The organism is Kordia aestuariivivens, from assembly GCF_014397005.1.
Classification (GTDB): Bacteria; Bacteroidota; Bacteroidia; order Flavobacteriales; family Flavobacteriaceae; genus Kordia; species Kordia aestuariivivens.
Map to the genome: position 1 here is coordinate 230,520 of NZ_JACGWS010000007.1, position 40,479 is coordinate 270,998.

A 40,479-nucleotide genomic window follows, 5' to 3' on the forward strand; every position below is an offset into this window, starting at 1 on the left:
TTTGCGGATTTTCATGCACAAATTGAGCCGCCATTTTTCCTCCTTGCGAGTGTCCGATGAGTGTATGATTTACATCATTTTCTAGCAGCTTATCTTCTTTGATTTTAGTATATCCGCTGGTTGCCATCCGAAAAGGCATTTTTACAATGATTGTTTTGTAATTGTGTGTTGCTAATCCTTCACAAAGCGGCGCATACGCCAACGGATCAACCAATGCGCCTGGAAAGAAAAAAATAGTCCCTTTAGATGGTTTTTTTGGATCAAAGACAATGTAATCATCAGAAATATTGACTGTTAGCACATTATTACTTTCTACTATTGAATCGTCAAAACCTTGTGCACGAAATGAATTATACATCCAAATAAAGAATATAACTCCAGCGATAATCCAAAGTATTCCAACTATTTTCGTGACTTTTTTTATTCGCATCTTATTATTTTTATAATGTAAAAACCCTTCCAAAATGAAAGGGCTTTACGGTTTTATGTTTGTTATTTTTTAAATCGTATTCATGTATTGAATTAACTTTTTCAAGCTTTTTTCTTTGTGTAATTTGATTCGATTGTCCTTGATGAAAGCACTAATTAATTCTGCTTTGTCTGGAAACAGCGCTAAAAATTCTTTTTTCTTTCTTGGAATTTTAATTGCCAGTCCATCGTGTTCCATTTCCATGTAGAATTCACATTTCATATCTTTGAATTCCATAGTTATTGAAGACGCAGAGTTTCCGTACGTAGACTTATCTTTACTTACTAGTTTTTTACACTCTTTTTTGTATAATGAAATGTTATCATCATCTTCAAGATTTATGTAATATCCTAAATCATTTTCTTTTTCACTGTCAACTTTTTCTAAAACTCTGTAGGTAACGTTGTTTGAATGCTGATTGATTTCGTAATTCTTCTTTTTAGAAATTATCAACATTTCGTCAGATTCTCCACCTTTTACTTCCATTTCGTCAGTTAAGGCATTGTAACGCACAAGATATACTTTGTCAACCTGTACAATTTTCGCTGTTGCAAATGATTGTTGCATGTACGGAGTTCCCATGGTATTTGGTCCATACACAACTGATTGGTTTCTTACAATCACTGAATTTAGCGAGTTATCGAAATTCATTGAAGCCATCACAGAAGCTCTTACAGCACCTGGAGGCGGCTTAGTTCCGTAACTTCCGCCGGCACATTGGGCGAATCCTTCTAGACTGATTAACAAACAAAATACCAATAGGTATTGTAGTTTTCTTGCGGTGGTTTTGATGTGTTTTGTTTTCATAATATCACTTTTTTTGGTTTTAATGTTTCATCAAGTTACGAAAAAATGCGAGCGAACGAAATTATTTTAATTGTTTTTGAAAAAATAAAAAGTTGATTTTGTTGATATTACGGTATAAAAAAAGCACCAAACTAGGTTTGATGCTTTTCAATATTTTAAAAAGTTATGTTCGTTTAAAGTGAATTAACATAGTTGATTAATTTTTTTAAACCGTCTTCTTCTGTGACGTTTATTTTGTTTTGCTTAATGAATTTTTTTATTAATTTTTCTTTTCCTGGAAATAGATTAGCGACTCCTCTTCTTGTTTTTGGAACTTTGATAGCGTTACCATTTTCTTTTACTTCCACATAAAATTCACTTTTTGCATCTTGAAATTCTGTGATTATCTTTGGTGCTGGTGTCATATAAGGCACTTTTTCTAGTGCTATTACTAACTCTTTAGCATCTTTTTTATAGAGCGAAACATTACTGTTTTCCAATAAGACTGTGAAATAACTATGTTTTTCCTTTTTATCACTGTTATCGGTATCTAAAATTTTGTATTCAAGATTATCAGCAGTAAATAAAACTCTACGCTTTTGAAGATTTTTATTGACACATACAATTTCATCATTGTATTTTACTTCCATTTCGTCTAAATACGCATTGTAGCGAGCTTTAAGCAAAACTTCTGACCCTGAAACTTTCGCATCTTTGAATTCTTGCTCGTGAAATTGTGAGCCATCAGCAATTTCAAGAATGTTTTTACCTCCGTTAGCATATCCTAACGGACCAACAGGATTGTAATTTGGAATTAGAAATGATACTTGTGAAGGAGCATGATTGGCTGTTACATTTGCTGTTTCTTGTGAAAAAGCAGTAGTTGTAAATAACATCACAAATGCACATACGCAGCTTGTTTTTAGTAATGATCTCATAGTAGATGGTTTTAATAGTTAATGGTTTAATTATAATGTATTATTATCCCACAAAAACCTTACCGTTTTATCGTTTTACACGATCTTTTTTTAACTAAATCAATCCTTTAGAGCGAGTTAACGTAATTAATCAGATTGATTAGGTCTTTTTCTTTTGTAACTTTTATTTTGTTTTCCTTGATGAATTTTTCAACCAAATCTTCTTTTCCCGCAAATAATTTGATGACTGCTTTTTTCTTTTTTGGAATTTTGATAGCGTCTCCACTTCCTTTCAATTCTATGTAGAATTCACTTTTTTGCTTTTTGAATTTTGCAGAACTCGCGTTTAAATTTCCACCATATGCAGCTTTTTTTACTTCCACGAATTTTTTTCTATCTTTTCTATATAACGCCACGTTTGTTCCTTCGGTAAGCTGTACATAATACCCAAATTTATCTTTTTTACTATCAGCGTATTCTAGAATTTTATAGGTAAGATTTCCTTTATTTTGCTTGATGATGTAGTTTTTATTGTTCTTGTTCATGATTAAAGTATCATTACTTTGAATCACTTCCATATCATCTAACGCCGCATTGTAACGAACAAAAAATACTTTATTTAGCGGAGCTATATTTGCTGAGTTAAATTCCTCATCGTAATAAGGTGTTCCTTCAACATTAGCTCTTAAGATAGCCGAAAAGTTTTTTTGCATTTGTGATTCTAATGTCAAGTCACTGTGAAGCATTGATGCTTGTGCTGCTTGCCTTCCAGATTGGGAAAATCCTGCTGAACTAACCAATACGACAGCGCAAGTCGCAATTAGTTGTTTAATAGATAGTTTCATAACTTTTAAGTTTTGTGTGAATTTACGAATTGAACATCGTTTGTTCCAAATAATTTGTTATTTTTTAACTAAACATCAAATACCAGTCCAATTTAGTATTATACCATTTTCACCTTAAAATTACTCACAAAAACTTGGGATTTTTCCTTTATTCTTCAAGATAAAATTTAATCGTAGCTACTGCTATTCTTGTATATTCTTTCTTATCTTAAAAAATAACTGCCTTTTTATTGAGTAATTTTAAAGCAAAACTGGTATTACGAGAGAATTCTCCTGTTAGGGCATAAAAAAAAGCATCAAACTGATTAAGGTTTGATGCTTTTATATATTTAGTTTTTGCGATTTATAGTTAATCTGCAAGCACTATTACTTTGTTATCTTTCATTTCAATAGTTCCAGAATTGATTTGTAACGTTAATACTTTATCGTCATCATTGTGAGGAACTATCTCCGCATGCAATTCATCAAATACTAAGTGTGATTGCGTATGTGTATGAATTTTTACCAAACCTTCTTTTAATAAAGATACGATAGGTGCGTGATTGTTTAACAGTTGAAACTCACCATTGATTCCTGGTACAGTTACAGAATCTACTTCTGAACTAAACAATGTCGCTTCTGGTGATACAATTTCTAAATACATATCTCTCTTTTAGTTATGAATTATGAGTTGTGAGTTATGAGTTTCAATTTTGAACTCTAAACTCTGAACTCTAAACTTGATTAAGCCTCAGCTAACATTTTCTCTCCAGATTCGATAGCTTCTTCAATTGTTCCTTTTAAGTTAAAAGCAGCTTCTGGTAAGTGATCTAATTCTCCATCCATAATCATGTTGAATCCTTTGATTGTTTCCTTAATGTCTACTAATACACCTTTAAGACCTGTAAATTGCTCTGCTACGTGGAAAGGCTGTGATAAGAAACGTTGTACACGTCTTGCTCTACCAACTGCCATTTTATCTTCTTCAGATAATTCTTCCATTCCTAAGATGGCAATAATATCTTGTAATTCTTTGTAACGTTGTAATAACTCTTTTACACGTTGTGCACAATCGTAATGCTCATCACCTAAAATATCTGCTGTTAGAATTCTAGAAGTAGAATCTAATGGGTCTACCGCTGGATAGATACCAAGTTCTGCAATTTTACGAGATAATACTGTTGTTGCATCTAAATGCGCAAACGTTGTTGCTGGTGCTGGATCCGTTAAATCATCCGCAGGTACGTATACCGCTTGTACAGATGTAATTGATCCTTTCTTTGTTGATGTAATACGTTCCTGCATTGCTCCCATTTCGGTTGCTAATGTAGGTTGGTATCCTACCGCTGATGGCATACGTCCAAGAAGTGCTGATACTTCAGAACCTGCTTGTGTAAAACGGAAGATGTTATCTACGAAGAAAAGTACATCTTTTCCTTGTCCGTCTCCTGCTCCATCACGGAAATATTCTGCAATTGTTAATCCTGATAATGCTACACGAGCACGAGCACCAGGAGGCTCATTCATTTGTCCGAAAACGAACGTCGCTTTAGACTCTTTCATGACGTTTTTATCTACTTTAGATAAATCCCATCCACCTTCTTCCATTGAGTGCATAAAATCATCACCATACTTGATAATTCCTGATTCTAACATCTCACGTAAAAGGTCATTTCCTTCACGCGTTCTTTCTCCTACTCCTGCGAATACTGAAAGTCCACCGTGTCCTTTTGCGATATTATTAATTAACTCCTGAATTAATACTGTTTTACCTACTCCGGCTCCACCAAATAATCCAATTTTACCTCCTTTTGCGTACGGCTCAATTAAATCAATTACTTTAATTCCTGTAAATAAAACTTCTGTAGAAGTTGATAAGTCTTCAAATTTTGGTGCTTGTCTGTGGATTGATAAACCGTCATCGCCAGTTTTTGGCAATTCTCCTAATCCGTCAATAGCATCTCCAATAACGTTAAATAATCGACCGTATACATCGTCGCCAATAGGCATTTTTATTGGATTCCCAGTAGTAGCAACGTCTGTTCCTCTACTTAGACCATCTGTTGAATCCATAGAAATTGTACGAACTGTATTCTCACCAATGTGTGATTGTACTTCTAGTACTAATTTTGTACCATCAGCTTTCGCTATTTCTAATGAATCGTAAATTCTTGGAAGTTCGTTCCCAGCGCTGAATTCTACATCAACAACAGGACCTATAATTTGTGCAACTTTACCTGTAACTTTTGACATTACTTAAGTGTTTAATGTTTAGGTTATTAAATACTGAAAAACGGTTTTCTTTTTTTATGCTAAAACTTCACCATTTTTCGCGGTGCAAAGATATATTTTATTAATTAAAATAAGTAGTCTTTTGTTATGATTTTTAAGAATTATATGAAAACCTCAGCATCAATAGCTATTCGCCTGTACGATGAAATCTTTGAACATAAAAAAAGCGTGCAAATTTGCACGCTTTTTTTGGTTTAATATGTTTTTGTTTTTATTGACCGATAACCCAAGAGATATAATATTGAGAACCAATTGTTCCTACTCCTGGCGCACTTACATACTCATGACCTAATATGTTTGCCGCTCCTAGTTTGAACGTTGATTTTTTATATCTGTAGTTTATTTGTAAATCAACTAATGAACGTGCAGTAACCATTCCGTCTGCAAATGTTGATTCCCAAAGGAATGAATCGTTCCATCTCCAGTTTACATTGAAACCAAAGTTGTTAAAAAGATTTCTGTTTCCAAAAGACGCTTTTACTTTATGCTCTGGCGTATTGAAGTTTGTTTCAAAATCTGGATCACTAGCTTGATCGAAGTCAAGTTTCGCATACGTATAGTTTATACCGAAATCGAAATCTCCAAATACTTTGGTATTTACACCAATTGCAACTCCATAAGAATTGATATCTGCATTAGAGTTAGAGTATAGTTGGAAAGGCGTAAAATCACCATTTGCTGCTGCAATTAGCGCGTTTGGTGTTGGCGCTCCACCTACTGGTGTTAAATCCGTGATATCTGAAAAATCTACATTACCGTAGTTTGGTACAATAACCGTTCTGTTCGCAATGAAGTCTTTGTATGCATTATAGTATGCACTTACATCTACTGAAATGTTGTCAAATACAATTCCACGATATCCAACTTCAAAAGCAGATACTTGTTCTGGCTTTACAAACTCAACACTAGCTTGTTGTAACAATCCTGGATTTGGTGCTCCTGCTGCTGCACTTGCTCCAAATGCTTGGAATGAAGATAATGTATATGAGTTGTTGTATGCGTCATTTCCTGAAAGTGTTACTACTCTATCCAAACCAAATGCTTCTAATCCTGCTGGGAAGTTGTTTGTGATTGGTCGCGTTGTGTAACGATCTAAGTTATCAGGTGCCGATCCTACTAAGATTGCATTTCCAACATCTAAACCAATGTATTGATCTTGTGTTGTTGGGTTACGGAATCCTGTTTGGAAAGAAGCTCTGAAATTGTGTCTTTTATCTTCATCTGGAGAGAATACTAATGATAATCTTGGAGAAACGTTTCCATCAAAGTTTTGTGCTTTGTCATAACGAACAGATCCTGTGAATTTCATTTTGTCTTCCATGAACTTTTTCTGCACTTGTACATACGCTCCATATTCATCGTATTTAATTGGTCCGTCATAATCTGTAAAGATGGTTCCTTCCGAATTTAATACATATTGACGGTAAGATCCACCAACTTGAACGTCTGCAAAATCAATTAAGTGAGAGAAGTTATAGTTTACATCAGAGTGATATAGTTTTGTATTGTCGATGAATTTTGCTCCTGTAAGCAAATCTCCATCAGCAGTTACGGTGTTTAATGCAGATCTGAAAGCTGGTGTTCCAGGTACTAAACGACCTGTATCTGCTAAACCTCTAGCAAATGCATGTGCTACCGTTGGATCTCCCGGCGTTACTCCTGGAATTGCTCCTGTGATTGCTCCTAAGTATCCTGTAGCATATTCAGTAAACCATTGCTGATCTGATTTCCATCTTCTGTTTACGTTGATTGCTGCAAAACGCGTATCATACGAATCCCCTGCTTTTTCAGCAGTTACGTATCCTCTGATAAAGAAGTTCTTGTTACGAATTTCTAATTTGTGTTGCTGCATAAAGAAATTCTTAATAGAATATCTGTTAGCACCTTGATAGATAGTGTTTCCTCTACCAATTTTAGAGTTCCATATTATTGTGAAATCATTTGCAAACGGCTTGTAATGCAATGCTAGATCAGCTTTTACACTTTCCGCATCATAGTCCATTAAGTCACGTTCTTCGTATCCTGTTCTTGAGATTGCAGAAGAACCAAATGTTCCTGCTGGAGCACCTGATAATGCATCAAAATTTAATGTTGTTGAAACCTCATCTCCGTAAATGTTTAATCCATTGTAGTTTGGATCACTAACTCTATCTCCAGTTAATGCATCTCCTGTAGAAGCGTCATAGTTTGTATAGTCTGTTGCAAACCATTCTGTACCACTTAAGAAAGAGAAAGATGCTTTTATTGCTAATTTATCGTTGAAAGCATGTGCTGCTCTTATTCCGACATCAATAAAGTTATTATCTCCTGCGTTTTCAGAAGAAGTCATTCCTGTTTTTGCATAGAAACTAATTCCTTGCTTTTTGAAAGGATCTTTGCTTCGCATAAACATGATTCCGTTGAATGCGTTTGCTCCGTATAATGCTGAAGATGCTCCTGGAAGTAATTCTACCGTTGATACATCTAGTTCAGACATTCCTAATAAGTTTCCTAGAGCAAAGTTTAATGCTGGTGATGAATTATCCATTCCATCTACCAATTGCATGAATCGAGTGTTTGCAAAGGTTGCAAAACCTCTTGTGTTGATAGATTTGAATGTTAAACTGTTTGTGTTTACATCAACTCCTTTTAAGTTTTCTAATGCATCATAGTACGTGGGCGCAGATGAGTTTTTGATCGCTCTAGCGTCCATTCGCTCTATCGTTACAGGGGATTCCCGAATTCTTTCAGGTGTTCTAGAAGCCGATAATACAATTTCGTCTAGCTCTGTTCCTTCTTTTAAGGTAATTGTAACATCTTCGTTGTCTTTAGTGATGTCAACTGTTGCAGAATCAAATCCAATGCTACTTGCTTGAATTTTAAAGGGTGGTTGTTGATTTACTTTTAGTTTGAAATTACCATCAAAGTCAGTAATCGTTCCTGTAGAAGATCCAACTACGATAATATTCACGCCTGGAATGGGATTGTTACTGCCATCAACAACTTTTCCGCTAACATTGGTTTGTGCAAATAGTCCGGCACAAACCAACATAGCTAAGATTGATAGATATGCTCTCATAAGTCTTTTGGTTTAGTTATTATGAGAACAATATACACTTTTTTGAGATATCTCTAAAAAAAGCGTTACTATTTTATATATTATTCTACTGTTACCGATTTTGCCAGGTTTCTTGGCTGATCTACATTGCAATCACGCATTACCGCTATATAATACGACAATAATTGTAGTGGAATGGTTGTTAATAAGGGAGTTAACAGCTCTAATGTTTCAGGAATTTCAATGACATAATCCGCAATTTTCTTGATGCTTTTATCACCTTGCATTACCACAGCAATGATTTTTCCTTTTCTAGATTTTATTTCTTGAATGTTACTTACTACTTTTTCGTAGTGTCCTTTACGAGTTGCAATGACAACAACAGGCATTTGCTCATCAATTAATGCAATAGGTCCGTGCTTCATTTCGGCTGCCGGATATCCTTCTGCATGAATGTATGAAATCTCTTTTAATTTTAATGCACCTTCTAATGCTACTGGGAAGTTGTAACCTCTTCCTAAGTATAAGAAGTTTGTCGCATCTTTATAGATATCTGCAATTGTTTTTACATGATTCGCAGATTCTAAAGTTTTTTCAACTTTAGCTGGAATTGCGTCCATTTCAGATAAATACTGATGAAATTCTGATTTAGAAATCGTTCCTTTTTTCTGCGCTAATTTTAAAGCAATCAACGTTAATACCGTAATTTGCGTTGTAAATGCTTTTGTTGAAGCCACTCCAATTTCTGGACCAGCGTGCGTATATGCACCAGCATCAGTTTCTCTAGAAATTGACGAACCTACCACATTACAAACTCCAAATACAAATGCTCCTTTACTTTTAGCCAATTTTATAGCTGCCATAGTATCTGCCGTTTCACCTGATTGTGAAATTGCTATAACTACATCATTTTCAGTAATTATTGGGTTTCTATATCTAAACTCAGAAGCGTATTCAACCTCAACAGGAATTCTTGTTAAGTTTTCAAACACATATTCAGCTACCAACCCTGCATGCCATGATGTTCCACAGGCTACAATTAAAATTCTGTTTGCGTTTACAAATTTTTCAATATTATCATCAACTCCAGCCATTCTAATGATGCCTTCGTTAGCTAACATTCTTCCTCTAAACGTGTCCAAAATTGCTCTTGGCTGCTCATATATTTCTTTTAGCATAAAGTGATCGTAACCACCTTTTTCAATCTGCTCTAAGTTTAATTGTAATTCTTGAACGTACGGATCCACTAAAGAATCATCTTTAATTTTACGAACTTTTACTTTTTTACCTCTGCGTACAATTGCCATTTCTTCATCTTCAAGATAAATAGCATTGTTTGTATATTCAATAAAAGGAGACGCATCAGAAGCAATGAAAAATTCATCTTCTCCAACTCCAATTACTAACGGACTTCCTAAACGTGCCACTACAATTTCGTCTGGTTTCTTTTGGTCAAAAACAGCTATTGCATAGGCTCCAACAACTTGGTTTAAGGCAATCTGAACTGCTTTTCCAAGTTTTACATCTTCGTTTTTCTTTACGTCTTCAATCAAGTTTACCAACACTTCAGTATCTGTATCTGAATGAAATACGTATCCTCTGTTAATTAATTCTTGCTTTAACGGCTCATAGTTTTCAATAATTCCGTTATGAATAATTACTAATTCACCAGAATTAGAATAATGTGGATGAGAGTTTACATCATTTGGCTCTCCATGTGTAGCCCAACGTGTATGCCCAATTGCCAAAGTTCCGTCAACTGAGATTTCATCTTTAATTCGATTTTCTAAATCGACAACTTTTCCTTTGGTTTTGGATAGTTTGATGTTTTTACCATCGTATATAGCAACTCCTGCGCTGTCATACCCTCTATACTCAAGTCTTTTTAAACCTTTTAATACGACAGGATATGCTTCTCTGTGACCTATATAACCTACGATTCCGCACATAATTTTTTTCTTAATTAATGATATTAATTGCTTTCTGGGATTGAATAGAATATTTCAAGCTTCAGTCGTTTGTCTTCTGGAGAAGCTGGTGTACTTCCATGCAATACAGTACCAAATGGATTCATGATTGAAACCGTTGGAACAAAATCAAATTCTGAACCAGTTGTTTCCACTTGTCCACTTGAAATAATGCGGATATCAGAAGAAGAAACTAATCCAAGTTTAACGTTGGTTGAATCTCTTCGGATCACATTATTAATATGTTCTGTTATTCGAATCTTGTATTGAGTTGCATTTCCTGCATCATCGCGTTCTAAGATTCCTCCATGAACAGCTTTCGACAAAGAAGGTGATGAAGCATTTACTGTTTGATCAACAAGATAATCTTGCAATGGAATTGCATCATCTAAATTATATAAGTAAATACGTTGTGGATCTTGAGCAGTTTCTACTTGTAAAGTATTATTTACGTAAAATACTAAATTTGCATCGTTGATAATCCAACCGTTTTCTCTAATTTCTTCTAATTGATCTGCAACGCCATTTGCATCAGTATCTGGTCCAAAAAGTTCAATTATAGACATTGAACCTTCGCCTCCTTTTACAAATAAGTTGTCTTCGTTTGCAGTAACATCTTGCCCAAAAGTGGGCGTTGAAAATGTATTTACAATGTTTGAAGAAGATAAGCTTAAAGCAAATGATGCTTTTGTAGGGACTGCTTCATCGTCTGCAGGATCTGTATTTCCTTGTGTTTCTGTTTTTTGATATACGTAATCAATTTCGATGTTTGCATTTTGAAAATCTAACAACATTAATGCTTGTGCATTTTCTGCAGTTATATGCAAACCTCTGAATAAATCTTCTGCTCTAAATACATTATTGTTTGAAAGTTTAATACTTCCTTCGTTATCAATAATTCGTTGTTGAAAGAAAGCTGCATCTAAAGGCACGCGAATTCTTGGTGACAACGTTTCTTCTATTACTGCTATACCTTCGTCATCAAATACTGTTTCACCATTTGCATCAACTTCTATAACCTCAATTTCTTCTTGGTTAATTACGTAAGCAGTATCTTCAAATAATGTTATTCCAACTGAAGTTGAATAATCTTCATCTGAGAAATATGCTTGCGGGTTTCCGTCAGCATCAATATTCCTTAAGTAATACGTAAGTTCTTGTATACGTAGTGTAAAAGGAGCATCTGTATCTCCATATAATGAATCTACTGCTACTTCAATTTCATTATCATCGTTAAGGCTTCGCGTACTAAAAAATGGAATATTTAACCATACTTCAGTCACCGTTTCATCTTCTTCGAAATCTGTTAAGTCAGCATCTTCTTCCGCTTGACTTAAGTCTCCGAATTCAGGATCTTCCGTTCCTGTTACTAAACTTGCTTGTACTGTAAGGCTTGAAAATGTTGTTCCGAATACTGGATCAGCATTCGTTCCTAATTGATACACTGGCAATCCATTTGTTTGTACTGGATTCAATCGTTTATTGTAAGCCTGAATCATTGTTTCTGAAAATAAGTCAGTTGAAAAATTATTATTTTCAATAATTTCACCACCAACTGTACTAAAATCGTCATCACAAGCAACAAAGCCTAATACCATTAAAAGTATTGCTGAGGCACCTGCGAGTGTCTTCTTAAATCTGTTCATAAGTAATCTGTTAACCTAAATTTAAAACTTTTGTATTGTAAAAATCTGTGTATGCATCAGCAAATTCTTCACTGTTTTTATATTCAAGAACGGGTTTTTCAAGACCGGTGAGATATTCTCGAACATCAGTAGGAATTTCCTCAGATGCAATTACTACGGCATCCGAATGATCCACAGCAACTTTTAGAAGGTTAGAGTAGTTTGGTTCAGCTAATATTTCCACATTGCCATCTCCAATATTATCAAATTTGATTTTGTTTAGCATTTCTTTATCTAAAGTTCCTTCAAATTCTTGTTTATATACAGATGTAACTATTTTACTATCTGTAAACAATGGTTCGTCTTTGTAATACTTTCTCAAGTATAAAGGTAATAATGATGCCATCCAACCATGAACATGGATGATATCTGGTGCCCAATTAAGCTTCTTAACAGTTTCTATAACGCCTTTTGCAAAGAAAATTGCACGTTCGTCATTATCAGGAAATAAATTCCCTTCTTCATCTGTAAATGTAGCTTTGCGCTTAAAGTATTCTTCGTTGTCAATAAAGTATACTTGTATTCTTTCTTTTGGAATGGAGGCAACTTTAATAATCAATGGCATATCCATATCATTAATAACTAAGTTCATTCCTGACAAACGAATTACTTCATGTAATTGATGTCTTCGTTCATTGATATTTCCAAAACGTGGCATAAATATCCTAATTTGCCCACCTTTACTGTTTACCATTTTTGGTGCTTCAAACGACATTGATGAAATTTCAGTTTCTGGTAAATAGGGAACAACCTCAGATGAAACGTATAAGACTCTTTTATTATTCATAAAAATACTTTTGCTTTATAATTCAGCGTAAAACATGCAAAATTACAAAAATTATGCAGATTAACAGTAATATATTATGTTTGCAAGCTGTTAATTTTTTCTAAAATGACTATATTCTATACTCAAAATACACTGAAAGCTTTTGTAGAAGCTCAAAAAAGCGAACGTAAAACTATCGGTTTTGTACCTACTATGGGCGCATTACACAAAGGACACTTATCACTTGTAAGGAACGCTATGACTGACAATGATATTGTATTCGTTAGTGTTTTTGTAAATCCAACTCAGTTTGACAACACTTCAGATTTAGAGAAATATCCTCGAACTTTAGATACAGATGTTGCACTCCTAAAAACTTTAGGAAAAAATGTGTTTGTATACGCTCCAAGTGTCGAAGATATCTATAATTCTGACATAAATGCCGAAAAATTTAGTTTTGATGGACTCGAATTTGAGATGGAAGGGAAATTTAGAACAGGTCATTTTGACGGTGTTGGAACCATCGTAAAACGTCTTTTTGAAATTGTTACGCCCGATAATGCGTATTTTGGCGAAAAGGATTTTCAGCAATTAATGATTATAAAAAAACTAGCTTCTAAGTACAAATTACCCGTAAATGTGATTGGTTGTGAAATATTTCGAGAAACTTCTGGTTTAGCTATGAGTTCTCGAAATCAACGCTTGTCCGATCATGCAAAAAAAGAAAGTGCATTTATTTATAAAACACTTTTAGAGGCAAAGAAAAAATTTGGCACAAAAAGTGCATTACACGTTAAAGAATGGGTTCAGAAACAGTTCAGTAAACATCCACTACTTACCCTAGAATATGTTGAAATTGCAAACATCAAAAACTTGAAAACAGTCAAACGAAAATCCAAAAACGAGACATATCGTGTGTTCATTGCTGCTTTTATCGAAAACATTCGACTAATTGACAACATAGCATTGAATTAAAAACTTTAAAATCATTAACTTTGCCACATGCAAATACACGTAGTAAAATCTAAAATTCATAGAGTAAAAGTCACAGGAGCTGACTTAAACTATATTGGAAGCATCACTATTGATGAAGACCTTATGGATGCTGCAAACATTATTCAAGGAGAAAAGGTTCAAATTGTAAACAACAATAATGGCGAACGCCTTGAAACGTATGCAATTCCAGGACCAAGAGGAAGCGGAGAAATTACCCTAAACGGAGCAGCAGCACGTAAAGTTGCTAAAGGAGATGTACTCATCCTAATTACATACGGGATAATGAACATTGAGGAAGCAAAAAAATTTAAACCCGCATTAGTTTTCCCTAACGAAGCAGATAATACACTCACATAATTGAAAATATCCGTATCAAAAACACTTAAAATCATACTCCCACTTTTTTTGGGAGTATTTTTAGTTTGGTACTCTTTATCTAAAACACCTTTAGACGAACTCATTAATCATTTTAAGAAAGCTAATTACTATTGGATTGCACTTGGTGTTTTCTTAGGGATATTAAGTCATTTATCCAGAGCCTATCGCTGGCAATACATGCTAGAACCTATGGGCTTTAAACCAAAGTACCCTAATAGTATTATGGCGGTCTTTATAGCGTATTTAGCCAATTTAGGAATTCCACGATCTGGCGAAGCATTGCGCGCACTAACGTTGACAAACTATGAAGGTGTTCCTTTTGAAAAAGGATTTGGAACCATTGTTGCCGAACGTGTTGCTGATCTTATTGTGATGGTATTTGTAATAGCAGCTACACTTTTCATTCAATTTGATTTCATCTGGAATTTGCTCGTAAAAAATTTCAATCCAACAAAAATCATCCTCTTATTAGCCCTTATGCTTATTGGTGGAATTGGATTGATTATTTTCATCAAAAAAGCAAAAAAGGGTATTCCGTTAAAAATCAAAAATTTCATTTTAGGAATTTATGAAGGCGCCACAAGCATTTTAAAGATGAAAAACAAATGGGGTTTTATCTTTCACACACTTTTTATATGGGCAATGTATCTTTTAATGTTCTATGTAACGATTCTTTCTGTAGAAGATTTATACGGTAAAGTTCCTGCGGGCGCCATCTTAATTGGGTTTATCGCTGGAAGCTTTAGTGTTGCCGCTACCAATGGCGGAATTGGCTTATATCCAATTGCCGTTGCTGGAGCATTTTCACTATTTGGTTTAGCTAAAGTTCCAAGTGAAGCATTTGGCTGGATTATGTGGTCATCGCAAACCTTAATGATCATAATTCTAGGTGGATTATCCTTTCTTTATTTACCTATTTTTAATAGCAAAAAATAATCTTTAACTTGCTCCTCTAAACTAACCTATCTTCATCATGAAAAAGTATGTCATGTTACTTGCTGCATTTATGTGTTTCACCATCACAAATGCACAAACCAAAATTGAAAAATTAGCCTCAAAAAAACTAAATGAAACACGTGACATTCAATTGTACATTCCGGAAGGATATTCAGACGAAAAAGTATATCCAATTATTGTCGTATTAGACGCGAATTACCTGTTTGAAAGTGTGGTAGCAAACACACGTTATTATAGTTATTGGGACGAAATGCCCGAATGTATTGTCGTTGGAATTAACCAATACGAAGTCGAAGATCGCGAAAAAGATTGTATGTACGACGATGACAACGGATTGCCAAAAGATAAAGGAACACAATTTTTTGAGTTTATTGGAATGGAACTGATTCCGTTTGTAGAGAAAAACTACAATACCGCAAACTTTAAAATGATTGTCGGACACGATTTAACAGCAAATTTTGCAAATTATTACCTATTCAAGCAAGTACCATTATTTGATGCATACATTAACTTAAGCCCCTATTTTGCGCCAAAAATGGAAGAACGTATTGCAACACGTTTGACAGAGTTTGAAACAAAAAAATTCTATTATTTGGCGACTGCTGAAGAAGATACTAAAAAAGCTGCACAAAGAATCAGAGCTTTAAACACTTCGCTAAGCGCTATAAAAAACGAAAACATTTTCTACTATTACGACGATTTCACAGAAGCAAATCACAATTCATTAGCAGTGCAAGCAATTCCAAGAGCAATGAGTCAAATATTCTCAATGTATCGCCCAATCAGCGTCAAAGAATACAAAGAGAAAATTTCAACCTTAAGTACTTCACCTTATTTATATTTGGCAGATAAATACGAAACCATCAAAAATCTTTTTGGTTTTGAAAAACGCGTTTCTGTCAATGACTTTATGGCAATTTATTCTGCTGTTCGCAAACAAAAAACTACTACAGAAGATTTAAAGTTATTAGCAAAACTTGCTAAAAAGGAATATCCCGACACCGCATTATTTCACTTCTTTATGGGAGAGTTTCACGAAAAAAATGGCGATGCAAAAAAAGCATTGCGCATGTACCAAAATGGATTTAGCATGAATGCAATCGATTTTATCACTAAAGATTTAATGCTTGACAAAGCAGCTAAAATAAAACAAGACTTCGGTTGGTAATATGGCAAAAGTAAAAACAACTTTTTTCTGTCAAAACTGTGGAACGCAGTTCGCTAAATGGCAAGGACAATGTACTTCTTGTAAACAGTGGAATACCATTGTGGAAGAAGTAATTCAAAAAGAAGTAAAAGCCAATTGGCAGAGCAAAGAAAAAACCGTTTCTAGAGTTTCAAAACCTACGCTGATTCATGAAATAAGTTCTGCAACAGAAAAACGCATGCCTACTTCCGATCAAGAATTGGACAGAGTGTTAGGTGGCGGAATTGTTCCTGGATCGTTAATTCTTTTAGGTGGCGAACCTGGTATTGGAAAAAGTACTTTATTACTCCAAATTTCGTTAAAATTACCGTATAAAACTTTGTATGTTTCTGGTGAAGAAAGTCAGAAGCAAATTAAAATGCGCGCGGAACGCATCAGTCAAAAAAACTCCAATTGTTTTGTATTGACCGAAACAAAAACGCAAAATATTTTCAAGCAAATTGCAGAAATTGAACCAGATATTGTCATTATTGATTCGATTCAAACCTTGCATTCTGATTATATTGAATCGTCTGCGGGAAGCATTTCTCAAATTAGAGAATGCACAACCGAACTCATCAAATTTGCCAAAGAAAGCGGTACGCCAGTTTTATTAATTGGTCATATTACGAAAGATGGAAATATTGCGGGTCCAAAAATTTTGGAACACATGGTAGATACGGTTTTACAGTTTGAAGGCGATCGCAATCATGTATATCGAATTCTTCGTTCACTAAAAAACCGTTTTGGTTCTACGTCCGAACTTGGAATTTATGAAATGCTGTCTGATGGCTTACGCGAAGTACACAATCCGTCAGAAATTTTGATTTCTAAAAATGAAGATGAACTCAGCGGAACTGCCATTGCAGCTACTCTGGAAGGCGCACGACCATTAATGATAGAAATTCAAGCACTGGTCAGCACCGCAGTTTACGGAACACCACAACGAAGTTCTACAGGATATAATGCCAAACGTTTGAATATGTTATTGGCAGTTTTAGAAAAAAGAGCTGGTTTTAAATTAGCAGCAAAAGATGTCTTTTTAAATATTACTGGTGGAATTAGTATTGATGATACCGCGATTGATTTAGCCGTAGTTGCTGCAATTTTATCGAGCAATGAAGATGAAGAAATTTCCAAAGCAAATTGCTTTGCGGCAGAAATTGGACTCGCAGGAGAAATTCGCCCTGTAAGCAGAATTGATCAACGGATTTTAGAAGCTGAAAAGTTAGGTTTTAAAACGTTTTTTGCTTCAAAACACAATAAAATATCATTAAAAAACACCAACATAAAGATTATTCTAATTTCAAGAATTGAAGATTTAGTTTCGCATTTATTTTAAATAAAGAACTTATAATTAAACACTTACAACACAATAATTAATACGATTGTATAGTTTATGTATTGTAAGATTACCTAAAAAACCAAGAAAAGGGAATCTGATTTTAAAATCAGTTCCCTTTTTTTATTTCTATCGTTATACATTTGAAACGTCTTTGCAAAAGTTTTGTTTACACTGAGCGAAGTCGAAGTGAAAAAATTTGTGAAAATCAGCTCATTGAATAAACAGATTACTTCTAACAGCGACAGCGGTCTAAATTCCAAAAACAAAGCGAGTCTAAGAGCAAAGCGATCTCATTTACGGTGCCGGGTTTGGAATACTACCGTGAATCGCGTTAATTTCATCCAAAACTTCTTGCGATAAATCGAGATCGATGCTTGCAATATTTTCTTTGAGTTGTTGCATTTTACTAGCTCCAATAATGTTTCCGGTTACAAATGGTTGCTGATTGATAAACGCCAATGCCATTTGCGCCAAACTCAAACCGTGCTTTTCAGCAACCGCAGCATATCTTTCTGTGGCTTCGGTTGCTTCTTTTCCGCTGTAACGCGCAAATCGTGGAAATAAGGTTAATCGTCCATCAGGAGGCAGTTTTCCACCTAAGTATTTTCCCGAAAGGACACCAAAACCAAGAGGAGAATAGGCAAGTAAACCAATTTCTTCACGCATGGCAACTTCTGCCAAACTCGTTTCAAAACTTCTACACAATAATGAATATGCATTTTGAATCGTAATCATTCTTGGCAATCCTTTTTTAGATTCTTCTAAATAGCGCATAGTTCCCCAAGGCGTTTCATTAGAGATTCCAACTTGGCGAATTTTCCCTTCTTTGATCATTCCATCTAACGCATGTAGACTTTCGTTGAAATTATCTTCCCAAGGATCATTTGGATTGTGTTTATAATCACGTGCTCCGAAGAAATTTGCTTCACGTTCTGGCCAATGCAATTGGTATAAATCTATATAATCGGTTTGCAAACGTTTTAAACTATTTTCTACCGCATCTTTGATAGCTTCTGGCTTGAAACCATTCGTTCTAATGTGCGCTGTATAATCACCTGGACCTGCAATTTTAGATGCCAATACAATGTTGTCTCGATTTCCTGTTTTTTTGAACCAAGTTCCAATAATACGTTCTGTTTCCGCGTACGTTTCTGCGGTTGCTGGCACTGGATATAATTCGGCAGTATCAAAAAAGTTAACACCTTGCTCATAAGCATAATCCATTTGTTCATGACCTTCGGCTTCCGTGTTTTGGTTTCCCCACGTCATGGTTCCTAAACAAATTTTGCTAACTTTTATGTCTGTTTTTGGTAGTGTTGTGTATTTCATTTTGTTTTAAATAATTGTTTGTGAGATGCTGCATCAAGTTCAGCATGACGTAGAAATAGATTCCTGCCAAAGTTTATCTTGACAAAAAGATAGATTCCTGCCTTCGCAGGAATGAAAAAAACTATACTTCTACCTCAACTAAAATAGGACAATGATCCGAGTGTTTGGCTTCTGGTAAAATTGTCGCTCTGGTAATGTTTTCTTTTAATGGTTCGCTGACCATATTGTAATCTATGCGCCAACCTTTGTTGTTGTTTCGGGCGTTTGCACGGTAACTCCACCAACTGTAATGGTGTGGTTCTTTGTTGAGATGACGGAATGAATCGATGAATCCGCTATCAATGAAACTTCCAATCCATGCGCGTTCTTCTGGCAAGAACCCGGAAACACCTTTCATTTTTGGATTGTGAATGTCAATTTCTTCATGACAGATATTGTAATCGCCACAAACTACCAAATATGGCAATTCCTTGCGTAATTCTGTTAAGTATTCCTTGATTTCGTCCATGTACTGGAACTTAAAATTCAAACGATCATCATTGGTTCCAGAAGGCAAATACATACTCATCACAGAAATATTTTCAAAATCGACACGCAAGTTGCGGCCTTCAAAATCCATAGTTTCAATTCCTGTTCCGTACACGATATTTTTTGGCTCTTCTTTACACAGAATAGCAACGCCACTGTATCCTTTTTTTTGTGCACTGTACCAATAGTTGTATTTGTAACCTGCTTCTTCAAAAACGGCTAAATCTAGCTGTTCTTTTTGTGCTTTTGTTTCTTGCAGACAAATTACATCTGGATTTGCTTGTTGTAGCCATTCTAGGAATCCTTTTTTGATCGCTGCACGAATTCCGTTTACGTTGTATGATATTATTCGCATGTATTTTATTTTACTTGAAAAATGGCATGTATTCTACATTAAGATGAAAAAATACTTAGCAACTTTCAATATAATTACTTTATTTTAATTTTCTATTTCTTTGCTCGCCCAAAGAAAAGAAACAAAAGAAATTGCGCTTTTCCAGAGGTGTTTTTAGTTTTTCTTTTGGAAAAACTAAAACCGCATGAATTTTTCTAAATTTTCTCCAAGGCTTCAAAAATTTTTAACGAAAAATCCCTACTACACTGCGGAAAAGAAACTTGAACCTTTTAATTTAAATAAGAACCTAAATTAAACGAAGTTAATGTATCACTCTTCTTCGTTATCAGTTAATCTTCGCTCTAATTCTGCTTGAAATTCTTCCATAACAGGTTTTACAGTACTTTCTGGAAGATCAGCAATTCGAATGTACATCAATCCATCAACCGCATTATTGAATAGCGGATCAACATTGAAAGCAATTACTTTTGCGTTTTGTTTTACGTACTTTTTAATAAGCACAGGTAAACGCAAATGTCCTGGTTCGAGTTCATCAATAATTCTATCAAACTTTACCAAATCGGCAGCAGTTTCATCAAAAATGAAGTCTTTGTCAGCATCTTTCAACTTGACTTTAAATTCTTTTTTCGGATGAATGTATTGTGCAATGTATGGATCGTAATAGTGCGATTTCATGAACTCAATCATGAGTGATTTAGAAAAATTTGAAAACTGATTGCTGATACTCACGCCACCAATTAAGTATTTGTGTTCTGGATGGCGCAAGGTTGTATGTACAATTCCTTTCCACAATAAGAATAATGGCATTGGTTTTTGCTGATATTCTTTGATGATGAAAGCTCTTCCCATTTCAATGGATTCGCTCATCATTTTGTGTAATTCTGGCTCAAAGCGAAATAAATCTTGCAAATAGAAACCGTCTATTCCGTATTTTGCATAAATCTGACTTCCTAAGCCCATTCTGTATGCGCCTGCCAATTGTTTTGCTTCACTATCCCACAAAAACATGTGATGATAATAATAATCGAATTTATCTAAATCAATTGCTTTGTTGGTTCCTTCTCCGATTTCTCGGAATGTAATTTCACGAAGTCTTCCAATTTCGCGCAATACATTTGGAATTTCAGAAGCTTCCGCTAGAAAAACCTGATAGTTTTTACTCGTCAATAAGTGATGATTTTTTGACAAACCTTCTACTTCTTCCTGAATAACTTGCGCAGAAACTGGTGTGACAATATCTTTTGGTTGTTTCGGAATTTTTAATGAATTTGGCACTTTACTCAAAAGATTTTCCTTTTCATACGTGTTGGATAACATATATGTTTTTTTACGTAAAAATTCTGTAAAATCCTCTAAGCTTTTGTGTTCATCTTGTGCTTTTACGGAAATTGGCTTTCCTATTCGCACTTTAATCACTCTATTTTTTTGTGTCAATACTTCAGACGGTAATTTTGCCGTTCGGAAGGTGTCACTGATTCTTGAAAGTCTATAGAAAATACGACTATTTTTTGCGTGAAAGTAAATTGGAACAACAGGAACTTTTGCTTTTTTTACGAGCTTCATTGCTGATTCTTCCCAAGGCTTATCAACAATTAAACGTCCATCTTTATAGGTTGAAACTTCTCCTGCTGGAAAAATACCTAATGGTTTTCCTTCACGCAAATGCATGATGGATTGTTTGAAACCTGCTATACTTGATTTTGCATCTTTGCGATCTTCAAAAGGATTTACAGGCATGATGTATGACTTTATCGGATCAATTCGTTGCAATAGAAAATTTGCAATAATTTTATAATCTGATCGCTGCTCTAGCATTAATTTTAATAACAGAACTCCATCAATTCCTCCTAGCGGATGATTGGAAATAGTTACATACGCGCCGTCTTTAGGAAGACGCTTTAAATCTTCCTCTGGAATTTCAAATTTAATCTGAAACTCATCTAATAATGCATTTAGAAACTCTACATCTTTAAGATGCTTATGTTTATCGTAAACTTTATTTATATTGGATATGCGCAATACTTTCATCAGAATCCAACCAATAAAGGTTCCAATAAAGCCGTACTTGTCTAATTTAATCGCTTTTGCAACTTCTTTAGCAGTTACCAATCCCATATATTTATTTTAAGGCGAATTACAAATATAGGAAAACAACCCCAATTTATTTTATTTATTTCACAACTAACTGAATGGTTTGTTGTGCACGTTGTTCCAATAGAATTTCTTTTTCTTTTTGTAATCCTTCAATTGCTGATTCTGTAAAGTGTCGTATGGTGTATAAAGACACATCTTTATTGTATGTTACCTTGAATTTTGAGCGTAAGATATTGAGTAATTTGTCAAGATTATCAAACTTATTATCTACACACACTGAAAAACTAATTGCTGAGTTTTGAATAACGTCAACTTTCATTTTACAATCGTGTAATAGTTTGAAAATTTCACTGATATTTTCTTCTACAATGAATGAAAAATCTAAGGAAGAAAGTGAAATTAATACTTGATTTTTTTTTACGATAAAACATGGAATGTTTGGTGTAATTCCCATGCCTTTTGTCACAGCAGTTCCATCTCCTTTTGGGTTTAAAAACGATTTTACAAACAATGGAATTTCCTTGCGCTGTAATGGTTGTAGTGTTTTTGGGTGAATCACAGAAGCGCCATAAAATGCAAGTTCAATAGCTTCTCGATACGAAATTTTGTGTAATAATTGTGCATTTTCAAAATAACGCGGATCGGCATTTAAAACACCCGGAACATCTTTCCATATTGTAACACTTCCTGCGTTTAAGCAATAGGCGAAAATGGCTGCTGTATAATCGGAACCTTCTCTACCTAATGTTGTGGTAAAATTATTTGGATCACTTCCAATAAATCCTTGTGTAATATTGAGTTTGCTTGTATTTACATTTAGTTTGATGTTTTGCTGCGTCACTTCCCAATTTACTTTCGCATCACGATAACTTGTATCCGTTTTGATGAGTTCGCGAACATCTAGCCAAGTAGTCTCAATGGAAATACTGTTTAGATACGCACTGATAATTTTCGTAGAAATTAATTCCCCAAACGACACTAATTGATCGTACACATAGTCATAATCTGGCGATTTGTTTCTCCCCAAAAAACCTTGCATTTCTTCAAATAATTTTTTTATGTCATTATAAATTTGATGCTGCTCATTTGGAAATAATTCCAGCAGAATTTCGTTGTGATATTTGACAATTTCTTGAACAGAAGCTTGCAATTCATTACTTTCATCAAAATAGTTTTTAATGACAACTTCTATGGCATTTGTTGTTTTTCCCATCGCAGAAACAACAATTAGTGTAGTATCGTACCCAACTTCTTGCAATACTTTTACAAGGTTTTTTACACCATTTGCGTCTTTTACAGATGCGCCACCAAATTTGAATATTTTCATTGTTAATTCTTTATTTTTTTTAATGTAAAGTATAAACTTTCTAGTATTTCTCGACACAAAATTCTTTCAGAAAATCACTCGAAGTGACGTTTTGGATTTACGAATATTGATTTTAATGATAACACCTAAATATAAATTGACAACTTCGTTTTATATTTAAAATTTAGCATTTTACATTTATAATTTCTTATTACTTTTTTGCTAAATAATTTTGCATTCCTTGTTCGTCTAATTGTACAACATGCCAATCGCGCATAACATTTGCGCCAATGTGTTCGTAAAAATCAATGGCTGGCGTATTCCAATCTAACACTTCCCAACTGATTCGTTTTACACCTAAACTATTTCCGTATTTAATGACTTCTGTCAATAGCAAACTTCCAATTCCTTGTCCGCGTGCTTTTTCGCTTACAATTAAATCTTCTAAATGCAATACTTCACCTTTCCATGTAGAATACCGCATATATACTAATGCGATTCCCAAAACCTTCTGTGTTGAACTTGATTCAGCATCTTCTGGCGATTCTGCTATAAAGCAATGAAACTTTGGCGCAGTTCCAAAACCATCTTCCAACAGCATTTCTGGTGTTGTGATTACAGCTTCTGGTTCTTTTTCAAAAATAGCTAATTCCTGAATCAATCTAAAGATATCATGGACATCTGTTTTGGTTGCTTGGCGGATTGTATAGTTCATTCTTTTTGTAATGTTTACACAAAGGTAAGAAGTGTAAAATTATAATTTCTACGAAAACGTTATAGTTATACAAAATTATCGATATTTGTGATCTGAGAAACAAAGTAGACAAAATGGCTAAAAAAAATCAAACGTTAGGAGAATTTATTATTGAGAATCAAGAAGAATTTAAGTATTCTTCTGGAGAACTTTCAAGATTGATCAATTCTATCCGATTGGCGGCAAAAGTTGTAAACCACGAAGTAAATAAAGCTGGATTGGTTGATATTATTGGCGCAGCTGGCGAAACAAATATTCAAGGAGAAGATCAGCAAAAGCTAGATGTGTATGCCAATGAAAAGTTTATTCAAACTTTGATTAATAGAAATATTGTTTGCGGAATTGGTTCTGAAGAAAATGATGATTTTATCGCTATTAATAGTTTAGATGAAAATAATCAAAATAAATATGTCGTTTTGATGGATCCATTAGACGGTTCTTCTAATATTGATGTGAATGTTTCTGTAGGAACTATTTTTTCTATTTATAGAAGAATTACGCCAGTTGGAACGCCAGTAACTATTGATGATTTTCTGCAAGAAGGAAACAAACAAGTAGCAGCTGGTTATGTAATTTACGGAACATCCACAATGTTAGTTTACACAACCGGACATGGCGTAAACGGTTTTACACTAAATCCTGCAATTGGAACATTTTACTTATCGCATCCAAATATGCAATTTCCAGAGACAGGAAATATCTATTCTATCAACGAAGGAAATTATGCGCATTTTCCAGTTGGTGTAAAAAATTATATAAAATATTGTCAGGAAGAAGAAGGCGACAGACCGTACACATCACGTTATATTGGTTCATTAGTATCTGATTTTCACAGAAACTTAATTAAAGGAGGAATTTATATTTATCCGCAAACGTCCAAAGCGCCCAACGGAAAACTACGTCTATTATACGAATGCAATCCAATGGCGTTCTTAGCCGAACAAGCGAACGGGCTTGCCACAGACGGCTTTCAACGCATTATGGATATTAAACCAACAGCGCTTCACCAACGTGTTCCCATCTTTACTGGAAGTCGCAAAATGGTAGAAAAAGCCAAAGAGTTTATGAAGAACTCGTAGGAAAGCGATGAACTTTCGCAAAAATTACTATTTTTGTGTATAACCCATGTACACTAAAATATTCCTAAATGGCAACAAAAGGTAAAAATACCGCAGATGCTGATCAAGCAAATACTAATTTTGTAGATCCTTCTACAAAAATTGAAGCAATCAAGAATTTAATTTTTGGAGAGAACATTCAGGAGTACAATTCTGAGTTCGACACTATTAAAAATGACATTCTTGCCAAAAAGAAAGCTTTAGAAACATTGATTGAAGAAGTTCGTTCCGAATTGATTCAAAATATTGATAATCTTAGTACAGATCTAAACATTCGAATTACGGAATTAGAATCCAATATTGAAAATAAATTAGACGATATGGACGAGAAAAAAGTAGACCGAAGACAGTTAGGACAATTATTGGTAAACCTTGGTGAAAAAATAGGAAAGGAATAAAATCCAACATAAATCTTATTGTGTATTTATGACGGAAGATGACAAATTAGCGTTGTTGAAAGATTTATTACTCACGGACGATCGTGTGTATGCGGAATCGATACATGCTAAAATTAAAGCACTTGAAGATTTAATTCATAAACAACAAAAGCTTTCAAGCAAGGTAAATCCTATTATTGACGAGAAGTTACTAGAGTTTACCGAACGAATTCCTGAAACATTAGGACCTACCATTACAGAAGCACTCGCGGAGCAAATTAAAAATTCTAAAGATCAAGTAGTGGAAGCATTGTATCCAATTATGGGTAAAATGATCAAAAAATACATTTCACAAGAAATTAGTTTGCTTACGGAACGCATCAATAAACAGTTAGAAGATAGTTTCTCTTCAAAAAGTTGGAAACGAAAATTCAAATCGTGGTTTGGCGGCGTAAAAGAAGAAGAATTACTTTTGAGTCAATTGTCATCTATTTCACAAGTAGAACAAGTATTGGTTATTGAAAAAAACTCAGGATTGCTCATTGGGCAATATACCAAAACAGAAACCATAGATAAAGATATGATTTCTGGAATGTTAACCGCAATTAAAAGCTTCGTAGAAGATGCGTTTAATGAAAAAAGTCAAAATTTAGAGCTAATTGAATACGAATTGTATCATATTCATATTCAAAGCTTTGTATCTTTTTATGTTGCAGTTGCAATTTCTGGAGAATATAATCTTATCTTTAAAAATAAAATCCAAGATATAATCTTTAATTTTACTGACAATTTCTTGAATCTATTTGATGATTTAAGCGAAATTAACGAAGCAGCTATTACTAACGAATTAGAATTTTACTTTTGCACGAATGAAAGTCTCTAAAAAAATAATCTTACTTGGTCACTTCGGTGTAGGTAAGTCTTCCTTAATAAGACAATTTGTTGAAAATTCGTTTACAACAGATTACAAAGTAACTATTGGAGTTCACATCTTAAAAAAAGAAGTCCAAATTGCGCCCAACGAAACTATTTCTCTTATTATTTGGGATTTAGAAGGATACGACGATATTAAAAAAACAAGAGCTTCTTATTTACTTGGAACACATGGTTTTATATATGTTTTTGATGTAACACGACCAGCAACTTTTCAAAATTTAGAAGACGATATTACCTACTTAACAAATCAATATGCCAACACACCTTTAAAAGTCGTTGGAAATAAAGCAGACTTGGTTACCAAAAGCTATTTGAAAGAAAATAAAGCTATTTTTGGTGTTACTCCTGACTTTTTTACGAGTGCAAAAACCGGTGATAACGTAGCCGATTTATTTACTACATTGGCAAAAGAACTTGTGAAATAATTACTATGCTAGAAACCTACAGAGGAACCTATTTTCATCCTAGAACACAGTTCATTACTATTGACAAAACAGGAAAAGTAATTGAAAGTGACAACATTTTATTTCCCTTAAAAAAAGGAGATGAAATTAGCTCAATAAATCCATTTTTTGAAGGACTAGCTTCTTATTTTGATTCGAAAGAAGACAACGATATTAAGTTTACCTGTGTTCATTTAGAAAGTAAAAAGAAGCAACAACATACGTGCGATATAGAGTTTAAAACGTTTGCTAATGGTCAACCATCCTTAGTTATTATTCATGATTTTTCAGATCATTACGAATACTATCAAGAAGTTGCACAAAGCAGAAATGAATCTGTGATCAACTCACAAATTTTAGAACTCCAAAATAAATACCTCAAAGAAAAAGAAGACTTCAAAAATACGTTTATTGCAAATTTTAGTCACGAATTACGCAATCCATTAACTGGTGTTACCGCGTTTTGTTCTGTATTGCAGAAAACCGACATGTCTTTGGAACAACAAGATTATGTAGAAGTCATTAAATCATCTGGAGATCACTTAAAAAATATGATTGGTGACATTTTAGAAATGTCTAAAATTGAAGTTGGAAAACTCACCATTGATGAAGAATTGTTTGATTTCCACAAGTTGATTGAAATGTTAGCCTTTACATATACTGTAAAAGCAAAACAAAAAAACATTGAATTTGAAGTCGATTTTGACGATAAAATCCCAAAATATATAGAAGGTGACAAAACACGCATCAAGCAGGTTTTTGAAAACTTACTTGAAAATGCGTTCAAATTTACTACCACCGGAAAAGTGACCTTCACTATTAAAGAAAATCAACGAAGAGCACGAAAAGTAAACCTAAATATTAGCGTAAAGGATACAGGAATTGGAATTCCTTCCGAAAAACTCGATATCATTTTCAACAGTTTTACACAATTGGATGTCACTCAAAAATATTCAGGCACAGGACTTGGCTTGTCTATTGTGAAAGGGTTAGTAGAATTGATGGACGGAAAAATTACCGTAGAAAGTGAAGAAAATGTAGGTTCTATCTTTAAGATGAACATTAACTTCAAGTATCCAATTAATCAAGAAAATACTTCTTTAGAAAACAAATTGGATATAGAATATAAAAATTCATTATCAAAAGAAAAATACAATATCTTACTTGCCGAAGATTCAGAACTCGCACAAATGGCAGTTTTGAAAATATTATCACAAGAAGGACATTTCTACTTAGATATTATTAGTAATGGTGAAGATGTTATTGAAAGTGTCATTCACAACGAATACGACTTAATTTTAATGGACATTCGCATGCCAGGAACACATGGAGACGAATTGACAAAGATGATTCGCTCGCTTCCAGTGCAAAACTGTAAAACGATTCCAATTTTAGCGCTTACCGCCAATTTATACGACGACGATAAAAAACGGTATAAAAAAATGGGCATGAATGACATCATTGAAAAACCATTTGATGAAACCACGCTGCTCAGTAAAATATACAAGCATTTAAAATAATATTGTCAGGTCGAGCGCAGTCGAGACCTAAATAAAAATTACAATATCAAAGCATCTCGACTGCGCTCGATGTGACAAATAGAAAAAATAATACACATAAAAAAAACCGAGCAACTTGCTCGGTTTTTTTAGGACGGGTCAATCGTTCTGATTAACGATTCATATTTTTAATCTCATCTTTAAAATCGTCAGCATCTACACCTTTACTCACTAACATTAATGCTTTGTGCACTACATACGGAACATTTTCTGGAGAAAACCCTAATCCAATTCCCAAACGCTCTAAAATATCCGTTTGCTTTGGTCCTAAATGGTTATCTGCATAAACCATTCGTGCCAAATCATACAAACGACTTAAACGTTCGCTATACAATGTTGGCGGATTAATTGGGTGCGATTTGTAATCTTTTAAAATTTCTTTGTAATCGTTTTCAGAGATATCTAAATTTCTAGCCATTCTATCTAAAAAGGCTTTCTCTTCTTCTGAAATTACACCGTTACTCATTGCCACACGAACAATCGCTGCAAAATGACTTTGATTTCGCTCACGAAATCCACTTGAATATAAATCTGATATAGACATTTATTAATTTTTAGTACTGCAAAGATAAATAATCTATCGTTTTTTTGTGCAAAATTTTACCCTGATTTTCTATTGAATCTGATAGCTGCACAGTATATTTACATCTAAATTTTTATGAGCGTGAGTATATCTAAAATCTCGCAACATTTTAAACAATCTCCCGAACTCAGGAAATTGGGGCAAGCTATTGCCAAAAACCAAGAAAAAGTACACGTAAAAGACCTTACAGGATCTAGTTTATCGTTCGTTATTGCAGAAGCTTTCAAGCAAAGTGACATGCCTTTTATTTTTGTGTTGAATGATAAAGAAGAAGCTGCGTATTACTTAAACGACTTGGAACATTTGCTGAATGATAAAGACGTGCTTTTTTATCCAGGAAGTTACCGAAGACCGTATCAAATAGAAGAAACCGACAATGCAAATGTATTGTTGAGAGCAGAAGTGCTGAACCGAATTAATTCGCGAAAAAAACCTTCGTTGATTGTAACGTATCCTGATGCGTTATTTGAAAAAGTAGTTACGCGAAAAGAATTGGAGAAAAATACACTTAAAGTTTCTTTGAACGATAAATTATCTATCGATTTTGTAAATGAAACCTTGTTTGAATACAACTTCAACAGAGTAGATTTTGTTACAGAACCAGGCGAATTTTCAGTTCGTGGTGGAATTGTAGATGTATATTCATTCTCAAATGACGAACCCTATCGAATTGAATTTTTTGGCGATGAAGTAGACAGCATGCGTACGTTTGATGTGGAAACGCAACTTTCAACAGAAAAAGTAAAGAAAATTAGCATTATTCCAAATGTTGAAAATAAAGCCTTGCAAGAATCTCGCGAAAGCTTCTTAAAATACATTCCAGGCAAAACGATTGTTTTTGCAAAAAATACCGAATTATTATTTGGTCGAATTGATAAATTATTTAAAAAAGCAATTGCTGCTTTTGGTGAATTATCAGAAGATGTCAAACACAACACGCCCGAAGAGTTATTCTGCACAAAAGAACTCTTACAAAATCAATTTTTAGAATATACGATTGTAGAATTGACCGTAAATCCGTTGTTGAAAGCAGACACATTTGTTGGGTTTAATACAACGCCACAACCTTCATTCAATCGTCAATTTGACTTATTGATTGAAGATTTAGACAAAAATCACGAAAAAGGATATACCAATTATATTACTTGCGTGAGCGAACAACAAGCGAAACGTTTTCACGATATTTTTGATGATGTAGAACAAAAAGTGCATTACGAAACCGTTGTACTTCCACTCTATCAAGGGTTTGCAGATCACGATCAGAAAGTTATTTGTTATACAGATCACCAGATTTTTGAACGTTATCATAAGTTTCACTTGAAGAATGGTTATGCCAAAAAACAAGCCATTACGCTGAAAGAATTGACCAATTTGGAAGTGGGCGATTATGTCACACATATTGATCATGGAATTGGAAAATTTGGCGGATTAAAAAAGATTGATGTTGAAGGCATCAAGCAAGAAGCCATTAAATTAATTTATGGCGAACGCGATATTTTATACTTGAGCATTCACTCATTACACAAAATTTCTAAGTTCAACGGAAAAGACGGGAAACCGCCAAAAATATATAAACTCGGTTCTGGCGCTTGGAAAAAACTCAAGCAAAAAACCAAAGCGCGCGTTAAGCATATTGCTTATAATTTAATTGAATTGTACGCAAAGCGACGCACGCAAAAAGGATTTCAATATCAACCTGATACGTATTTACAACACGAATTAGAAGCTTCCTTTATTTATGAAGATACGCCCGATCAATCTACCGCGACGCAAGATGTAAAAGCAGATATGGAAAGTGAACGTCCTATGGATCGTTTGGTTTGTGGTGATGTTGGTTTTGGAAAAACAGAAGTTGCCATTCGTGCAGCTTTTAAAGCCGTTGATAACGGAAAACAAGTTGCTATTTTAGTTCCGACAACCATTTTAGCATTTCAGCATTTTAAAACCTTTACCGAACGTTTGGAAGACATGCCAGTTACGGTTGATTATTTGAATCGTTTCCGATCGGCTAAACAACGTAGCGAAGCGCTTAAAGGACTTGAAAACGGAAGTGTAGATATTGTCATTGGAACGCATCAATTGGTAAATAAAGCCGTAAAATTTAAAGATCTTGGGTTGCTAATTGTGGATGAAGAACAAAAATTTGGTGTTGCGGTAAAAGATAAACTGAAAACCATCAAAGAAAATGTAGATACGTTGACATTGACAGCAACTCCAATTCCGAGAACTTTACAATTTAGTTTGATGGCTGCGCGTGATTTATCAGTGATTACAACGCCGCCGCCAAATCGATATCCAATTGAAACGAATGTGATTCGATTCCAAGAAGAAACCATTCGTGATGCGGTGAGTTATGAAATTCAGCGTGGTGGACAAGTGTTTTTTATTCACAATAGAATTGAAAATATTAAAGAAGTCGCTGGAATGATTCAGCGTTTGGTACCAGATGCCAAAATAGGAATCGGTCACGGACAACTAGATGGAAAGAAACTAGAAAAACTTATGCTTGCCTTTATGAATGGTGAATTTGACGTGTTAGTTTCTACCACAATTATTGAAAGTGGTTTGGACGTTCCGAACGCGAATACCATTTTTATTAATAATGCCAATAATTTTGGTTTGAGTGATTTACATCAGATGCGTGGACGTGTCGGAAGAAGCAATAAGAAAGCTTTTTGTTATTTTATTACACCGCCAGATTCTGTCATGACACAAGATGCACGCAAACGAATTACAGCGTTGGAGCAATTTTCTACGCTTGGAAGCGGGTTTAATATTGCGATGAAAGATTTGGAAATTCGTGGCGCAGGAGATTTGTTAGGTGGCGAACAAAGTGGATTTATTAATGAAATCGGATTTGAAACCTATCAAAAAATACTAAACGAAACTATTGAAGAACTCAAAGAAAACGAGTTCAAAGATTTATACGAAGAAACGGAAAGCAAGAAGGAAAAAGTCTATCTGAAAGAAACACAGATTGATACCGATTTTGAATTGTTATTTCCAGATGCATATATTAATACAGTTTCTGAACGCTTGTTATTATACAATAAATTAAGTGTTCTAAAAACAGAAGAAGAGTTACAGGTATTTGAAAATGAACTTATTGACAGATTTGGTCCGTTGCCAGAATCTGCTGTTGCGTTGTTAGATTCGGTTCGCATCAAATGGATTGCGACCAAGTTAGGATTGGAAAAAATGATTCTTAAAAAAGGCAAGTTGATCAGTTATTTTATTTCAGATCAACAATCAAATTTCTATCAAAGTCCTATTTTTACACAAATATTACAGTTTGTACAGCAAAACCCTTCTATTTGTACGATGAAGGAAAAACAAACCCGAAATGGTTTGCGTTTATTACTTACTTTTGAGCGTATTACGTCCGTTAAAAAAGCATTAAACGTACTAGAAAAAATTACGTAATTTGCTTTGGCTTAATTATTGAATATACTGAAGTTGTTAAAATGACTTCATAAAAAATAAAGAACATGATTAAAAAAATACTTTTTATACTGTGTATGATTCCATTGTGCATGCAAGCGCAAAAAACGATGTTAGGCACATTTTCTCCTGCAGAAGATTTCAAATGGTTTATTATTTATCAATTGAAAACGACGCATCAAGCTTATGTTGATAATGGAAAAATTGTAGATGGAAAATTAAATTATACGTTTAAACCAGCTGCTGAAAAAGGCATGTACCGTTTGGTGTATGGAATGCCACAAGAATCTGAGAATTTCGATTTTATTTATAGCGGCGAAGAAGATATTTCGTTTGTATTTGATGAAAAAAGTGTTGAATTTACCGTTTCGAAAGAAAACAAATTGAATACTTCATATTTTTCTAGTGTCAATACGGTAAAACGTGGTATTAATGAATTTTACCAAAGTGGAGAAGCGGATGAAAAAGCGTTCTTAGCTATTTTTAAAACACTTAGCGAAACACAAGAAATCTTTGAAAAAGAAGCCCAAGGAACTATTGTAGAAAACTTTATCAAAGCAAGTCGTTCGTATACACCTACTGCGTATGAAGCACCGGAAGTAATGGTTGACAATATTAAAAAACACTATTTTGACCATGTAGATTTTTCAAATCCTGTGTTGCAAAATTCAGATTTCATTGCAGATAAAATGTCAAACTATGTGTTTACGGCATTGCCATTGAAAGAGTTCACAGGAAAAGAATTAACCGAAGAATACAAGAAAAACATTGCCGCAATTTCAGAGAAAATAAAGCCTGTTGCGGTTGATTATCAGAAATCATTATTTAATGTATTGTGGGAACAAATGGTGGTTTTGGAAAATGACGAGATTGCCATTCATATTGCAGACATGTATTTAACTCCGTTAGCAAACCAATTGAATGATTCCATTTTAGCAACAAAATTAGAAACGCATAAACGCTTGGCTTTTGGCGCTGTTGCTCCAGAGTTTACGTGGGTAAAGGATAATAAAACACACAAATTGAGCGAATTGAAAGGCGCTGAAAACTATATTGTAGTGTTTTGGAGCAGTACATGTTCACATTGTTTGAAAGAGTTGCCATTACTCAAAGACTTTGTTGCTTCGCAAGAAAAAGACACGTTTAAAGTCATTGCAATTGGTTTGGAAGACGAACGCGCAAGTTGGGCAAATGAAAGTTCATTTTACCCAGATTTTATTCACGTTTTAGCATTGAAAAAGTGGGATAACGAAATCGGAAATATGTATGACGTGAGTTCTACACCAACCTTTTTTGTATTGGATAAAGACAAACGCATTATTGGAAAACCGTATGGCGTAAAAGAGTTAGAAGAGTTTTTTACGAAGGAATAAGACCTAAGTTAAAACATAAAAAAGGCGTAAAAGTGAGTTACTTTTACGCCTTTTTTATAATCTTTTTTTAGATTATCCTGAAACGTTACTTAATCCATTTTGAGTTTCTGTACACGTATGTTCAATGCCTGTTTTTGCCTGTCCCTCTGTACAAAGAGTAAGAATAGATGTGCAATGTATTGATTCTTCTAATGGTTCCGTTACAACACATGGATTACTGTCTGTTCCACCAACAATACTACTAACTTGTAAATTTGCAATTTTAAATTTTCTGAATTTTAATACTTTTTTATTTTCTCTCATCTTTAATAATTTTTAAAATTTGAATGTTTTCAAATCTAAGTATTCATGTTTAATATTAGACGAAAATTCAGTCTTGGAAAACTATAATTCCGTGAATTATAGTTTTTTTTGAGCATCTTCTCTCACTTTTTTAATAAAATACGATGGTTTTAACCCTGTCTTCTTATGAAAGGCTCTCGAAAAACTTTCTGGATTTGAGAAACCAATTTCTTCAGCAATGGCACGAATGGTATATTTTTGATATTTTTTATCCTGTTGTATGTGACTAACTAAATAATTTATTCGTAAATCGTTGATGTAAGATGTGAAGTTTTTATCTTTATATGAGTTTATAATTTTTGATAGGTACTTGGAATTGGTATTGATAATTTTCGCCGCATCTTTTAAGGAGATTTGATTCGTGAGAAATGCATCGCCTTGTTCAAATACTTCTAATCCTTGTAAAATTTCTGTTATAATATGTTGATCTATTCCTAAAGATACTGCTTGTGGCTTGGCATTTTTTACAATGATTTCTTCTTCCACAATTGAATTCGACTTTTGTATGATTTTGTTGTAGCGTTTCTCATATTTCTTTTTCAATCGAATATAATAAATAAGTAAAGCTATGGCTAATATACTTGTGAATCCTCCTGCAATAGCAATCCAATCTCTTTCTTCAGTGATCTGTTTATTTTGAGTTTCCAATTTTGTAATCAAACGCTCTTTACTTAAAACCAATGCGGGAATATCGTACTTTTTTGAAATATTCTGAGATAAATGCCTGTAATTAGCATGTATTGTACTGTCAATTTTCAATAACTGTTTCGTATAATACAACTCTTTTCTTTCATCTTTTCCCTCTTTTGCATCTTTGATTAGGTAGATATAAGATTCGCGTAGTGGCGGAAATAAATTATTATTTTTATTGAAAATGGTATCTACTTTTTTGAAATAGTCAATGGCTTTTTTATTTTTCCCTAACGCGTGATCGTTTTTTGCCAGATAAAACTTTGCTACCAATTGATCATTAGCATATATATGTGATATTCCTTTTTGAATACTATCAGTTGAGGCTTGATAATCTCCTTTTACACATAAATTAGCGCCTTCATATACTACAAAAGTATAATACATTTGGCTTAGGTTATTATCTAATGAAAGTCGGATTCCTTCATTGTTAATTTTTGTAGATTTTGCAGTTTGTTCAGATTCATAATATGTGGCCGACAGTTGCAGTAATGTATACAAATACCCTTCTAAATACATCTTCTTTTGCGATTTTTCAAAAGTAAGACACTCTTTAAATAGCTTTTCGGCCTCTTCATAATTTCCAGATAACCGCTTTAAAAAAGCAATATTGTATTTTATATCATATTGGTACTTTAAATTTCCACTTAATGCTGCAGCTGATTCTGCTAAGAGATAATTAGTAAGTGCTTCTGGGTAATTTCTTTCATGATGAAAAGTTCTTCCTTTTGCTAAATAAGCATGCATAGGAAATCTAGTATCACCTTCTAAATTTTTTGTATTAGAAATAGTGCTATCTAAATACTGAAGTTTCCGTTTTACATTAGTATCTCTTAGCGCTAACAAATAATAGCCTCGCCCTATAAACTCTTTCTTTTCGGTTTTTTTTGCTCTCTCAAGATAATCACTCGCAAGTATTTTGATTTGTTCATACTTGATATTTGTATCGCGGAATTGTATTCTTAATTCATTAAACTTTTTTAATAAATCTTCTTTTTCTTGTGCAAACGCAACAGTTCCAACAAAAAACAGACATGCATACAGTACAAAATTTTTCATATAAAGTATTATGTTTCTAATTAATAGCATTGAAAACTATGCGAATTTACTCATTTTTTATCCTCAAAAAGGACTTCTTATAAACGACATAGTCAGGATTAACTTGTAATATGCAACTTAATTTTAAGTGATTTTTTTAATAGACTAATAGCCAATCATAAAAAAAGGCAAAAAAGTGAGTTACTTTTACGCCTTTTTATGTTGCTATAATTAAATAATGGATAGATTATGTGATATGTAACAAATCATTTTAAACCCTCTATTCTCTACCAGTGCCTATCATACACAACCAAGGCTGTTGTCCACCAGTATTAATAAAAACGATACAACCATCACTACACAGGTTTCCATCGTCTGAAGCTGGAATTGGGCAATCAGGGCTATCAGTTGTGCAATCGTCTGTAAAAACTACAATAGTATCGGTTTCTCCGCCGCCTCTAAGGGTATTCATGTTCGCAATTTTAATTTTTTTGAACTTTAATTTTCTTTTGTTTTCTCTCATAATATAAAATTTTAAAAATTTGAATGTGTTCAAAACTATGAATTCATGAGTACTATAGAAGTATATTTGGGCGTACATAAACGACAATTCCGTGAATTATTGTTTTTTTGTTGGTCTTCACGCAGCTTTTTAATGAAATAAAAAAAAGATTGTAGGATGAGCTACAATCTTTTTTAAGATAACTCAAGTATACTTAACAAGCGTACTTAAGATGTTTATTGTGTACAAGGCCCTAAACATTCTCCTTTGCCTCCAGAATTTCCATATTGAGGTCGCTCTGTAGGATTATTACAAGCGTCACTACACGGATTTTGTATATCTGAAGTTAGTATCGGACAACCAGGATTAGTACTGCAAGTATCTGTATAAACAGCAACAGTATCGGTTTCTCCGCCACCTCTGAGGCTATTCATGTTTGCAATTTTGATTTTTTTGAATTGTAATTTTCTTTTGTTTTCTCTCATAATATAAAATTTTAAACTTTTGAATGTCCTCAAAACTAACGCATTCACACTTTAAAACAAGGAAAAAACAGCATGCTTAAACGACAATTCAGTGAATTATTATTTTTTATGTTGGTCTTCACGCACCTTTTTGATAAAATACGAAGGTTTTAATCCTGTTCTCTTTTGAAAGGCTCTGAAAAAACTTTCTGGATTGGAAAATCCTCCTTCTTCAGCAATCGCACGAATGGTATATTTTCGATAGATAGGATCGTGTTGAATCTGATCTACCAGATAGTCTATTCGTAAATCATTAATGTAGGTTGTGAAATTTTTATCCTTGTAGGTGTTGATGACCTTTGATAAATACTTAGAGTTCGTATTTATAATTTTTGCCACATCTTTTAGTGAGATTTGATTAGTGAGATAGTCTTTTTCTTGTTCGAATTTATCTAATTCTTGCAAAATTTCCTGTACAACATCTTCGTCTATATCTGCAACGACAGGTTGTTGTTTTATATCTTTGGATGTAATTTCTTCTTCAACAATTATATTTGACTGGTTTATAATTGCTTCATACCGTTTTTGGTATTGTTTTTTTAATCTATAATAATATAACAAGCCACCTAGTGCTAACATGACGAGCAATAGACTCACCAAGATAATTTGTGTTCTTTGTCTTTTTAAATCGGCAATAAGTTCATCACTTTTTGCTGCGTATCTTGGAAAGTCGTATTTTTTTCCAATAGTGTTAGATAAATATTTATAATCTCTATTGACAACTTTACCTATTTTTACTATTTGCTGCGTGTAATACAACTGTGATTTGAGATCGTTTTTTTCTTCAACATCTTTAATTAAATACTCGTATGCTTCTAATAAAGGCGGGAATAAGCTTCCCGTTTTGTTAAAAGAACTATCTATACTTTTAAAATAATACAATGCTTTTTCCTTTTTGCCTAGCGCATCATAACTTTTTGCTAGGTATAAATAAGAAATTACTTGATGGCGTTCTCTTAAGTGCTTCACTCCTTTTTCAATACTATCTATGGAAACTTTATAATTTCCTTTTATGTTTAGATTAATACCTTCATTGACTACAAAATTATTATATAAACTACTATTGTTTTCCAACGCCAAGCGGATACCTTGTTTATTAATTGCTGTACATTCATCAACTTGTTTTGTCTGACAATAAATAGAAGACAGTTGAAATAGTATATTTATATAGCGCCCAATATTCATTTTTTCTTTGCTTTCTTCGTAAAGCTGGCATTCATTAAATAATTCTATAGCTTCTTCATATTTTCCTATTCTTCGGTTTAGATTTGCAATATTAAATTTTATATGATGCTGATACTCAACGTTATTTTTTGACTTTGCTAAGGACTCAGCCGAAATGTAGTAGTTTAAAGCACTTGTGTAATCATTTTTATTAAACAAAAAGCTGCCTTTAAAAAAATAAGCTTTCATAGGAAACATGGAATCTCCTTTTATTTCTTTTGTATAAAAAATGGCACTGTCTATATATTGCAGCTTTTTTTCAAGGTCAGAATTTTTTACAGCTAACAAATAATACGCTCTTCCTAATAACTCATTCCGGTTACTTTTTTTTGCTTTTTTTAAATATTCTTGAATCTTTACCAATACGGTTTCCAAATCCGCATCTTTTTTAAACACTTCCTTTTTTAAAGCGATCACTTCATCCAATAATGCATCTTTTTGTTGCCCGTATGAGGTTATTCCAACAAAAAATAGACATACCGATAGTAAAAAAAGTTTCATATAGAGGATTGTATTTTCAACAAATATACTTGAAAAGCAGCTTCAACTTGTACATTTTCATTACTAGCTTTCCCATAATTCACGGAATTGAAGGTGCAATTCACGGAATTGTATTTGCCTTCAGTTGACTGGCTTCAAATTTACTTGTTGTTTTGTTACTGTGATACATTCACAAAAAATAAGTATAAATCAAAACTCAAACATCATGAAAAAAACGAAAAGATCATTTAAAAAAATTAATCTCAAGAAATTTACCGTTGCTGACCTAAATGAACAACACACCATTATTGGTGGTGCTACCAATAGATGCACATCTCAAGGATGCGCTAATTACGAATGCAAACCAAGAGAAACCGTATAAGTTTCTCATTTGTAAACATAAATATTTAAAACTCATTATTATGAAAAAACAAAATGTAAAAAATTTAAAACTTAACAAAAATCAAGTATCATCTATTGGAGAAGTTTTAGGTGGTAGACCACCATTATCATTTCGCCAAACAGAATGTACATGCAGTCCTTCGGAACTCACATATTGTCTTGCAGGTTGTACAGCGGTTAGTTATGACTCACCTTGTTAATTACAGTATAAAGTGAGCGCAAGTTCACTTTATTTTACTTATTAATCTTAAAATCAAATAATTATGAAAAAACAAAAGCTTAAATCATTAAAACTGAATAAAAAATCAATCTCAAATTTTAATTCTTCAACAGTTCATGGAGGAAGTGGAGCTTGTGGAATAGAATCTGTAAGAATCTGTGAAGCACCTATTACAGATACGTGTTCAATAAACAACGTAGCGTGCAACACTGGCGGTACTACTGGCAGCGCTAGTCCTTCTGTTCATTGTTCTGATGAGTGTTATACTCAAATACCGGCTGATTGTAATGTAGACACAGGAACTCCATCTATTTTTCCGAACGTTTGTTAATACTAAATAACAAAAATCCCTTTTGTTAGTACACTTAATTAATTAAATCTTAAAAATAAATCACATGAAAAAACAAAAAATCAAAGCTTTAAAGCTGAACAAAAAATCCATTTCTATCATTGATACTAATGTCTCTGATATTAAAGGAGGAAGAACGTATGATTGTGGAGCAAGTTGGATTACAAGATGCAACGCTTCTCATTGTTATTGTGAATAATTCTAAAAGAAAACCATTATGAAAAAACAAAAGCTTACATCATTAAAACTAAACAAGAAGTCTATTTCTATCATCGAAACAAATACAACTGAAGTAAAAGGCGGAAGAACTGGTTCTCCATGTATTTTCCAAAGTTGGGCTACAAGATGTGCAAACGCTTCTGATTGTTATTGTCAATAATTTTAAAATTAAATAGTATGAAAAAAAGAAATGTAAAAACCTTGCGATTAAATAAAAGCAACGTTTCAAAATTTAACAACATCCTAGGAGGACGAGCTCCAGGAGGCGGAGGTTCAGACCCAGTTGGAATAACAGATGACTGTCCACCTTCATTACCACATACAGATTGTTATTGTGGATCTGATTTTAAAAATGGCTGTGGTTCCATCATTGGGCATTGTTAAAAAACAGAATGTATTTTAGTTTTACGAAGCTGTCTGAGAAGATAGCTTCTTTTTTTAACTCAAGGGTTAAGCTTCAAAAAAATAGAGAAGAATTAAAGACTCTCTCTGTATGTATAGAAAACGGATGAAACAGCTTTGAATGTGTTGTTTCACTAAATACCAACCTATACATATATGAAGAGGCTGTCTGAAAAGGCAGTCTTTTTTTTTGCAATTTTTTGAAGTAATTCTTAACTTTAAGAATGAGCAGAAAAGTTATTTTTAAGACCTATTGTCAAGATCAGTTAAGTCTTTTACCTCCAAG

At 33.6% G+C, this 40,479-nt stretch carries 38 protein-coding genes (1 of these 38 cut by a window edge); 17 read left to right on the forward strand and 21 right to left on the reverse strand.

Translation table 11 applies throughout. The features are described from left to right. The 10 genes from H2O64_RS13145 to H2O64_RS13190 form a co-directional block, all read right to left on the reverse strand. Positions 1-430, reverse strand: the 5' portion of a protein-coding gene (locus tag H2O64_RS13145; RefSeq protein WP_187562662.1) for an alpha/beta fold hydrolase. It extends 308 nt beyond the left edge of the window; 430 of the gene's 738 nt are visible here — the first part of the coding sequence; it begins with the start codon at positions 428-430; its stop codon lies beyond the left edge, outside the window. A gap of 69 nt (positions 431-499) precedes the next feature. Further along, a complete protein-coding gene (locus H2O64_RS13150) occupies positions 500-1,276 on the reverse strand; it encodes a hypothetical protein (protein ID WP_187562663.1) in 777 nt (258 codons plus the stop codon). A 173-nt stretch (positions 1,277-1,449) separates the two neighbouring features. Next, entirely contained in the window at positions 1,450-2,193 is a 744-nt protein-coding gene (locus H2O64_RS13155) for a hypothetical protein (RefSeq protein ID WP_187562664.1), read from the reverse strand. Between the two features lie 107 nt (positions 2,194-2,300). Further along, the gene (locus H2O64_RS13160) at positions 2,301-3,017 is read right to left on the reverse strand and encodes a hypothetical protein (protein ID WP_187562665.1); all 717 of its coding nucleotides are present in this window, start codon (positions 3,015-3,017) and stop codon (positions 2,301-2,303) included. A 349-nt stretch (positions 3,018-3,366) separates the two neighbouring features. Beyond that, positions 3,367-3,660, reverse strand: a complete 294-nt coding sequence (locus tag H2O64_RS13165; protein ID WP_187562666.1) for a F0F1 ATP synthase subunit epsilon — start codon at positions 3,658-3,660, stop codon at positions 3,367-3,369. Positions 3,661-3,740: 80 nt separating this feature from the next. After that, positions 3,741-5,249 carry a F0F1 ATP synthase subunit beta gene (atpD, locus tag H2O64_RS13170; protein WP_187562667.1) on the reverse strand — a complete coding sequence of 503 codons (1,509 nt, stop codon included), beginning with the start codon at positions 5,247-5,249 and terminating at the stop codon, positions 3,741-3,743. Between the two features lie 250 nt (positions 5,250-5,499). Then, on the reverse strand, positions 5,500-8,346 hold the full coding sequence (locus H2O64_RS13175) for a TonB-dependent receptor (protein ID WP_187562668.1): 2,847 nt from the start codon (positions 8,344-8,346) through the stop codon (positions 5,500-5,502). Between the two features lie 80 nt (positions 8,347-8,426). Further along, positions 8,427-10,274 carry a glutamine--fructose-6-phosphate transaminase (isomerizing) gene (glmS, locus tag H2O64_RS13180; RefSeq protein ID WP_187562669.1) on the reverse strand — a complete coding sequence of 616 codons (1,848 nt, stop codon included), beginning with the start codon at positions 10,272-10,274 and terminating at the stop codon, positions 8,427-8,429. A gap of 23 nt (positions 10,275-10,297) precedes the next feature. Continuing rightward, positions 10,298-11,938 (reverse strand): DUF4270 domain-containing protein, encoded by a 1,641-nt coding sequence (locus tag H2O64_RS13185; RefSeq protein ID WP_187562670.1) that lies wholly within the window; start codon positions 11,936-11,938, stop codon positions 10,298-10,300. A 10-nt stretch (positions 11,939-11,948) separates the two neighbouring features. Next, positions 11,949-12,764 (reverse strand): glycogen/starch synthase, encoded by an 816-nt coding sequence (locus H2O64_RS13190; protein ID WP_187562671.1) that lies wholly within the window; start codon positions 12,762-12,764, stop codon positions 11,949-11,951. A 105-nt stretch (positions 12,765-12,869) separates the two neighbouring features. Here H2O64_RS13190 and panC point away from each other — a divergent pair, with 105 nt between their 5' ends. From panC to radA, 5 genes are read left to right on the forward strand one after another with little or no spacing between them, the layout of a single operon-like run. Next, positions 12,870-13,718: a pantoate--beta-alanine ligase gene (gene panC, locus H2O64_RS13195; protein ID WP_187562672.1), complete on the forward strand. Its 849-nt coding sequence runs from the start codon at positions 12,870-12,872 to the stop codon at positions 13,716-13,718. Positions 13,719-13,745: 27 nt separating this feature from the next. Beyond that, a complete protein-coding gene (panD, locus tag H2O64_RS13200; protein WP_187562673.1) occupies positions 13,746-14,096 on the forward strand; it encodes an aspartate 1-decarboxylase in 351 nt (116 codons plus the stop codon). Next, entirely contained in the window at positions 14,097-15,053 is a 957-nt protein-coding gene (locus H2O64_RS13205; RefSeq protein ID WP_215907163.1) for a lysylphosphatidylglycerol synthase transmembrane domain-containing protein, read from the forward strand. Positions 15,054-15,090: 37 nt separating this feature from the next. Further along, positions 15,091-16,242 (forward strand): alpha/beta hydrolase, encoded by a 1,152-nt coding sequence (locus H2O64_RS13210; protein ID WP_235982873.1) that lies wholly within the window; start codon positions 15,091-15,093, stop codon positions 16,240-16,242. Between the two features lies 1 nt (position 16,243). After that, positions 16,244-17,602, forward strand: coding sequence for a DNA repair protein RadA (gene radA / locus H2O64_RS13215; RefSeq protein ID WP_187562674.1), 1,359 nt, complete (start codon positions 16,244-16,246; stop codon positions 17,600-17,602). A 297-nt stretch (positions 17,603-17,899) separates the two neighbouring features. Here the strand turns inward: radA and H2O64_RS13220 are convergent, their stop codons facing one another. The 5 genes from H2O64_RS13220 to H2O64_RS13240 all read right to left on the reverse strand — a co-directional run bounded on the left by H2O64_RS13220 (position 17,900) and on the right by H2O64_RS13240 (position 23,932). After that, the gene (locus H2O64_RS13220; RefSeq protein ID WP_187562675.1) at positions 17,900-18,934 is read right to left on the reverse strand and encodes an aldo/keto reductase; all 1,035 of its coding nucleotides are present in this window, start codon (positions 18,932-18,934) and stop codon (positions 17,900-17,902) included. A 121-nt stretch (positions 18,935-19,055) separates the two neighbouring features. Continuing rightward, positions 19,056-19,817 carry an exodeoxyribonuclease III gene (locus tag H2O64_RS13225; RefSeq protein ID WP_187562676.1) on the reverse strand — a complete coding sequence of 254 codons (762 nt, stop codon included), beginning with the start codon at positions 19,815-19,817 and terminating at the stop codon, positions 19,056-19,058. Positions 19,818-20,126: 309 nt separating this feature from the next. Then, on the reverse strand, positions 20,127-21,932 hold the full coding sequence (locus H2O64_RS13230; RefSeq protein WP_187562677.1) for a GNAT family N-acyltransferase: 1,806 nt from the start codon (positions 21,930-21,932) through the stop codon (positions 20,127-20,129). 55 nt (positions 21,933-21,987) lie between these two features. Beyond that, positions 21,988-23,238 carry an aspartate kinase gene (locus H2O64_RS13235; RefSeq protein ID WP_187562678.1) on the reverse strand — a complete coding sequence of 417 codons (1,251 nt, stop codon included), beginning with the start codon at positions 23,236-23,238 and terminating at the stop codon, positions 21,988-21,990. A 190-nt stretch (positions 23,239-23,428) separates the two neighbouring features. Then, on the reverse strand, positions 23,429-23,932 hold the full coding sequence (locus tag H2O64_RS13240; protein WP_187562679.1) for a GNAT family N-acetyltransferase: 504 nt from the start codon (positions 23,930-23,932) through the stop codon (positions 23,429-23,431). Positions 23,933-24,045: 113 nt separating this feature from the next. Between H2O64_RS13240 and fbp the strand changes: the two genes are divergently transcribed. From fbp to H2O64_RS13265, 5 genes are all read left to right on the forward strand, one after another. Then, complete coding sequence (gene fbp / locus H2O64_RS13245; protein WP_187562680.1) at positions 24,046-25,050, forward strand: class 1 fructose-bisphosphatase; 1,005 nt, start codon at positions 24,046-24,048, stop codon at positions 25,048-25,050. A gap of 68 nt (positions 25,051-25,118) precedes the next feature. Next, positions 25,119-25,487, forward strand: a complete 369-nt coding sequence (locus H2O64_RS13250; RefSeq protein WP_187562681.1) for a fructose 1,6-bisphosphatase — start codon at positions 25,119-25,121, stop codon at positions 25,485-25,487. A 28-nt stretch (positions 25,488-25,515) separates the two neighbouring features. Then, positions 25,516-26,349, forward strand: coding sequence for a cell envelope biogenesis protein OmpA (locus H2O64_RS13255; RefSeq protein WP_187562682.1), 834 nt, complete (start codon positions 25,516-25,518; stop codon positions 26,347-26,349). Then, positions 26,336-26,827 (forward strand): Rab family GTPase, encoded by a 492-nt coding sequence (locus H2O64_RS13260; protein ID WP_187562683.1) that lies wholly within the window; start codon positions 26,336-26,338, stop codon positions 26,825-26,827. Before H2O64_RS13255 ends, H2O64_RS13260 begins: the two co-directional genes overlap by 14 nt. Positions 26,828-26,832: 5 nt before the next feature. Further along, positions 26,833-28,365, forward strand: coding sequence for an ATP-binding response regulator (locus H2O64_RS13265; protein ID WP_187562684.1), 1,533 nt, complete (start codon positions 26,833-26,835; stop codon positions 28,363-28,365). A 151-nt stretch (positions 28,366-28,516) separates the two neighbouring features. On the opposite strand, the gene H2O64_RS13270 is transcribed toward H2O64_RS13265, so the two are convergent. Continuing rightward, positions 28,517-28,948, reverse strand: a complete 432-nt coding sequence (locus tag H2O64_RS13270; protein WP_187562685.1) for a tellurite resistance TerB family protein — start codon at positions 28,946-28,948, stop codon at positions 28,517-28,519. Positions 28,949-29,068: 120 nt separating this feature from the next. On the opposite strand from H2O64_RS13270, the gene mfd reads away from it, so the two are divergent. Next, on the forward strand, positions 29,069-32,410 hold the full coding sequence (mfd, locus tag H2O64_RS13275) for a transcription-repair coupling factor (protein ID WP_187562686.1): 3,342 nt from the start codon (positions 29,069-29,071) through the stop codon (positions 32,408-32,410). A gap of 65 nt (positions 32,411-32,475) precedes the next feature. Next, the gene (locus tag H2O64_RS13280) at positions 32,476-33,801 is read left to right on the forward strand and encodes a TlpA family protein disulfide reductase (RefSeq protein ID WP_187562687.1); all 1,326 of its coding nucleotides are present in this window, start codon (positions 32,476-32,478) and stop codon (positions 33,799-33,801) included. 72 nt (positions 33,802-33,873) lie between these two features. Here the strand turns inward: H2O64_RS13280 and H2O64_RS13285 are convergent, their stop codons facing one another. From H2O64_RS13285 to H2O64_RS13305, 5 genes are all read right to left on the reverse strand, one after another. Beyond that, complete coding sequence (locus H2O64_RS13285; protein ID WP_187562688.1) at positions 33,874-34,104, reverse strand: hypothetical protein; 231 nt, start codon at positions 34,102-34,104, stop codon at positions 33,874-33,876. 96 nt (positions 34,105-34,200) lie between these two features. Further along, on the reverse strand, positions 34,201-35,892 hold the full coding sequence (locus H2O64_RS13290; RefSeq protein WP_187562689.1) for a helix-turn-helix domain-containing protein: 1,692 nt from the start codon (positions 35,890-35,892) through the stop codon (positions 34,201-34,203). A 259-nt stretch (positions 35,893-36,151) separates the two neighbouring features. Continuing rightward, positions 36,152-36,343, reverse strand: coding sequence for a hypothetical protein (locus H2O64_RS13295; protein WP_187562690.1), 192 nt, complete (start codon positions 36,341-36,343; stop codon positions 36,152-36,154). A 266-nt stretch (positions 36,344-36,609) separates the two neighbouring features. Next, positions 36,610-36,858: a hypothetical protein gene (locus H2O64_RS13300; RefSeq protein WP_187562691.1), complete on the reverse strand. Its 249-nt coding sequence runs from the start codon at positions 36,856-36,858 to the stop codon at positions 36,610-36,612. Positions 36,859-36,957: 99 nt separating this feature from the next. Then, positions 36,958-38,622, reverse strand: coding sequence for a helix-turn-helix domain-containing protein (locus H2O64_RS13305; RefSeq protein WP_187562692.1), 1,665 nt, complete (start codon positions 38,620-38,622; stop codon positions 36,958-36,960). A gap of 269 nt (positions 38,623-38,891) precedes the next feature. On the opposite strand from H2O64_RS13305, the gene H2O64_RS13310 reads away from it, so the two are divergent. The 5 genes from H2O64_RS13310 (at position 38,892) to H2O64_RS13330 (ending at position 40,175) form a co-directional block, all read left to right on the forward strand. Continuing rightward, on the forward strand, positions 38,892-39,203 hold the full coding sequence (locus tag H2O64_RS13310) for a hypothetical protein (protein WP_187562693.1): 312 nt from the start codon (positions 38,892-38,894) through the stop codon (positions 39,201-39,203). A 63-nt stretch (positions 39,204-39,266) separates the two neighbouring features. Beyond that, positions 39,267-39,554 carry a hypothetical protein gene (locus H2O64_RS13315; RefSeq protein ID WP_187562694.1) on the forward strand — a complete coding sequence of 96 codons (288 nt, stop codon included), beginning with the start codon at positions 39,267-39,269 and terminating at the stop codon, positions 39,552-39,554. Positions 39,555-39,618: 64 nt separating this feature from the next. Beyond that, the gene (locus tag H2O64_RS13320; protein ID WP_187562695.1) at positions 39,619-39,771 is read left to right on the forward strand and encodes a hypothetical protein; all 153 of its coding nucleotides are present in this window, start codon (positions 39,619-39,621) and stop codon (positions 39,769-39,771) included. Between the two features lie 18 nt (positions 39,772-39,789). Continuing rightward, on the forward strand, positions 39,790-39,951 hold the full coding sequence (locus H2O64_RS13325) for a hypothetical protein (protein ID WP_187562696.1): 162 nt from the start codon (positions 39,790-39,792) through the stop codon (positions 39,949-39,951). 17 nt (positions 39,952-39,968) lie between these two features. Further along, the gene (locus H2O64_RS13330; protein ID WP_187562697.1) at positions 39,969-40,175 is read left to right on the forward strand and encodes a hypothetical protein; all 207 of its coding nucleotides are present in this window, start codon (positions 39,969-39,971) and stop codon (positions 40,173-40,175) included. Positions 40,176-40,479 lie beyond the last annotated feature (304 nt).

Coding starts and splice junctions, on each gene's coding strand:
- H2O64_RS13260 (WP_187562683.1), top strand. CDS start 26,336: ATGAAAGTCTCTAAAAAAATAATCTTACTTGGTCACTTCGGTGTAGGT.
- glmS (WP_187562669.1), bottom strand. CDS start 10,274: ATGTGCGGAATCGTAGGTTATATAGGTCACAGAGAAGCATATCCTGTC.
- H2O64_RS13265 (WP_187562684.1), top strand. CDS start 26,833: ATGCTAGAAACCTACAGAGGAACCTATTTTCATCCTAGAACACAGTTC.
- radA (WP_187562674.1), top strand. CDS start 16,244: ATGGCAAAAGTAAAAACAACTTTTTTCTGTCAAAACTGTGGAACGCAG.
- H2O64_RS13320 (WP_187562695.1), top strand. CDS start 39,619: ATGAAAAAACAAAAAATCAAAGCTTTAAAGCTGAACAAAAAATCCATT.
- H2O64_RS13325 (WP_187562696.1), top strand. CDS start 39,790: ATGAAAAAACAAAAGCTTACATCATTAAAACTAAACAAGAAGTCTATT.
- H2O64_RS13330 (WP_187562697.1), top strand. CDS start 39,969: ATGAAAAAAAGAAATGTAAAAACCTTGCGATTAAATAAAAGCAACGTT.
- H2O64_RS13250 (WP_187562681.1), top strand. CDS start 25,119: ATGGCAACAAAAGGTAAAAATACCGCAGATGCTGATCAAGCAAATACT.
- H2O64_RS13185 (WP_187562670.1), bottom strand. CDS start 11,938: ATGAACAGATTTAAGAAGACACTCGCAGGTGCCTCAGCAATACTTTTA.
- atpD (WP_187562667.1), bottom strand. CDS start 5,249: ATGTCAAAAGTTACAGGTAAAGTTGCACAAATTATAGGTCCTGTTGTT.
- H2O64_RS13280 (WP_187562687.1), top strand. CDS start 32,476: ATGATTAAAAAAATACTTTTTATACTGTGTATGATTCCATTGTGCATG.
- H2O64_RS13315 (WP_187562694.1), top strand. CDS start 39,267: ATGAAAAAACAAAAGCTTAAATCATTAAAACTGAATAAAAAATCAATC.
- H2O64_RS13290 (WP_187562689.1), bottom strand. CDS start 35,892: ATGAAAAATTTTGTACTGTATGCATGTCTGTTTTTTGTTGGAACTGTT.
- H2O64_RS13190 (WP_187562671.1), bottom strand. CDS start 12,764: ATGAATAATAAAAGAGTCTTATACGTTTCATCTGAGGTTGTTCCCTAT.
- H2O64_RS13225 (WP_187562676.1), bottom strand. CDS start 19,817: ATGCGAATAATATCATACAACGTAAACGGAATTCGTGCAGCGATCAAA.
- H2O64_RS13160 (WP_187562665.1), bottom strand. CDS start 3,017: ATGAAACTATCTATTAAACAACTAATTGCGACTTGCGCTGTCGTATTG.
- fbp (WP_187562680.1), top strand. CDS start 24,046: ATGGCTAAAAAAAATCAAACGTTAGGAGAATTTATTATTGAGAATCAA.
- H2O64_RS13295 (WP_187562690.1), bottom strand. CDS start 36,343: ATGAATACCCTTAGAGGCGGCGGAGAAACCGATACTATTGTAGTTTTT.
- H2O64_RS13235 (WP_187562678.1), bottom strand. CDS start 23,238: ATGAAAATATTCAAATTTGGTGGCGCATCTGTAAAAGACGCAAATGGT.
- H2O64_RS13285 (WP_187562688.1), bottom strand. CDS start 34,104: ATGAGAGAAAATAAAAAAGTATTAAAATTCAGAAAATTTAAAATTGCA.
- H2O64_RS13310 (WP_187562693.1), top strand. CDS start 38,892: ATGAACAACACACCATTATTGGTGGTGCTACCAATAGATGCACATCTC.
- H2O64_RS13300 (WP_187562691.1), bottom strand. CDS start 36,858: ATGAGAGAAAACAAAAGAAAATTACAATTCAAAAAAATCAAAATTGCA.
- H2O64_RS13210 (WP_235982873.1), top strand. CDS start 15,091: ATGAAAAAGTATGTCATGTTACTTGCTGCATTTATGTGTTTCACCATC.
- H2O64_RS13230 (WP_187562677.1), bottom strand. CDS start 21,932: ATGGGATTGGTAACTGCTAAAGAAGTTGCAAAAGCGATTAAATTAGAC.
- H2O64_RS13165 (WP_187562666.1), bottom strand. CDS start 3,660: ATGTATTTAGAAATTGTATCACCAGAAGCGACATTGTTTAGTTCAGAA.
- panC (WP_187562672.1), top strand. CDS start 12,870: ATGACTATATTCTATACTCAAAATACACTGAAAGCTTTTGTAGAAGCT.
- H2O64_RS13150 (WP_187562663.1), bottom strand. CDS start 1,276: ATGAAAACAAAACACATCAAAACCACCGCAAGAAAACTACAATACCTA.
- H2O64_RS13240 (WP_187562679.1), bottom strand. CDS start 23,932: ATGAACTATACAATCCGCCAAGCAACCAAAACAGATGTCCATGATATC.
- H2O64_RS13220 (WP_187562675.1), bottom strand. CDS start 18,934: ATGAAATACACAACACTACCAAAAACAGACATAAAAGTTAGCAAAATT.
- H2O64_RS13270 (WP_187562685.1), bottom strand. CDS start 28,948: ATGTCTATATCAGATTTATATTCAAGTGGATTTCGTGAGCGAAATCAA.
- panD (WP_187562673.1), top strand. CDS start 13,746: ATGCAAATACACGTAGTAAAATCTAAAATTCATAGAGTAAAAGTCACA.
- H2O64_RS13175 (WP_187562668.1), bottom strand. CDS start 8,346: ATGAGAGCATATCTATCAATCTTAGCTATGTTGGTTTGTGCCGGACTA.
- H2O64_RS13305 (WP_187562692.1), bottom strand. CDS start 38,622: ATGAAACTTTTTTTACTATCGGTATGTCTATTTTTTGTTGGAATAACC.
- H2O64_RS13155 (WP_187562664.1), bottom strand. CDS start 2,193: ATGAGATCATTACTAAAAACAAGCTGCGTATGTGCATTTGTGATGTTA.
- H2O64_RS13255 (WP_187562682.1), top strand. CDS start 25,516: ATGACGGAAGATGACAAATTAGCGTTGTTGAAAGATTTATTACTCACG.